54 protein-coding genes and 1 pseudogene (1 of these 55 only partly in view) are annotated in these 55,137 nt (G+C 73.2%); 38 read left to right on the top strand and 17 right to left on the bottom strand.

All coding sequences use genetic code 11. The features are described from left to right. The 6 genes from ACIQWA_RS33660 to ACIQWA_RS33635 form a co-directional block, all read left to right on the top strand. A protein-coding gene (locus tag ACIQWA_RS33660) for an FxsB family cyclophane-forming radical SAM/SPASM peptide maturase (protein ID WP_402489057.1) crosses the window boundary here: on the top strand, positions 1-1,780 show its 3' portion. The gene continues 623 nt to the left of window position 1, outside the view; only the last 1,780 of its 2,403 coding nucleotides appear in the window; its start codon lies beyond the left edge, outside the window; the stop codon is at positions 1,778-1,780. 16 nt (positions 1,781-1,796) lie between these two features. Then, a complete protein-coding gene (locus ACIQWA_RS33655) occupies positions 1,797-2,579 on the top strand; it encodes an aminoglycoside N(3)-acetyltransferase (protein WP_402489054.1) in 783 nt (260 codons plus the stop codon). A 276-nt stretch (positions 2,580-2,855) separates the two neighbouring features. Continuing rightward, on the top strand, positions 2,856-3,521 hold the full coding sequence (locus tag ACIQWA_RS33650; protein WP_402489051.1) for a DUF4097 family beta strand repeat-containing protein: 666 nt from the start codon (positions 2,856-2,858) through the stop codon (positions 3,519-3,521). 38 nt (positions 3,522-3,559) lie between these two features. Next, positions 3,560-4,648 carry a serine hydrolase domain-containing protein gene (locus ACIQWA_RS33645; protein WP_402489049.1) on the top strand — a complete coding sequence of 363 codons (1,089 nt, stop codon included), beginning with the start codon at positions 3,560-3,562 and terminating at the stop codon, positions 4,646-4,648. Positions 4,649-4,779: 131 nt separating this feature from the next. After that, complete coding sequence (locus ACIQWA_RS33640; protein ID WP_402489235.1) at positions 4,780-5,238, top strand: MarR family winged helix-turn-helix transcriptional regulator; 459 nt, start codon at positions 4,780-4,782, stop codon at positions 5,236-5,238. Positions 5,239-5,283: 45 nt separating this feature from the next. Next, the gene (locus tag ACIQWA_RS33635) at positions 5,284-5,811 is read left to right on the top strand and encodes a hypothetical protein (protein WP_402489046.1); all 528 of its coding nucleotides are present in this window, start codon (positions 5,284-5,286) and stop codon (positions 5,809-5,811) included. Between the two features lie 63 nt (positions 5,812-5,874). On the opposite strand, the gene ACIQWA_RS33630 is transcribed toward ACIQWA_RS33635, so the two are convergent. Together ACIQWA_RS33630 and ACIQWA_RS33625 are read right to left on the bottom strand one after the other, a co-directional pair. Continuing rightward, a complete protein-coding gene (locus ACIQWA_RS33630) occupies positions 5,875-6,435 on the bottom strand; it encodes a GNAT family N-acetyltransferase (protein WP_402489043.1) in 561 nt (186 codons plus the stop codon). Between the two features lie 150 nt (positions 6,436-6,585). Further along, a complete protein-coding gene (locus ACIQWA_RS33625; RefSeq protein ID WP_402489040.1) occupies positions 6,586-6,831 on the bottom strand; it encodes a hypothetical protein in 246 nt (81 codons plus the stop codon). Between ACIQWA_RS33625 and ACIQWA_RS33620 the strand changes: the two genes are divergently transcribed. Next, positions 6,823-6,960, top strand: coding sequence for a WYL domain-containing protein (locus ACIQWA_RS33620; protein ID WP_402489038.1), 138 nt, complete (start codon positions 6,823-6,825; stop codon positions 6,958-6,960). The genes ACIQWA_RS33625 and ACIQWA_RS33620 overlap by 9 nt on opposite strands. A 4-nt stretch (positions 6,961-6,964) precedes the next feature. Here ACIQWA_RS33620 and ACIQWA_RS33615 read toward each other — a convergent pair whose 3' ends face one another. After that, on the bottom strand, positions 6,965-7,162 hold the full coding sequence (locus ACIQWA_RS33615; protein WP_360239249.1) for a DUF397 domain-containing protein: 198 nt from the start codon (positions 7,160-7,162) through the stop codon (positions 6,965-6,967). A gap of 198 nt (positions 7,163-7,360) precedes the next feature. Between ACIQWA_RS33615 and ACIQWA_RS33610 the strand changes: the two genes are divergently transcribed. Genes ACIQWA_RS33610 through ACIQWA_RS33600 form a run of 3 tightly spaced genes read left to right on the top strand, consistent with a single transcriptional unit; the run spans position 7,361 to position 13,981 of the window. Further along, positions 7,361-8,992 carry a TIR-like protein FxsC gene (locus ACIQWA_RS33610; protein ID WP_402489034.1) on the top strand — a complete coding sequence of 544 codons (1,632 nt, stop codon included), beginning with the start codon at positions 7,361-7,363 and terminating at the stop codon, positions 8,990-8,992. After that, complete coding sequence (gene fxsT, locus ACIQWA_RS33605) at positions 8,989-12,987, top strand: FxSxx-COOH system tetratricopeptide repeat protein (RefSeq protein WP_402489031.1); 3,999 nt, start codon at positions 8,989-8,991, stop codon at positions 12,985-12,987. The genes ACIQWA_RS33610 and fxsT overlap by 4 nt, the downstream gene beginning before the upstream one ends. A gap of 31 nt (positions 12,988-13,018) precedes the next feature. Continuing rightward, complete coding sequence (locus ACIQWA_RS33600; protein ID WP_402489029.1) at positions 13,019-13,981, top strand: 2-hydroxyacid dehydrogenase; 963 nt, start codon at positions 13,019-13,021, stop codon at positions 13,979-13,981. Between the two features lie 86 nt (positions 13,982-14,067). Here ACIQWA_RS33600 and ACIQWA_RS33595 read toward each other — a convergent pair whose 3' ends face one another. The 3 genes from ACIQWA_RS33595 to ACIQWA_RS33585 form a co-directional block, all read right to left on the bottom strand. Further along, positions 14,068-14,922, bottom strand: coding sequence for an alpha/beta fold hydrolase (locus tag ACIQWA_RS33595; RefSeq protein ID WP_402489232.1), 855 nt, complete (start codon positions 14,920-14,922; stop codon positions 14,068-14,070). A gap of 22 nt (positions 14,923-14,944) precedes the next feature. Next, on the bottom strand, positions 14,945-15,844 hold the full coding sequence (locus ACIQWA_RS33590) for a DUF4231 domain-containing protein (protein ID WP_402489026.1): 900 nt from the start codon (positions 15,842-15,844) through the stop codon (positions 14,945-14,947). 289 nt (positions 15,845-16,133) lie between these two features. Continuing rightward, positions 16,134-16,898 carry an SIS domain-containing protein gene (locus tag ACIQWA_RS33585; RefSeq protein ID WP_360239237.1) on the bottom strand — a complete coding sequence of 255 codons (765 nt, stop codon included), beginning with the start codon at positions 16,896-16,898 and terminating at the stop codon, positions 16,134-16,136. A gap of 221 nt (positions 16,899-17,119) precedes the next feature. On the opposite strand from ACIQWA_RS33585, the gene ACIQWA_RS33580 reads away from it, so the two are divergent. Beyond that, positions 17,120-17,818, top strand: a complete 699-nt coding sequence (locus ACIQWA_RS33580) for a metal-dependent transcriptional regulator (RefSeq protein WP_360239234.1) — start codon at positions 17,120-17,122, stop codon at positions 17,816-17,818. Between the two features lie 459 nt (positions 17,819-18,277). On the opposite strand, the gene ACIQWA_RS33575 is transcribed toward ACIQWA_RS33580, so the two are convergent. Then, on the bottom strand, positions 18,278-18,982 hold the full coding sequence (locus tag ACIQWA_RS33575) for a bifunctional DNA primase/polymerase (RefSeq protein ID WP_402489024.1): 705 nt from the start codon (positions 18,980-18,982) through the stop codon (positions 18,278-18,280). Positions 18,983-19,287: 305 nt separating this feature from the next. On the opposite strand from ACIQWA_RS33575, the gene ACIQWA_RS33570 reads away from it, so the two are divergent. Then, positions 19,288-20,664 (top strand): transcriptional regulator, encoded by a 1,377-nt coding sequence (locus ACIQWA_RS33570; RefSeq protein WP_360239228.1) that lies wholly within the window; start codon positions 19,288-19,290, stop codon positions 20,662-20,664. Positions 20,665-20,827: 163 nt separating this feature from the next. Next, positions 20,828-22,033: a hypothetical protein gene (locus tag ACIQWA_RS33565; RefSeq protein WP_402489020.1), complete on the top strand. Its 1,206-nt coding sequence runs from the start codon at positions 20,828-20,830 to the stop codon at positions 22,031-22,033. 76 nt (positions 22,034-22,109) lie between these two features. Here ACIQWA_RS33565 and ACIQWA_RS33560 read toward each other — a convergent pair whose 3' ends face one another. Beyond that, positions 22,110-23,411 carry an ABC transporter substrate-binding protein gene (locus tag ACIQWA_RS33560; protein WP_402489017.1) on the bottom strand — a complete coding sequence of 434 codons (1,302 nt, stop codon included), beginning with the start codon at positions 23,409-23,411 and terminating at the stop codon, positions 22,110-22,112. Positions 23,412-23,667: 256 nt separating this feature from the next. Between ACIQWA_RS33560 and ACIQWA_RS33555 the strand changes: the two genes are divergently transcribed. Then, complete coding sequence (locus tag ACIQWA_RS33555) at positions 23,668-24,102, top strand: hypothetical protein (protein ID WP_360239219.1); 435 nt, start codon at positions 23,668-23,670, stop codon at positions 24,100-24,102. A 210-nt stretch (positions 24,103-24,312) separates the two neighbouring features. After that, positions 24,313-25,179, top strand: a complete 867-nt coding sequence (gene purU / locus ACIQWA_RS33550; RefSeq protein WP_360239216.1) for a formyltetrahydrofolate deformylase — start codon at positions 24,313-24,315, stop codon at positions 25,177-25,179. 77 nt (positions 25,180-25,256) lie between these two features. Here the strand turns inward: purU and ACIQWA_RS33545 are convergent, their stop codons facing one another. Both ACIQWA_RS33545 and ACIQWA_RS33540 read right to left on the bottom strand, forming a co-directional pair. After that, positions 25,257-26,483 carry a zf-HC2 domain-containing protein gene (locus ACIQWA_RS33545; RefSeq protein ID WP_402489013.1) on the bottom strand — a complete coding sequence of 409 codons (1,227 nt, stop codon included), beginning with the start codon at positions 26,481-26,483 and terminating at the stop codon, positions 25,257-25,259. 37 nt (positions 26,484-26,520) lie between these two features. After that, positions 26,521-27,102: a sigma-70 family RNA polymerase sigma factor gene (locus ACIQWA_RS33540; RefSeq protein ID WP_402489011.1), complete on the bottom strand. Its 582-nt coding sequence runs from the start codon at positions 27,100-27,102 to the stop codon at positions 26,521-26,523. 561 nt (positions 27,103-27,663) lie between these two features. Between ACIQWA_RS33540 and ACIQWA_RS33535 the strand changes: the two genes are divergently transcribed. Next, positions 27,664-28,137 (top strand): ATP-binding protein, encoded by a 474-nt coding sequence (locus ACIQWA_RS33535; RefSeq protein ID WP_360239207.1) that lies wholly within the window; start codon positions 27,664-27,666, stop codon positions 28,135-28,137. Positions 28,138-28,565: 428 nt separating this feature from the next. On the opposite strand, the gene ACIQWA_RS33530 is transcribed toward ACIQWA_RS33535, so the two are convergent. After that, on the bottom strand, positions 28,566-29,537 hold the full coding sequence (locus ACIQWA_RS33530) for a GlxA family transcriptional regulator (protein ID WP_402489007.1): 972 nt from the start codon (positions 29,535-29,537) through the stop codon (positions 28,566-28,568). A 120-nt stretch (positions 29,538-29,657) separates the two neighbouring features. On the opposite strand from ACIQWA_RS33530, the gene ACIQWA_RS33525 reads away from it, so the two are divergent. From ACIQWA_RS33525 to ACIQWA_RS33505, 5 genes are all read left to right on the top strand, one after another. Continuing rightward, positions 29,658-31,022 carry an MFS transporter gene (locus ACIQWA_RS33525; protein WP_402489004.1) on the top strand — a complete coding sequence of 455 codons (1,365 nt, stop codon included), beginning with the start codon at positions 29,658-29,660 and terminating at the stop codon, positions 31,020-31,022. A gap of 121 nt (positions 31,023-31,143) precedes the next feature. Next, positions 31,144-31,776, top strand: coding sequence for a GNAT family N-acetyltransferase (locus ACIQWA_RS33520; RefSeq protein ID WP_402489002.1), 633 nt, complete (start codon positions 31,144-31,146; stop codon positions 31,774-31,776). Beyond that, entirely contained in the window at positions 31,773-32,117 is a 345-nt protein-coding gene (locus ACIQWA_RS33515) for a DUF4229 domain-containing protein (protein ID WP_360239198.1), read from the top strand. Before ACIQWA_RS33520 ends, ACIQWA_RS33515 begins: the two co-directional genes overlap by 4 nt. A 27-nt stretch (positions 32,118-32,144) precedes the next feature. Then, a complete protein-coding gene (locus tag ACIQWA_RS33510; RefSeq protein ID WP_402488998.1) occupies positions 32,145-33,272 on the top strand; it encodes a LacI family DNA-binding transcriptional regulator in 1,128 nt (375 codons plus the stop codon). 88 nt (positions 33,273-33,360) lie between these two features. Continuing rightward, positions 33,361-33,504, top strand: coding sequence for a hypothetical protein (locus ACIQWA_RS33505; RefSeq protein ID WP_402488995.1), 144 nt, complete (start codon positions 33,361-33,363; stop codon positions 33,502-33,504). A gap of 77 nt (positions 33,505-33,581) precedes the next feature. Here ACIQWA_RS33505 and ACIQWA_RS33500 read toward each other — a convergent pair whose 3' ends face one another. Further along, the gene (locus ACIQWA_RS33500) at positions 33,582-34,790 is read right to left on the bottom strand and encodes an MFS transporter (protein WP_402488992.1); all 1,209 of its coding nucleotides are present in this window, start codon (positions 34,788-34,790) and stop codon (positions 33,582-33,584) included. A 212-nt stretch (positions 34,791-35,002) separates the two neighbouring features. Between ACIQWA_RS33500 and ACIQWA_RS33495 the strand changes: the two genes are divergently transcribed. Both ACIQWA_RS33495 and ACIQWA_RS33490 read left to right on the top strand, forming a co-directional pair. Continuing rightward, positions 35,003-35,155 (top strand): hypothetical protein, encoded by a 153-nt coding sequence (locus ACIQWA_RS33495; RefSeq protein WP_402488989.1) that lies wholly within the window; start codon positions 35,003-35,005, stop codon positions 35,153-35,155. A gap of 99 nt (positions 35,156-35,254) precedes the next feature. Beyond that, complete coding sequence (locus ACIQWA_RS33490) at positions 35,255-36,580, top strand: dicarboxylate/amino acid:cation symporter (protein ID WP_360239183.1); 1,326 nt, start codon at positions 35,255-35,257, stop codon at positions 36,578-36,580. Positions 36,581-36,876: 296 nt separating this feature from the next. Here ACIQWA_RS33490 and ACIQWA_RS33485 read toward each other — a convergent pair whose 3' ends face one another. Next, positions 36,877-37,083: a cold-shock protein gene (locus ACIQWA_RS33485; RefSeq protein WP_402488985.1), complete on the bottom strand. Its 207-nt coding sequence runs from the start codon at positions 37,081-37,083 to the stop codon at positions 36,877-36,879. A gap of 455 nt (positions 37,084-37,538) precedes the next feature. On the opposite strand from ACIQWA_RS33485, the gene ACIQWA_RS33480 reads away from it, so the two are divergent. The 7 genes from ACIQWA_RS33480 (at position 37,539) to ACIQWA_RS33450 (ending at position 45,638) form a co-directional block, all read left to right on the top strand. Then, the gene (locus ACIQWA_RS33480; RefSeq protein ID WP_360239178.1) at positions 37,539-38,450 is read left to right on the top strand and encodes a menaquinone biosynthesis protein; all 912 of its coding nucleotides are present in this window, start codon (positions 37,539-37,541) and stop codon (positions 38,448-38,450) included. Positions 38,451-38,607: 157 nt separating this feature from the next. Beyond that, positions 38,608-40,395: a serine/threonine-protein kinase gene (locus tag ACIQWA_RS33475; protein WP_402488981.1), complete on the top strand. Its 1,788-nt coding sequence runs from the start codon at positions 38,608-38,610 to the stop codon at positions 40,393-40,395. A gap of 192 nt (positions 40,396-40,587) precedes the next feature. Beyond that, positions 40,588-41,811, top strand: a complete 1,224-nt coding sequence (gene mqnC / locus ACIQWA_RS33470; protein ID WP_360239172.1) for a cyclic dehypoxanthinyl futalosine synthase — start codon at positions 40,588-40,590, stop codon at positions 41,809-41,811. Positions 41,812-41,863: 52 nt separating this feature from the next. Next, on the top strand, positions 41,864-42,640 hold the full coding sequence (locus tag ACIQWA_RS33465) for an imidazolonepropionase-like domain-containing protein (RefSeq protein WP_402488978.1): 777 nt from the start codon (positions 41,864-41,866) through the stop codon (positions 42,638-42,640). Positions 42,641-42,906: 266 nt separating this feature from the next. Further along, entirely contained in the window at positions 42,907-43,494 is a 588-nt protein-coding gene (locus ACIQWA_RS33460) for a hypothetical protein (protein WP_360239166.1), read from the top strand. Between the two features lie 46 nt (positions 43,495-43,540). Then, entirely contained in the window at positions 43,541-44,236 is a 696-nt protein-coding gene (locus tag ACIQWA_RS33455) for a demethylmenaquinone methyltransferase (RefSeq protein WP_360239163.1), read from the top strand. Between the two features lie 112 nt (positions 44,237-44,348). After that, entirely contained in the window at positions 44,349-45,638 is a 1,290-nt protein-coding gene (locus ACIQWA_RS33450; protein WP_360239377.1) for a geranylgeranyl reductase family protein, read from the top strand. Positions 45,639-45,696: 58 nt separating this feature from the next. On the opposite strand, the gene ACIQWA_RS33445 is transcribed toward ACIQWA_RS33450, so the two are convergent. The 3 genes from ACIQWA_RS33445 to ACIQWA_RS33435 all read right to left on the bottom strand — a co-directional run bounded on the left by ACIQWA_RS33445 (position 45,697) and on the right by ACIQWA_RS33435 (position 47,683). Further along, positions 45,697-46,053: a MazG-like family protein gene (locus ACIQWA_RS33445; protein ID WP_402488976.1), complete on the bottom strand. Its 357-nt coding sequence runs from the start codon at positions 46,051-46,053 to the stop codon at positions 45,697-45,699. 192 nt (positions 46,054-46,245) lie between these two features. Then, a complete protein-coding gene (locus ACIQWA_RS33440) occupies positions 46,246-46,956 on the bottom strand; it encodes a peptidylprolyl isomerase (protein WP_402488973.1) in 711 nt (236 codons plus the stop codon). A gap of 82 nt (positions 46,957-47,038) precedes the next feature. After that, positions 47,039-47,683 carry a TetR/AcrR family transcriptional regulator gene (locus tag ACIQWA_RS33435; protein ID WP_402488971.1) on the bottom strand — a complete coding sequence of 215 codons (645 nt, stop codon included), beginning with the start codon at positions 47,681-47,683 and terminating at the stop codon, positions 47,039-47,041. A gap of 94 nt (positions 47,684-47,777) precedes the next feature. Here ACIQWA_RS33435 and ACIQWA_RS33430 point away from each other — a divergent pair, with 94 nt between their 5' ends. Beyond that, entirely contained in the window at positions 47,778-48,443 is a 666-nt protein-coding gene (locus ACIQWA_RS33430; protein WP_402488968.1) for a CatB-related O-acetyltransferase, read from the top strand. A 176-nt stretch (positions 48,444-48,619) separates the two neighbouring features. Beyond that, the gene (locus tag ACIQWA_RS33425; protein WP_402488966.1) at positions 48,620-49,591 is read left to right on the top strand and encodes a DMT family transporter; all 972 of its coding nucleotides are present in this window, start codon (positions 48,620-48,622) and stop codon (positions 49,589-49,591) included. 13 nt (positions 49,592-49,604) lie between these two features. On the opposite strand, the gene ACIQWA_RS33420 is transcribed toward ACIQWA_RS33425, so the two are convergent. Further along, positions 49,605-50,189: a hypothetical protein gene (locus ACIQWA_RS33420; protein ID WP_402488963.1), complete on the bottom strand. Its 585-nt coding sequence runs from the start codon at positions 50,187-50,189 to the stop codon at positions 49,605-49,607. A 200-nt stretch (positions 50,190-50,389) separates the two neighbouring features. Between ACIQWA_RS33420 and ACIQWA_RS33415 the strand changes: the two genes are divergently transcribed. The 6 genes and pseudogenes from ACIQWA_RS33415 to ACIQWA_RS33390 all read left to right on the top strand — a co-directional run. Further along, a complete protein-coding gene (locus ACIQWA_RS33415; protein WP_402488960.1) occupies positions 50,390-51,511 on the top strand; it encodes a sensor histidine kinase in 1,122 nt (373 codons plus the stop codon). Continuing rightward, the gene (locus tag ACIQWA_RS33410; RefSeq protein ID WP_402488957.1) at positions 51,508-52,203 is read left to right on the top strand and encodes a response regulator; all 696 of its coding nucleotides are present in this window, start codon (positions 51,508-51,510) and stop codon (positions 52,201-52,203) included. Before ACIQWA_RS33415 ends, ACIQWA_RS33410 begins: the two co-directional genes overlap by 4 nt. A gap of 819 nt (positions 52,204-53,022) precedes the next feature. Beyond that, complete coding sequence (locus ACIQWA_RS33405) at positions 53,023-53,382, top strand: NADH-quinone oxidoreductase subunit A (RefSeq protein WP_360239135.1); 360 nt, start codon at positions 53,023-53,025, stop codon at positions 53,380-53,382. A 127-nt stretch (positions 53,383-53,509) separates the two neighbouring features. After that, the gene (locus ACIQWA_RS33400) at positions 53,510-54,064 is read left to right on the top strand and encodes an NADH-quinone oxidoreductase subunit B family protein (protein ID WP_074005520.1); all 555 of its coding nucleotides are present in this window, start codon (positions 53,510-53,512) and stop codon (positions 54,062-54,064) included. After that, positions 54,061-54,774, top strand: coding sequence for an NADH-quinone oxidoreductase subunit C (locus tag ACIQWA_RS33395; protein WP_360239129.1), 714 nt, complete (start codon positions 54,061-54,063; stop codon positions 54,772-54,774). The genes ACIQWA_RS33400 and ACIQWA_RS33395 overlap by 4 nt, the downstream gene beginning before the upstream one ends. Continuing rightward, a pseudogene (locus tag ACIQWA_RS33390) lies at positions 54,774-55,137 on the top strand (NADH dehydrogenase subunit D); the annotation flags it as partial. The gene ACIQWA_RS33395 and the pseudogene ACIQWA_RS33390, both read left to right, overlap by 1 nt.

Here is a 55,137-nt window from a genome sequence, read left to right as displayed (position 1 = left end):
GGAGGACCCGCCGAAGCGGCTCCCGGGCGGCCCGGAGGACCCTTACGCGGACTGGCTGCTGGTCGTCCACAGGCTGTGGGAAACGGACGCGCGGCCGTTCGCCGTGCGCACCTTCGAATCCGTGCACCGGACGGTGCGCGGGCTGTCCAGCCTCACCGAGTCGCTCGGGCTGGAGCCCTCGGACCTCGCCGTGCTGGAGACGGACGGGACCTTCGAGCAGGCGGACAGCCTCAAGACCGCGTACGACGGGGCGCCCGTCACCGGCATGAACGTTTTCGCGCACAGCCTCGACGACCTCGCCCGCCACCCCGGTATCGCCGCCCGCCAGTCCGGCCTGGCCGGACTGAGCGCGACCTGCCGGGCCTGCCCGGTGGTCCGCGCCTGCGGCGGCGGACTGTACGCCCACCGCTACCGGGCCGACAATGGCTTCGACAACCCCTCCGTCTACTGCGGTGACCTCATGACGCTCATCAACGGCATTGCGGGCAGCGGAGGTTCGGCCTCCGCCCCGGCCCCCGTGCCCGCCCAGGCCGCCCGCCCGCTGCTGCCGACCGCGCTCACCCCGGCCCAACTCGACGAGCTGGCCCGGGGATACGGCGGCGCCGACACCGTCGCCGCCCTCGGTGCCGCCCAACTCTCCCTCACCCGGGCGATGCTGGCCGCCGCCTGGGACGCCTCCGGGCAGGGCCGGGCGGCCGCCTGGGAGCTGCTGTCGGAGCTCGACGGGGCGGCGCCGGAGGCCGTGGACGCGGTGCTGACCCACCCGTACGCCCGGGCCTGGGCCGCGCGGCGGCTCGCCGGGGACCTCACGGTGGGTCTCGGCCCGATGGCGGCCCTGGCCGCCGCGGCCGCGGTGCGGGCCGGGCGCGGGGACGCCGTCACGGTGCCCGCCCGGGGCGGTCGGCTGTACCTGCCGACGCTGGGGCGGCTCGCGCTGCCGGACGGCGAGGCGGTGGTCACCGGGCACGCCGACGGCTTCGAGGTGCGGGCCGCCGACGGGACGGTGTTCAGCGGGCTGGACGACCCGCTGCGACGGGTCCGGCTGGCCGGCGGCTGGACGGTCGCCCTGGAGGACCTCGACCCGTTGCGCGACAGCCACGACCACCCGGTGGCCGACCGGCTGCCCGAGGCCGAACTGCTCGGCTGGACGGGCGCGTTGCGCGAGTGCTGGGAGCTGCTCGGGCGCGACCTGCCCGACTACGCGGAGGGCATCCGGGCCGGGCTGACGACGATCACCCCGCTGCGGCCCGGCCCGGCCGGACGCGACGTCAGCTCGGCGGCCCGCCAGGCGTACGGCGCGGTCGGCATCGCCCGGCCCGCCACCGCGCCCACGCTGGCGCTGCTGCTCGCCCACGAGTTCCAGCACGTGAAGCTCGGCGCGGTGCTGGACCTGTACGACCTGTACGACCGGGCCGACGACCGGCTGTACTTCGCCCCCTGGCGGCCCGACCCGCGCCCACTGGAGGGCCTGCTCCAGGGCACCTACGCCCACCTCGCGGTCACCGAGTACTGGGGCACCCGGACCGCCGCGTACGACGGCCTGGCCGGGGAGGCCGCCGACCGGGCGCGGGCGCAGTTCGCGCTCTGGCGGCGGTACACCGCCGAGGCCGTCGAGCGGCTGGCCGGATCCGGGGCGCTGACCGGGCTGGGGGCCCGGTTCGCGGCCGGGATGGGGGAGAGCGTCGCGCCGTGGCTCGCCGTACCGCTGCCCGCGGCGGCGGAACGGGACGCGGAGCGGGCGCGGGAGGAGCGGAGCCGGCTCCGTTTCGTCGAGGCCTGAAACGAAGGGGTGTCGGATGATCACCATCGCCGAGCTGGCCGATCGCTTCGCCCGGCTGGGCGTGCGGCCGGGCACGGTGCTGCACGTCCAGGCGTCGCTGCGGACCCTGGGGCCGGTCCAGGGCGGGGCGGCCGGGGTGGTCGACGCCCTGCTCGAAGTCCTGGGCGCGGAAGGGACGTTGGTGGCTTTCACCAGCACTCCCGAGAACTCCTCGACCTCACGGATCCACCAGGCCGCGATCGCCGGGCTGACCCCGGCCGAGATCGCGGAGCACCGGGCCCGGATGCCGCGCTTCGACCCGGCCACCACCCCGGCCTCCCCGACCCTGGGCGCGCTCTCCGAAGCCGTCCGCACCCGGCCCGGCGCCCTGCGCAGCAGCCACCCGCAGACCTCCTGGGCGGCCCTGGGCCCCCGGGCGGAGGAGATCACCTCCCGGCACCCGCTCACCTCCCACCTCGGCCCCGACTCCCCGCTCGGCCGGCTGTACGAACTGGACGCCCGGGTGCTGATGCTCGGCGTCGACATGGCCCGGTTCACCGCCTTCCACCTCGCCGACCTGCGCCAGCCCGACGTACGGATCCGCGAGTACGGCTGTGTCACGGCGGACGGCTGGACCAGCTTCCGGGCCCCCGACCTGGACGACCTGCACTTCGCCGACCTCGGCGCGGAGGTGCTCGCCGCGGCCGAGGGCGTCACCACCGGCCGGATCGGCGGCGCGGACTGCCGGCTCGTCCCGGTCCGGGAGGCGGTCGACCTGGCCGACGGGCTGCTCCGGGCCCGGGCCCGGGCCCAGGGCTGAGGCCGCTGGGGTTGGCCCTCTGGGGTCGAGTCCTCCGGGGTTGAGCCCCTTCGCAACAGCCACGGATAGCGTTCACCCTCAGTCCATTGCAATGAATGGGCTGAGGGTCGTTGCATTCCCGGCAGAATCGTTGCAATGATTTATGGCCGTTGAGCTGCAGTGATTGGCCTGCGGCGGGGTTTGGTTGTTGCCGGAGTCAAGAACGCAACGTAGCGTTTCCTTCATCGGAAAGCGGCGGGTCATCGGGCCCGCACCGCGGAGAAGAAGGAGAGCACGATGCAGAAGTTCGCCACCCCCGCCCCGGTCTCGGCCGTCCTGGACATCCCCGCCGGCCGCATCCGGCTCATCGCCGCCGACCGGGCCGACACCGTGGTCGAGGTCCGGCCCGCTGACGCCGGCAAGAGCCGCGACGTGAAGGCCGCCGAGCGGGTCGAGGTCGGCTACGCCGACGGCGTGCTGCGGGTCGAGACCCCGGAGGCTGCGAACCGCCTCCTCGGCAACTCCGGCTCGGTCGAGGTCACCGTCCAACTGCCCGCCGGCTCCCGGGTCGACGCGACGGCCGCGCTGGCCGAGTTCCGGGGTGTCGGCCGCCTCGGCGACGTCGCCATCGAGGCTGCGCAGGGCACCGTCAAGCTCGACGAGACCGCCGGCGCCTGCCTCGACCTCCAGGCCGGGGACATCGCGGTCGGCCGGCTCGGCGGCCCCGCCGAGATCCGCACCCGCAAGGGTGACCTGCGGATCACCGAGGCCGTGCAGGGCGCCGTCACCCTGCGCACCGAGTACGGGCAGATCGAGGTCGGCGCCGCCCGCGGGGTCTCCGCCGCCCTCGACGCGGGCACCGCCCACGGTCGGATCCACAACGCGCTGCGGAACGCCGGCACTCCCGGCCTCACCATTCACGCCACCACCGCCTACGGCGACATCACCGCCCGCAGCCTCTGATCCGCCGATCCGCACTCCTACCGGAAGCAGGAACCACCATGAGCAGCACCATCGAGCAGGACCGCCCCGAACTCCAGAAGGCCGCCCAGGACTTCGTCGACGCCGGCTTCGCGGGCGTCCAGCTGCGGGTCCGCGACGAACGCGGCGAGTGGACCGGCAGTGCCGGGGTGCACGAACTCGGCGGGAGCGCGAAGCCCGCCACGGACGGGCAGTTCTGGATCGGCAGCACCACCAAGACCTTCGTCGCCGCCCTGGTACTGCACCTGGTCGCCGACGGCCTGATCGAACTGGACGCCCCCGTCGCCGCGCACCTGCCCCGCTTCGGCGGCCTGGACGGGCGGATCACCGTACGGATGCTGCTCCAGCACACCAGCGGCGTCTACAACTGCACCGGCGAGCTGGACGAGAAGGGGGAGTTCGTGCCCGGGCTGCCGTCCATCGGCAAGGCGTGGGTCGACAACCGCTTCCACGACTACCGGCCCGACGAGCTGGTCGAGTTCGCGCTGACGAAGCCGGCCCGGTTCGAACCGGGCGCGGACCAGAGCTACTCCAACACCAACTACACGCTGGCCGTCCTGCTGGTCGAGGCGCTCACCGGGCACTCGTACGCCGAGGAGATGCAGCGGCGGATCCTGCGGCCGCTCGGCCTGGGCGACACCCTGGTGCCGGGCAGCCTCTCCGAGCTCCCCGGCCCGCACGCCCACGGCTACTACCGCTACCAGGACGGCGAGGAGTGGAAGGTGGTCGACGTCTCCCGGCAGAACCTCTCGCTGCTGTGCGGCTCCGGGGACATGATCTCCACCACCCGCGACCTCCAGGTGTTCTTCGCCGCCCTGCTCGGCGGCCGGCTCCTGCCGGGCGAGCTGCTGGAGCAGATGCGGACCCCGCACGGGATGCTCGGCTACGGACTCGGCCTGTTCGTCCAGGAGTTGGGCCCGGAGAACGGCGACGTCACCATCGTCCACCACAACGGCGGCGCCCCCGGCGGCTACGGCGCCCTGATGATCGCCACCCCGGACGGCGCCAGGGTCCTCACCGCCGGCCTCACCACCGGCGACTCCGATGCCGACCCGGCCCAGACCTTCCCGCCCGCCCTGGACCGGCTGATCAAGGCGGTCTTCCGCTGAGCCGGTCGCGGTCGCCCGTCCAGGTTCGCTACCGGCGGGGAGGTGCGATCGGGAGGCTTGACCTCAAGCCGACTTCACCTCCTAGCGTCGGTCCTGCCGAAGTGACCGACAGCAAGGGGAGGGGTCCGGCCGTGGAGTACTCGCACAGCGACGCCGAATTGATCAAGCAGCCCATCGGGTACTGGAGTTGGGCCGCGTACAAGGCCGTGGTCAGCCGCACCCGCGGCGCTCTGGCCGAGCTCGGCACCACCCAGCCGCAGTGGTGGGTGCTCGCCCAGCTCGCCCGGGCCGAGGGGCCGAGGACCCGCGAGGACGTCTCCGCCGTGCTGCGTGACTACCTCGACACCGGGCAGGACGCTCTCGACGCCGAGATCGATGCGACGGTCGAGCGCGGCTGGGTCGCCGAGTCGGCCGAAGGCCCGCTCGTACTGACCCCCGATGGCCGGGAGTTCTTCGACCGGGCGGCCGCCCTCCAGGGCGAGCTGTGGGCCGAGCGCCATGCGGGCATCTCCGACGAGGAGTACCTGACCACGCTGAAAGTCCTGCAGCGGTTCGTCCACAACACCGGCGGGCAGGCCTGGCACCACTGAGGACCCGGAGCCCGGCTGTCCGACCCCGTTCCTAGGATCGGCGCCATGCCCGATGCCTTCACCGTCCTGTGGACCCACGACACCTGCCGTTCCCTCCGTAGGGAGGGCCGGGTGGGTGAGCGGCCGCCCGTCGCCTACAGCGGGGTGCACCAGTCGCTGCCCGCCTGGTCGACGGCCAAGGCCGGCGACGAGGTGTACGCGCTGCACGTCAGTCGGTGCGAGGTGTTCGTGGTCAGCCGGATGCGGATCGTCGACCGGGAACGCGGCGAGTGCTGCGGCACTGCCCCAGCGACCTGGCAGGACCCGGCTTTCCCGGGGCACGGTGCCTGGTGGATGCTCGGCGCGGGCGGCTGCGGTGCGGAGGCCGTCCACGTGGACGGGACGCCCGTGCGCTTCGACCAGCGGATACCGGGCGAGCTGCTCGGACAACTCACCTGGCGCAACCAGCGGGGAAAAGTGCGGGGGTTGAAGTACCTGGTGGACGGCCGTCTCGAACGCTCCGTCAGCCTCCAGGGCTTCTACCGGCTGACCCCCGAGTCGGCCGACGAGCTCGCGCAGCTCGTCGGCCCGTGACCCGGCCCGGGACCGGGCCCGTGACTCGGCCCGTGACCCGTTCGGGGGGCGGCCAGGGTGCGGTCAGTGGCGCTGCTGCCACTGGGCGCGGGTGAGCTCGTACTCGACCTCGCCGTGTTCGGAGCCCGGGATCGCGTCGGGCCAGTCTTCGGTGAAGTTCCGCAGGAACGTCAGGCCGGACTTCTCCATCACTCGCCGGGAGCGGGAGTTGACCGCCATGGTGTTCGCGGTGACCCGCTCCACCCCGAGCTCCGCGAAGCCCTTGTCGATCAGCGCCCGCGAGCCCTCGGTGGCGTAACCCTTGCCCCAGGAGGCCTGGTTGAGCCGGTAGCCGAGCTCGACGACGGCGGGGTCGCGGTCGTCGAGGGGGCGGAACTCGAACCAGCCGAGGAAGGTCCCGGTGGCCTTCTCCTCGGCGGCCCAGAAGCCGCGGGTGCCGGTGCACGGGTGGTCGTGGAGGAGGCGGGGGAGGACCTTCGCCTCGACCGTCTGCCGACTGGTCGGCGCACCGCCGTTGATGAAGCGCATGACCTCGGGGTCGTTGTCCAGCGCGAGGAGCTGGTCGGCGTCGGCTTCGGTGAACGGACGCAGGACGAGTCGCTCGGTCTCAAGGAAGACATGCATGGCGTGATCCTGTCTGCGCGCGAACGGGTGTGCCACCGGATATCCGGCGGTGCACCCGGCATCCGGCGGCGCAGGAAGTCGGACGGGGCGACTTCCTGTGCAAGTTCGGAGCCTGGCGCGAGGAGCACGTCGGTCCGCTGGCGAGCGCCGTCAACCGGTGACCGGCTCCAGGCGGAGGCGTTGGTGGGGCCAGGTCGGTGCCTGCTCCGCCCGGCCGAACCAGACCCGGACGTCCTCGCCGGTGCGGACGGGGAGGGCGGGGAAGTCGGCGGAGGCGGGGCCGGGGCCGGGGTGGCAGACGGTGGCGTGCACCTCGCGGGCGCCCGGCGGCTCGGCGTGCCGGCAGGGGAGGGCGGCTGGACGCGGGCCCGGGTGCCGATCGATTCGGTGGACCACGCCCACGGGGAGTTCCTGCGGCTGGGCGCCGAGGTCGAGGTGCTGGAACCGGCCGAACTCCGCGAGCGGATCGCGGCGACGGTACGGGCGCCGGCCGCCCGCTACGGGAGCGCCCGGGAGGAGGGGTGAGGGCTCAGAGGCCGACGAAGTGGTCGAACTCGCCGTCCTTGGCGCCCAGGATCCAGGCGTTGAGCTTGACCCGGGTGGTGGTGACGACCAGGTCGGGGTGGTCGGACTCGCGGATGTAGACGAGGTCCCCGGCGGAGGCGATCTCCAGGTAGTTGGCCTCACCGACGCTGAAGCTCGACCGCTGCCAGTTGAGCTGGTCCATGAGGGCTCCTCCTGATCGTTCACAACAGCCGCAACGAGGGTACTGCTCCACGCAAGAGGGCAGCGACATCGTTTCGGTCATGTCAATTCGTACGGGTCGCTGTGCTATTCCATTGGGGTGTCAGTCGTTCCTACACTGAGACCCCGCCGCACGGGGGCTGCGGGAGCCAGGTTGCCGACGGGCCCGGGGGAGGCACGTGTGACTGACCGGGGCTGGGACGAGGACGAGACCCGGCCGTACTTCTTCCTCTCCTACGCGCACACGCCGAAGTCCGGTGCGCGGGGCGCCGGCGACCCGAACCACTGGGTGCGCCAGCTGTACCGGGACCTCTGCGAGGCGGTGCTCCAGCTCACCACCGTCCCGGCCGGGGTGCCGGTCGGCTTCATGGACGAGTCCATGCACCAGGGCGAGTTGTGGGCCGAAAGGCTGTCCGAGGAACTGGCGACCTGCCGGGTGTTCGTACCGCTGTACTCCCCCCGTTACTTCAACAGCGTGCCGTGCGGCCAGGAGTGGCACGCCTTCACCCGCCGACCGGTCTACCCGGCGACCATGGACGTGGAGCGCACCAGCGGCATCGTCCCGGTGCTCTGGGCGCCGATGAGCCGTTACCGGCTGCCCAAGGTGGCCAGCGAACTCCAGTTCAACCACGCGGGGTTCGGGCCCGACTACGCCACCGAGGGCCTGTACGCGCTGATGAAGCTCAGCTACTTCCGGGCCGCCTACGAACTGGCCGTGCACCGGCTGGCGGCGCGGATCGTGCAGGTGGCGGAGGAGACGGTGATCCCGGTCGGGCGGCGGCTGGAGTTCAACGGGCTGCCCAGCGCCTTCAATGTGTCCGCCCCGACCAAGCAGCTGCGGATCTCCGTACTCACCTACCACCAGGGCGAGTTGCCGCAGGACCGCAACCCCGACTTCTACGGTGCCCGGCGCACCGACTGGCACCCGTACCGGCCGGCCGGCTCCCCCATCGCCCAGCACGCCGTACGGCTGGCGCGGCAGTTGGGCTTCCAGCCGACCGTGCACGAGTTCGACGACGAGGTGGAGTCCATCATCGAGGGCAACGCCGAGGCCCCCGGACTGCTGCTGCTGGACCGGTGGGCACTGCGCGACCCGCGCCGCCGGGAGCTGGTCCGCCGCTTCGACCGTTCCGACGCCACCTGGGTCAGCGTCCTCGAACCGTGGAACACCGAGGACCGGGAGTGCCTCGAACGGGACGGCGAGTTCAGCGGACTGAGCGACCAGACGCTGCGCAAGACCCGGCGGGCCGGGCGCCCGAGCTTCCTCGGCGTGACCGGCCCGACCGGGCTGAACAGCCTGGAGGACTTCGACGACGCGCTGCCGCGCGCCGCGATGAAGGCCAAGTACGCCTTCGAGAGCCGGACCAGGGCCGAACCGGAGGAGCCCCCGGCGCCCCGGCCGAGCCTGCGCGAGGCCTTCCGCCGCGGCCCCGGGGCGTACGGGCCGGACGGCTTCGGCGGGCACCGCACCGAACCCTTCGGGCCCGACCCCTTCGACCGCGACCACGACCCCGACCGGGAGGACCGGGACGTTCACGCCGACCGGGACGCCCGGGACGAGCGCGATCACCGTGCCGCCCCCGAGGAGCGCACCGTCCGGCTCTCCCGTGCGGACTACGCCGCCCCCGAGGAACGCACCGTCCGCCTCTCCCGCGAGGACTACGGCGCCCCCGGCGACCGCACCGACCGCACCATCCGCACCGCCCGTGACGACCGCACCGCCCGTGACAACGATCGCCCCTACCGCAACGACCGTGACGACGGCGATGACCCCGATGCTGGGATGGCGCCCTTGGGAGGACCGCACCGATGAGCGACAACACCACCAGGAACCTGCGCCTCGGCGCCGCCGAACTGGCCGCCGCCCGCGAGGCCGCCCGGCAGGCCGCCGAACAGGACCGCCAGGGCCGGATCATCACCTTCTACTCGTACAAGGGCGGCACCGGCCGCACCATGGCCCTCGCCAACACCGCCTGGATCCTTGCCGCCAACGGCTTCCGGGTGCTCACCGTCGACTGGGACCTGGAGGCGCCCGGCCTCGCCAAGTTCTTCCACCCGTTCCTGGACCCGGCCTCGCTGGCCGGCACCACCGGGATGATGGACCTGATCGCCGAGTACCGCGAGGAGGCGCTGCGCCCGGTCGAGCACGCCGAGGGCTGGCACCTGGACTTCGCCCGGGTGCACCCGCACGCCCTCTCGCTCTCCTGGCCGCACTTCCCGGCCGGCGGCAGCCTGGACTTCCTCTCCGCCGGCCAGTTCAACCGGGACTACTCCGAGGCCGTCACCCACCTCGACTGGGACATCTTCTACGACCGCTTCGACGGCGGGCAGTTCTTCGACGCGCTCAAGGCCGACATGGCCAAGCGCTACGACTACGTGCTGATCGACTCCCGCACCGGCCTGTCCGACATCGCCGAGATCTGCACCGTGCAGATGCCCGACGACCTGGTGGTCTGCTTCACCCTCAGCGACCAGTCCATCGACGGCGCCTCCCGGATCGCCCAGCACATCCACGACCGCTACCGCGACCGCGGCATCCGCATCCTGCCCGTCCCGATGCGCATCGACGAGGGCGAGAAGGAGAAGGCCGACGCCGGCCGCGCCCTGGCCCGGGTGCGCTTCGACGGCCTGCCCGCCGGCTTCGGCGGCGAGGAACTCGCCGGCTACTGGGGCTCGGTGGAGATCCCGTACCGGCCGTTCTACGCCTACGAGGAGATCCTCGCCACCTTCGGCGACCAGACCGGCACCCCCACCTCGATGCTGGCCGCCTGCGAGCGCCTCACCTCGATGATCACCGAGGGCCGGGTCACCGGGCTGCCGCCGATGGACGAGGAGGTGCGGCTGCGCTACGTGGACGCCTTCACCCGCCGCCGCCCGTCCGTGCCCGCCGACCTCTACCTGTCCTACGTGCCCGAGGACCGGATGTGGGCGGACTGGATCGAGTCCGTGCTGACCAGGGCCGGCTTCCGGGTGCTGCCGCGCGACCTCAGCGCCGGCACCGACCCGCGCGAGGAGACCGAGCGCGGCATCGACTCCGCCTACCGCACGGTCGCCGTCCTCTCGCCCGCCTACCAGCGCTCCCCGCAGGCCCGGGCGCTGTGGGAGTCGGTGGTCAACTCCGACCCCTCGGGCACCCGGCGCCAGCTGCTGCCGGTGCGCGTCGGCGACGTCCGGCTCACCGCGCCGTTCAGCAACCGCAACCCGGTCGACCTGGTCGGCCGCGACGAGAACCAGTCCATCCAGAGCCTGCTGCGCGCCCTCGGCCGCGGCGACGCCGTGCTCGGCGACGCCCCCGCCGGCGGCCCGCGCTTCCCCGGCAGCAAGCCCTCGGTGTGGGACGTCCCGCCGCGCAACCCCTCCTTCACCGGCCGCGCCGCCGTCCTGGAGCAGCTGCGCAACCAGCTGCGCGGCGGCATGGCGGCCGTGCTGCCCACCCCGCAGACCCTGTACGGGCTCGGCGGCGTCGGCAAGACCCAGGTCGCGCTGGAGTACGCCCACCGGTTCATGTCCGACTACGACCTGGTCTGGTGGATCGACGCCGAGCAGACCGAACTGGTCGCCCCGGCCCTCGCCGAACTCGCCCGCCGCCTCGGCCTGCGGGTCGGCGACTCGGTCACCGAGGCCGCCGAGGCCGCCCGGGAGGCGCTGCGCCGGGGCGTGCCCACCTCCCGCTGGCTGCTGATCTTCGACAACGCCGACGAGCCCTCCGAGATCCGCCGGTTCTTCCCCGGCGGCTCCGGGCACATCCTGGTCACCTCCCGCAACCAGGCCTGGACCGGCCACGCCGAGGCGCTGGAGGTCGACGTCTTCACCCGCGGCGAGAGCGTCGAGCACCTGTGCCGGCGCGCCCGCAGCCTCTCCCGCGCGGACGCCGACCGGGTCGCCGAGGCCGTCGGCGACCTGCCGCTGGCCGTCGAGGTGGCCGCCGCCTGGCTGGACACCACCGGCACCCCGGTGGAGACCTACGTCGCCCAACTGCACGCCGAGGCCGCCCGCGCCCTCGCCGTCGACCACCCCACCGACTACCCCACCCCGGTCGCCGCGACCTGGAACGTCTCGATCGGCCGGCTGCGCCAGCAGTCCCCGGCGGCCGTCCGGCTGCTCCAGCTGTGCGCCTTCTTCGCGCCCGAGCCGATCTCGATGAACCTCTTCTACAGCGACCAGATGATCCGGGCGCTGGTGAAGTACGACGCCGACCTCAGCGACAAGTTCATGCTCGGCAAGGTCATCCAGGCGATCGGCCGGTACGCGCTGGCCAAGGTCGACGCCGGCAGCAACAGCTTCCAGGTGCACCGGCTCGTCCAGGCGGTGATCCGGGCCGGGATGACCGACGACGAGCAGGAGATCGCCGTCCACGAGGTGCACCGCATCCTCACCGGCGCCCGGCCCGTCCTCGGCGACACCGACGACCCGGCCAACTGGCCCGCCTTCGACGAGATCTGGCCGCACCTGTCGCCCTCCAAGGCGCACAACTGCGACGAGGCCGACACCCGCCAGCTGCTCATCGACCGGGTCCGCTACCTGTGGAAGCGCGGCGAACTCGACCGCGCCCGCGACCTCGGCCACGCCCTCGACGCCGAGTGGACCAGCAAGCTCGGCGAGGACGACCGGCAGACCCTGCTGCTGCGCTTCCAGCTCGCCAACGTGCTGCGCTCCCAGGGCAACTACGCCGAGGCACTGGCCCTGGACGAGGCCACCCTGGAGCGCCAGCGGGTGCTGCTCGGCGAACACCACCCGTACACCCTGATGACGGCCGGCTCGCTCGGCGCCGACCGGCGGGCGCTCGGCCGCTTCCAGGCCGCGCTCGACCTCGACCAGGAGATCCTGGAGCAGTTCCGCGAACTGTTCGGCGACGACAACCCGCGCACCCTGTCGATGGCCAACAACCTGGCCATCGACTACCGGCTGGTCGGCAACAGCGAGGCCGCCCGCGAACTCGACCAGGAGACCCTCGACCGGCGCACCGCCGTCCTCGGCCCCAAGCACCCCTACACCCTCTCCACCAAGTCCAACCTGGCCCGCGACCTGCGCGAACTCGGCGACTACCGCGGCTCGGTGGACCTCCTCCAGGAGGTCACCGCCGACCTCGGCGACGTCCTCGACCCGGACCTCCCGGAGAACCTGCGCAACGCCAAGTCGCTGGCCGTCTCGCTGCGCCGGATCGGCCAGCTCGCCGAGGCCCGCCGGATCACCAAGGAGACCTACGAGCGCTACCTGGAGCGCTACGGAGCCGACGCCCCCGACGCGCTCGCCTGCGCGCTCAACCTGGCCGCCGACCACAGCGCCTCGGGCGACAAGGAGGCCGCCCGCGACCTCTGCGCCACCGTCTTCGAGGGCCACCGGCGGCTGTTCGGCGACGAGCACCCGTTCACCCTGGCCTGCGCCAACAACCTGGGCATCTACCTGCGCGGCAGCGGCGACGTCCAGGGCGCCATCGAGCGCGGCCGGCTCACCGTCGACGGACTGACCCGCTCGGTCGGGGCGGAGCACCCGTACACCCTCAACGCGGTGATCAACCTGGCCAACGCCTACGGTGACGACGGGCAGACCGACCTCGCCGAACAGCTCGGCCGGGCCGCCTACGCGGGACTGTGCGCGCGCTACACGCCGCAGCACCCGGACGCGGTCGCCTGCGAGGCCAACCTGGCGATCACCCTGCGCTCGGCCGGCCGGCACACCCAGGCCGCCGAACTGCGCGCCCGGGCGATCTCCGAGCTGATCCGGCAGTTCGGCGAGGAGCACCCCAACACCGTCTCCGCGCGCGGCTGGAAGCGGATCAACCGCGACCTGGAGCCGCAGCCGGTGTGACCGGGGGAGGGGCGGGGTACGCTGCCGAGCCATGAGTACCCTGCCCCCCGTCCTGGTCACCCGGCACCCGGCGCCCGGCGTCCTGGAACGGCTCACCGACCGGTACGCCGTCACCGTGCGCGAGACCGACGAGGAGCTGGACCGGGCCGAACTGCTCGCCGCCGTCCGCGGCCGCCGGGCCGTGCTCACCACCCTCAACAACCGGGTGGACGCCGAGTTCCTGGACGCCGCCGGCCCCCAGCTGGAGATCGTCGCCAACCACGCCGTCGGCTACCACAACATCGACCTGGCGGCCTGCGCCGAACGCGGCGTGATCGTCACCAACACCCCCGGTGTGCTCACCAACGCCACCGCCGAGACCGCCTGGGCGCTGCTGCTGGCCGCCGTCCGCCGGCTCGGCGAGGGCGAGCGGCTGCTGCGCTCCGGCACGCCCTGGACCTGGAGCCCGAACTTCCTGCTCGGCCTGGAACTGGCCGGCACCCCGCTCGGCGTGCTCGGGATGGGCCGGATCGGGCAGTCGGTGGCCCGCCGGGCCGCCGCCTTCGACATGCCGGTCAGCTACCACAACCGCCGCGCCCTGCCGCCCGAGCAGGCCCACGGCGCCGAGTGGAAGCCGTTGGGGGAACTGCTCGCCACCTCCACCGTGCTGGTCGTCACCTGCCCGTGCACCGAGGAGACCCGGCACCTGCTGGACGCCCGCCGGCTGGCCCTGCTGCCGCCCGGGGCGGTGGTGGTCAGCATGACCGCCGGCGTGGTCGACGAGGAGGCGCTGGCCGCCGCCCTGGAGTCCGGCGCGCTGTTCGCCGCCGCCGTGGACAACTTCGAGCACGAGCCGGACGTCCCGTCCGCGCTGCTCGCCCAGGAGCGCGCGGTGCTGGTCCCGCACCTCGGCAGCGCCACCGTGCGGACCCGGCAGGCGATGGGCGGCCTGGCGGTGGACAACATCCTTGCGGTGCTGGGCGGTTCCGAACCGCTGACCCCGGTCAAGGCCTGACCGGCCGGGCGTCCGGAGCCGCTATCCGGTTCGTACGGAGCCGCTACCCCGCTCGTTCGGAGCCGCTACCGGTTCGTTCGGCGACGCTACCCGGCCGCCCAGGCCAGCGCCGTGGTCATCACCCGGAACGCCCCGAAGTGCGCCGCGCCGGGCTCCAGGAAGAGCTCGGCGCCCGGGATGTGGTCGGCCAGCCAGCGCGAGTGGTCCACCGGCGAGAACTGGTCGTCCGCGCCGTGCCAGAGCCAGGTCGGCACCCCGATCGACCCGACGTCGAAGCCCCAGTCGGCGGTGAAGGCCAGTACGTCGTCGATCCAGCCGTCCGCGCCGTGCCGGAACGCCTCCCGGTAGTTGCTCTGCAGCATCCGCCGCAGCCCGCTGTCCGCCACCACCTCCCGGTCGGCGGGGGAGAGTTCGGTGCGCAGCCCGTTCAGCAGCCGGACCGGGTCGTCCTTGATCTGCCGGGAGCGGAACTCCATCGCGTCGGCGATCCGCCCGTGCCCGCGCTCCGCCTCCCGGTAGGCCCGGACGTTGGACGGGGTCATCCCCGCGTACCAGTCCAGGCCGGTGGCGTTCCGCGGCGCCAGCCCCACCAGCACCGCCACCCGGCTGACCCGCCCCGGCAGCATCGCCGCGCAGGCCAGCGCGTGCGGGCCGCCGCCGGAGCGCCCCAGCACCGCGAAGTCGCCCAGCCCCAACTCGTCGGCGATGGTGCGCACATCGGCCGCCGCGTGCGACACCCGGCGGCCGAACAGCCGGGTCGAGTCGCCGTAGCCCGGCCGGTCGTAGGAGATCAGCCGCACCCCCAGCCGGTACAGCACGGTGCTGCGCGGATGCGGTCCGACCCGGCTGCCCGGCATGCCGTGCAGCAGGAACACCGGACGGCCGCGCGGGTCGCCGAGGGACTCCACGGCGAGGGCGCGACCGTCCGCCGCTTTGACCATCCGTAACGCCACGCGTTCCTCCTCAGTGCTCCCGGTCGGTGGTGGTGCGCACCTCCCGGCGGGCCTGCCAGGTGGTGTGCTCGCGGGACACCGCGTCCTCGGCGTCCCGGGCCAGCCGGGCCCAGATCTCCTCGGCGTCCATCGACTCCAGGTCCAGCCGGGCGAGTTGCAGGCGGATCAGCTCCAGCTCCTCGGCGGCCAGCCCGTACGCGGCGGCCAGCGGGCGGTACTGGCGCAGCTGCGCCCAGGCGGTGACCGAGGCGGCCACCGCCGACACCGTGCCCAACGCGTCGTAGGTGAAGGCGCCGAGCGCCCGCAGCACCGCCAGCGCCAGGCCCAGCGCCGGCAGCAGCACCCCCAGCACGCCGGTCCAGTAGCCGGCGCGGGCGCAGTAGCGGGCCTTGTCGCGGTACCAGTCGTGCTGCACCCGGATCCGCTCGTTCAGGTACACCTCGCGGCGCACCGCCAGCGGCTGCCCGCGCAGGTCGCGCATGGCCGGGGTGATGTCCACCCCGGTCGCCGGCACCGCCACCGGGCCGTCCCGGAACGCGGCCAGCACCCGGGCGAGTTGGAAGCGGTACAGGCCCTCGGCGTCCGGCAGGCTGTGCGGCGGCGGCTGGTAGGCGTCCGCCCGGACGGCGAACTTCCAGGCCAGCGTCTTCACCGACTCGGCGGCCGCCCGGCCCTGGTACCAGAGGCCCTGCGGGTTCTGCCGGCCGATCACCACGGCCAGTGCCATCGCGCCCAGGTAGGCCGCGGCGGCCGGCCAGGCCCAGGGCTCGCCGTCGGCCGAGCCGGTCGCGGCCGCGACCAGCAGCAGGAGCAGCTCCCAGGCGCAGAGCAGCACCGAACGGCGCTGGCCGCGCAGCGAGGCCGCGTCGGCGGCCCAGAAGAACTCGGGCAGCAGCTCCCGCTCGCGCACCCACCCGGTCCGTCCCGCACCAGACGCCATGCTCGGCCCCCACCCGTCGCTCCGGTCCCTCCGCTCTCCTGCCCCGGGCGGGTCGCCGGTACGCCTGGCCGTGGCCGGGGTGCCGCGCAATGGCCGGGAAGGCCCGGTGGATTGTCCGGTACGCCCCGTGGTCGGACGGTCGCGGGCCGTCAGCAAGGCGTCGCCGGTAGGTGTGGTCGCCAGTGGCTGTGGCCGCCGGTAGCTGTGGCCGCCAGTAGCTGCGGTCGTCGGTGGGTGTGGTCGTCGGTGGGTGTGGTCGTCAGTAGGTGTAGAGGATGCGCTCGGCGTTGTCGGCCATCTGCTTGGCGTTCCACTCGGTGCCCCCCGGGACGTTGCCGGAGCGGAACAGCGGCGGCGCGGCGGCGTCCCCGGCGGCCGCCCGGTCGGCCAGCCGGCCGACCGCGGAGGCCACCACGGCCTGCATCAGCGCGCTGGTGACGATGGTGGAGACCGGGCCGAAGGAGGTCTCGGCGCCCGGGTGGGTCAGCTCGCCGTCGCCCACCGCGACCTTGCTGTCCAGCACCACGTCGCAGTGGTCCTTGAGGTACGTGCCGGAGGGGTGCGCCGAGGGCACCTCGTCGGGGTAGGCCAGCGAGGTCACCCCGATCACCTTGAGGCCGCGGTCCCGGGCGTACCGGGCCAGCTCGACCGGCATCACCTGGCGGCCGGAGAGCGAGATCAGGAACAGCAGGTCCCCGCTGGTCGCCGGAGTCAGGTCCAGGGTCGAGGTGGCCAGCCCGGACACCCGCTCCAGCGCGCTGGCCAGCGGTGCGGGCATCATCGTCACCCCGGCCATCCCGGGCACGTTCAGCAGGTTCATCGGGACCAGCCCGCCGGCCCGGTAGACGACGTCCTGGGCCGGCAGCGAGGAGTGCCCGGCGCCGAAGGTGAACACCCGGCGGCCCTCGGTGATCGCCTCGGCCAGCAGGGCGGCCGCCGCCTCGATGGTGTCGGACTCCTCCGCGCGGACCCGGTTCAGGTGGGCGATCGCGGCGTCGAAGTACCGGCCGACCAGGTCGTTCATCGGTTGCCTTCGCTCTCTGCCGGTGGGGGCGCCGGCCGGGTGGGGCGGCCTGGATGGCCCGGACCGCCAGTGGAGAAAGCTACGGCGAGCACGGTCGCGCCCCGGCGGCACCGCTGTCAACAGGAACGAAAAGCAGTCCCGGAAACCCCGGGGCGGGCCCGGTTGTCGGTGCGGTACGTCAGAATTGGCGGTGAGGACACCGAAGAACGGAGCCAGCGGCGATGTCTGGGCTGATCGACACCACTGAGATGTACCTTCGCACCATCCTGGAACTGGAGGAAGAGGGCATCGTCCCGATGCGGGCCCGGATCGCGGAGCGCCTGGAGCAGAGCGGCCCCACGGTCAGCCAGACGGTCGGCCGGATGGAGCGCGACGGGCTGCTCCAGGTCGCCGGGGACCGCCACCTCGAACTGACCGAGGAGGGCCGCCGGCTCGCGGTGCGCGTCATGCGCAAGCACCGCATCGCCGAGTGCCTGCTGGTCGACGTGATCGGCCTGGAGTGGGAGCAGGTGCACGAGGAGGCCTGCCGCTGGGAGCACGTGATGAGCGAGACGGTCGAGCGCAAGGTGCTCGCCATGCTCGGCCACCCGACCCAGTCCCCGTACGGCAACCCGATCCCGGGGCTGGACGAGCTGGGCGACACCAAGGCCGAGGGCGAGGGCTTCGACGCCGCGCTCGTCCCGCTGGACGCCGTCAAGCCGGGCGAGGCCGGGGCGGACGTGGTGGTCCGCCGGATCGGCGAGCCGATCCAGACCGACAGCGAGCTGATGAGCACCCTGCGCCGGGCCGGCGTCCGGCCGGGCTCCACGATCAAGGTGACCGTCGGCACCGGCGCCGGCGGCGTGCTGGTCGGCACCGGGGACAACGCGGCGGAGCTGGGCAAGGACATCGCCCAGCACGTCTTCGTCGCCCAGGCCTGACCTCGCGCCCGACCGGGCCCGGTCACCCCGCTCCGTACGGCGGTCCGGAGGCTCCGCGTGACGGCCTGGGAGCTCCGGTGACGGTCGGGGCCCGCTGCTCCCCGTGCAGCGGGCCCTTCCCGTCCCTCCCCGGCTCCCTCCCTGTCCCCTCCGGCCCCTCCCGCCCCTCCCGTTCCCTCCCGCCCCTCCACCGCCTCGCCCGGCTTCCCCGTCCGAGCGACCCTTCCGGCGACCCCACACACCGCAATTCCTCCCCTCGGCCGATCATGGCAATCCTTGAGCGCTGTCACTCGTACGAGGGGCTTTCCCGGTTGACCAGCGGGTAGACCGAGGCCTTATCCGCACATGCGTGTGACGGGCCCCGCCTCCGGTGGGAGGCAAGGCCCGTCACTCGCGCGCGTTGTGTCGCGCGGTGCACGCCCTCACCCGATCGGCGCAGGGCGGCAGGCTTTCGGCCGTTCAGACGCCGGCCGGCTGGGCGGCCGGGAGCTGCTGGGCGGGCGCCTCGCGGCCGCAGGCGTAGGCGAGCGGGCTGATCAACTCGGCGGCGTCCGGCAGCCAGCGGTTGGACTCGGAGGGGGAGCGGGCCCACTGGGCGTAGCCGGTGGAGCCGATCCGTGAGGGCGGGGCGACCGTCCAGTCCCCCTCGCCGCGGGCGACCAGGTCCAGCCGCCCGGGCGGCCAGCCGAGCTTGCGGAGCATCTCCGGCAGCTTGGCCGCGACCCCGGGCAGCACCAGGAAGTGCAGCCGCCGCCCGAGCCGGCCGGGCGAGCTGGGCAGCACCACGACCGGGCCGAGCTGGAGGTCCATCCGCTCCATCCGGGCCAGCGCCAGGCACCCGGCGGTCTCCGGCACGTCCAGGACGTCGAAGGACCGGCCGGTGGGCAGCAGGATCGAGGCCTTGGGCCGTTCGGTCCACCAGCGCCGCACCGCACCCGGCCCGGCGCTCGCCTTGCGGGCCCAGTCCGCGTCCAGCGGGTGGGCGCCCGGCTGGGGGCAGCGCTGGTCGCCGCAGGAGCAGTGGGAGGGTCCGTCGCCGTCGATCAGCCAGGCGCCCGGGGCCACCTCCCAGTGGCGGTTCTCGGCGTAGCTGACGGCTTCGATCAGCAGCGGGGGCAGGCCGGCGTTCTTGTCCTGGCCGGGGGCGTCGGGGATGTCTTCCACGGGCTGCTCAACTACCGTGCGTGAGGCTGGTTACGGCCCGAGGGGCCCCGGTCGGCCGCATCCCGGCAATGTCACCCGAACCGGTGACTCAAGCGAGTTGGGGCGGGCGGAGGCAGGCGCAGCGGGGGCGCACGGAAGCATTCCCCAGGGCGCGTGGGGGGTGCGGTTCGTCACCGTGGGTATCCCGCTGGCGTTGCTGATCGCTAACCTGGTGTCAGATTCCTTGGACGGTCGGACAGTCGGCAACAGATCAGCACATCGTCGCCCGCCGGCCGGGACCGGAGGGTGTGGGGAGGCGAAGCCCAATGGCCGCGAGACCACTCGTCGCACGACAGCCCAACGAGCGCCTGCAGCAACTGATCCAGGAGGCCAGTTGCTCCAACGCCGGCCTGGCCCGCAGGGTCAACCTGTGCGGCGCGGAGCACGGACTGGACCTGCGCTACGACAAGACCTCCGTCGCCCGCTGGCTGCGCGGGCAGCAGCCGCGCGGTCAGGCGCCGGCCGTGATCGCCGAGGCGCTCGGGCGCAAGCTCGGCCGCAGCGTGTCGGTCGAGGAGATCGGCATGGCCGACGGCAAGAACCTCAGCTCCGGCATCGGGCTGCAGTTCGCGCCGACCCTGAACGCGGCCCTGGAGCAGGTGTGCGAGCTGTGGCGCAGTGACGTCGGCCGGCGGGACTTCCTCACCGGGGCGACGGTCGCCGCCTCCGCGCTGGTGGAGCCCAGCCGGGACTGGCTGATCACCCCGCCCGACCCGGTGGTGGCCCGCACCGGCGGCCCTCGGGTCGGCCCCACGGACGTGGCCGCGATCAAGGCGACCACCGCGATGCTGGTCGACCTGGACCACCGCTTCGGCAGCGGCCATGTGCGCCCGGTGGTCGTGCACTACCTCAACTCGGTGGTCTCCGGCCTGCTCGGCGGCGCCTACCGGGAGGAGACCGGCCGCCAACTCTTCGCCGCGGTGGCCCGGTTGACCGAACTGGCCGGCTACATGGCGGTGGACACCGGGCAGCCCGGACTCGCCCAGCGCTACTACATCCAGGCCCTGCGGCTCGCCCAGGCCGCCGACGACCGCGGCTACGGCGGCTACGTGCTGGCCGCCTCGATGAGCCACCTGGCGGCCACCCTCGGCAACCCGCGGGAGATCGCCCAGCTCGCCCGCGCCGCCCAGGAGGGCGCCCGTACGGTGGCCACCCCGACGGCGATGGCGATGTTCTACGCCGCCGAGGCCCGCGGCCACGCCCTGCTCGGCGACGCCCGCTCCTGCGAGGCGGTGTCGGCCAAGGCGCTGGAGATGATGGAGAAGCGCCGCCCCGAGGACGACCCGGACTGGATCGCCCACTTCGACGACGCCTACCTCGCCGACGAACTCGCCCACTGCCACCGGGACCTCGAACAGGCCGGGCCGGCCGAGCACTACGCCCGCCGGGCGCTCGACCTGCACCCGCCGACCCGGGTCCGCCGCCGCGCGGTGGACCTCGTGCTGCTCGCCACCGCCCAGCTCCAGCAGCGCGACCTGGAACGCGCCTGCGAGACGGGCACCCAGGCGGTGCGGCTGCTCAGCGGGCTGCGCTCCAACCGGGGCGTGGAGTACCTGGACGAGTTCCGGCGCCGGCTGGAGCCCTACCGGGAGCAGCGGGTGGTGCGCGAGTTCCACGCCAGGGCGGACGCGGAGGCGGCCTGACCGTCGTCCGTGCAGGGAGCGTGTGGGAAGTCCCGCCCGCGTGGTCACCCGATGGGGCGAACCGGTAGCGTGGGCGCGACGTCCAAGGAACTGTGATGCTCCCAAGAACCGACGAGATGTGGTCCGCCGCCAGTGCGCGGTCCTGCACAGGTGAGGAATCGCGTTGAGTCAGCGCCGCTCGTACAACTCGGGTGACTTCAACCTGGACGACCTGTTCCGCCCCGAGCCCGGCCAGCCCCAGGGCCAGCCGGGCCAGCAGCAGGGCCCCACGGCCGTGCCGCCGGTGGGCCGGCCGTCCGGGCAGCCCGAGTACCTGGGCGAGGGCGCGCAGGCGCCGCCCACCCAGGCGATGCCCCCCCAGCAGCCCGCCTGGGGCGCCCCGCCGCAGGCCGGTTACGGCGCCCCGCCGCAGACCCAGCCGGCCCCCGAGACCCAGCACCTGCCGCCGTACCCGGCCGGCGACCCGCAGGGCGGCTACCCGGCGCCGCAGCCCGGCTACGGCGTCGCGCCGCAGGCCGCGCCCGGCTACCAGGGCTACCCGCAGGCCGCGCAGCAGCAACCGCAGCCGCACCAGCAGCAGCAGTCGCACCAGCCGGGCTACCCGGCGCAGGGCTACGCCCAGGACGGGTACGCCCAGGACGGCTACGGGCCGGACGGCTACGGGTCCGACGGCTACCGGCCGGACCAGGACGCCACCCAGGCGGGGCGCGGCGGCCGCGGCGGCCGGTCCTCCAACAAGCTGGTCATCGGCGGCGTGGTCGCGGGCTTCGCGGCGGCCGGTGTGCTGGTCGCCGTGCTGATGAGCGGTGGCGACGACACCACCAAGGGCGGCCAGAAGACCGCCCCGGTCGCGGCCACCGGCGGCACCGCCACCGGTGCGGCGAGCGCGAGCGGCTCCGGCGCCGCCGTCGACCCGGAGGTCAAGGCGCAGGCCCAGCCGCTGTCCGACCTGCTGGGCACCGCGAGCGACAGCCGCAGCGCGGTGGTCTCGGCGGTCGCCTCGGTGCAGAAGTGCGACAAGCTCCCCGACTCGCAGCAGGCGCTGGCCGCCGCGGCCGGCAAGCGGCGCGAGCTGCAGACCAAGCTCAGCCAGTTGAAGACCGACAAGCTGCCCGGCGGCCAGCAGTTGGTCGAGCAGCTGAACGCCGCCTGGACGGCCTCGGCCCAGGCCGACGACGAGTACGCGGCCTGGGCGGGCGACGCCCAGTCCTCCTGCGACCCGAAGAAGCCGGACACCGGCAACCAGCACTACAAGAACGCCGTGCAGGCCAGCGGCACGGCGACCACCGCGAAGAAGCAGGCCTCGACCCTGTGGAACACGATCGCCACTCAGGCCGGCCTGCCCAGCCGCGGCGACGGCGACCTGTAGCGGACCCCGGAACGCCGGAGGGCGGGCCCGCGCAGGGCCCGCCCGCCCGTCCGTGTGTGGTGCGGGGCGGGGTGGATCAGGACGGGGAGCGGGCCCCGGTGAGGACCCAGCGGACGTCCACGAAGCCCGGCTGCTGCAAGGTCATCCGACCGTTCCTGACCACCTGGTAGGTGACCCAGGTGTTGACCAGCCGGGGCGACTCGGTGCTGGGCAGCATGTTGGTGGTGCCCCAGTTCAGCGGCGGGGTGAGGCCGACGTCGATGCCCTCGCCGCTGTCCAGCAGGGCGTCGACGGACTTCGCCTCGACCGGCTTGCCGGCCGCGGTGAGCTTCTCCACCACCACCCGGAACACCTCGTAGGCGACCCAGGTGGTCTGCACGCCCGGGTCGGAGACGTCGACGGCGTGCCCGTCGGTGGCTTGGGAGCGGACCACCGCGCGCAGCCCGTCCCAGGTCTTGGCCGACTCCGGCGGGTACCAGCTGGTGACGAACGCGCCGGCCAGCGGGCCGGAGTCACCGCCGGTGGAGTCGACCACCGACTGCTGGACGCTGCCGATCACCGAGGCGATCCGGGTGTTCCGCACGTTCTGCCGCCGGTAGGCGTCCAGCAGGTTGCCCGTCGGCTCGGAGGTCAGGGCGCTGGTGACGCAGTTACCCGGGTCGTCCCTGCCGATCGCCTTGCGGACCACCTGGCTGTAGTCGGAGGACTGCTCGGGCGCCTTGACGTCCAGCAGCTTGATACCGGCCGGCTTGAGCGCGTTGCCCAGGTAGCCGAGCAGGTTGTCACCGGCCGGGGTGTCCGGGCGGATCAGCGAGACGGCCTTGCAGCCGGCGTCGACCAACTGGCGGCCGCTGCCGGCGATCAGCGCGGGCATGCCGCCGTCCACCGGGTAGGACAGCGGGCTGGAGAACTCCGGCTGGGACAGGCCGTAGCCGCCGATCAGCGGGATGCCGGCCCGCTCCAGCACCGGCATGAAGGCGTCGCCCCACTGGCTGTAGGAGCCGAGCACGGCCACCGCCTTGGCGTCCACCGCCTGCTGGGCGCAGGCCTTGGCGCCGTCGGCGGTGTTGTGCTCGTTGCAGGTGATCACGTGCAGCCGGTGACCGCTCAGACCGCCCTTGACGTTGACGTCCCGGCCGATCGACTCGGCGAGCGCGGTCATGCCGGGACGGTCCGCGGAGCCGGTGCCGGACGGGGCCCAGGTCATCACGGTCAGCTCGTCGGCGGCCGTGGAGGCCCCGGCCGGTCCGCCGCACGCGGAGGCCGAGAAGAGGGTGGGGAACAGCACCGCGGCGGTCACCGCGGCGGCGATCGGACGGCGCGGGCGGCGTCCGCTGATCGTGGGACGGGCCCGGGACGAGTCCCTTCGGCTGGTCATCGGTCTTCCCTCTCTGGGGCGCCATCCGGCGCACCGGGGGACAGCCAAGCCCCGGAGCCGCAAGCCGAGAGGGACGAAATGTGAACGCCCGGCCAACGGACACCGAAATCCGGGTCGGTACGCGTGTAGATCGCGAGTGGAGCACGAACAGACGGGGAACGTACGATCGTTCACCATGTCCGCCAGCACAGATTCTTCGCACCGGTCCGCCCGAAACCCTTCTCGTCCGGGCCACCGCTCCAGCACGATGGGCGGCATGCCGCTCAACGACCTGCCCTGGTGGCGCTGGCGAGCCCGACTCCGCTCGGCGCTGCACATGCTGTCCGACCCCGGTTTCCAGCACGAGGCCTGGCTCACCGGCCGGGAAGGCTACGGGGACGTGACCGACGCCGTCTACCGGTTGGTCGAGGACACCTGGCTGGACCGCTGGTCCGCCGAGAAGTACGTGGGCACCATCTTCCGCGACTCCGCCGAGGCCGCGCTGGTCGACGTCGCGGTGCTGCGCGCGGTCCAGATGCTGCACGAGGTCGGCGCCGACGCCCCGGCCTCCGCCTACCTCGGCCACCCCGGCTGGCCGGAGACCGTCCGGGCCGCCCGCGAGGCGCACGTCGCCCTCGCCGCCGGGGACGGGGACGACCCGGACGCGGCGCCCAAGTCCCTCGACGTGCTGCGGATCCTGACCCAGGTCTGAGGCGGGGCCGACCCAGGTCCGAGGCGGGGCCCTACCCGGGGCCCGAGGCGTGGCCCTACCCGGGGCCCGAGCCGGGGCCCGAGGCGTACCGCCGGTCGGCGCCGTCCCGCAGTACGGGCAGCGGGGCGGCGACTGTCCAGGATGTGACACGCTGGACCATTCACGCACGCGCGTCACGCATTCGTACGACCTCAGAACGGGATACCCGCAGTGGAACAGCAGCCGGCCAGCGCCCAGTACGTCCTCACGCTGTCCTGCCCCGACAAGCAGGGCATCGTCCACGCTGTCTCCAGCTACCTCTTCATGACCGGCTGCAACATCATCGACAGCCAGCAGTTCGGGGACGGGGACACCGGACTGTTCTTCATGCGGGTGCACTTCTCCGCCCCCGAACCGGTCACCGCCGACAAGCTGCGGGCCAGCTTCGCCGCGATCGGCGCGTCCTTCGGGATGGACTGGCAGATCCACCCGACCGAGCAGCGGATGCGGATCGTCCTCATGGTCAGCAAGTTCGGGCACTGCCTGAACGACCTGCTCTACCGCACCCGGATCGGCGCCCTGCCGGTGGAGATCGCCGCGGTGGTCTCCAACCACACCGACCTCCAGGACCTCACCGAGAGCTACGGCATCCCCTTCCACCACATCCCGGTCACCCGGGACACCAAGGCCGAGGCGGAGCGGCAGCTGCTGGACCTGGTCGAGAAGGAGAACGTCGAACTGGTCGTGCTGGCCCGCTACATGCAGGTGCTCTCCGACCAGCTGTGCACCGAGCTGTCCGGCCGCGTGATCAACATCCACCACTCCTTCCTGCCGAGCTTCAAGGGCGCCAAGCCGTACCACCAGGCGCACGCCCGCGGCGTGAAGCTGATCGGTGCGACCGCGCACTACGTCACCGCCGACCTCGACGAGGGCCCGATCATCGAGCAGGAGGTGGCCCGGGTCACCCACGACGTCAGCCCGGACCAGCTGGTCGCGCTCGGCCGGGACGTCGAGTGCCAGGCGCTGGCCCGCGCGGTCAAGTGGCACAGCGAGCACCGGGTGCTGCTGGACGGGACCAGGACGGTCGTCTTCGCGTAAGCGACGGTCGGCCGCGGGCCAGCAACTGTCGTCCGCGGGTAGGCGACGGTCGTCCGTGCGCAGGCGCTGCAGGAGCGTTACGGCCGCGCCAGCAGCGGCAGCGCGTGCAGCACCTGGCGCACCGCGGCCCGGTCGCCGTGCTCGCCCACCGGCAGCCGGTCCGGGTCCCGGTGCGCGGCCGCCAACTGGCACAGCTCCAGGCCGTCCAGCACCATCGAGGCCACCGGCTCCCCGGCGGCGGGCCCGCTCGGCCCGCTCGGCCAGGCCGGTCCGGCCTGGCCGGCCGGTCCGCTCGGCCTGCTCGGTCCGCCGTCCAGCGGCACCAGCCACTCGCCGGCCGCCGGACCGTCCACCACCAGCCGCACCCGCCGATCGGTCCGACCGTCCCCGGACGGCGCCCCGGCGGACGCGGGCTGCGCCGCGCGCAGCCCCGCCAGCGCCCGCGGCAGCAGCCGGACCACCAGCTCCACCATCTGCCGCAGGTGCTGCGGCGCCGGCGGAGCGTACGGGTAGGCCACCGCGCGGGCCACGTCCTCGCCGTGCACGAAGCACTCCAGGGCGCGCTCCACGAAGGCGTCGCGCAGCGGCAGCACCGCGAAACCGAGGTCGACCGGGGTGCTGCCCTGCGGGGCCAGCGCGGCGCTGCGCACCAGGTCGTGGGTCTGCTGCCGCCACCGGGCGCGCACCGACCGGGGTGGCAGACCGGCCTGGTCGGCGAGCAGCCGGGCGGTCCGCGCCGCGTCCGCCGTGTACCGGCCGCCCTGCGGGGGCACCCGCGGCACCGGGACGGCCGCCTCCTGCGGCGGCACCCGCCGCTCCGCGGCCGGCACCGGCCCGGGCCCGGCGGCGGCCGGCACCGGGTCGGGCAGGCCGAGGGCGAGTGCCAGGAAGCCGTCCGCCGCGGTCAGCCGGCCCAGCACCTCGGCGGGGCGCAGCAGTTCGCTGCCGCCGTGCCACGGCAGTTCGGCCACCTCCTGCCACTCCTCCGGGCCGAGGTCGCGCAGCAGGGCGTCCAGCTTGGCGGTCTCCGCGGTGTACGGCATCCCCCAGGCGGGGACGGGCAGTTCGGCCGGGCGGCGGGCCAGGCACCAGTCCAGCACCTGCTGGCGCAGCGAACCGGGCTGGTCCAGCGGCTCGTCCAGGGACAGCCAGCCGGCCGCCTCGCGCAGTCGGTCCGCCTCGTCGGCGCACTCCGGGCAGGCCGGCAGGTGCTGCTCCAACTCGGCGGCCTCGCGCGGCGGGCAGGCACCCAGGGACCAGGCGCCGAGCAGCGAGCGCAGGGCGTCGTGCCGCTCCTCGCTCATCCGCCCGCGCACCTCTCGACGGTTCGCACGCTCACCTTCACCTGCCCTCGTTCCCGTTCCCGTCCCCGTGCTCCTGGCGGGCGCGTTCGTCGGCCAGTTCGGTGGCCAGCAGCTCCAGCCCGAGCCGCATCCGCTGCTTGGCGGCCTGCTCGCTGATGCCGAGCAGTCGGGCCGTCTCCTGGTAGGTGCGGCCGTCGTAGTACGTCACCGCGATGGTCTCACGCAGGGGTTGGGGCAGGGAGTCGACCACGTACTGCATGCGCGCGGCGGTGGCGACGGCCCGGATCTCCTGCTCGGCCGCCCCGCCGTGCTCCGGCGCCAGTTCGGAGCCGCGCCGCGCCCGCAGCCGTTCGACCGCGCGGCGGTGGGTGAGCGCGCCCAGCCAGGAGCGCAGCGAGCCCCGGTCGGGGTCGAAGTCCTCGGGGTGCTCCCAGGCGTGGGCGAAGACCTCCCTGGTGAGCTGGGCGGCGGCCGCCTGGTCGGCGAGTATCCGGCCGGCCAGGCCGTGCACCATCGGGGCGAGCCGGTCGTACAGTTCGCCGAGCGCGGTCTCCTCGCCGCGGGCGAGGCGTCGCTGCAACTGCTCGTCCCAGCGCGGGATCCGGTCCGGGGCGGCCATCGAGAACCACCCTCCTGCCCGGTTCGCTGGCGTTACCCAACGGTATCCCCTGGCCGGTCCGCGGCGGGAGGGATTCGGGCAAGAACGGAACCCGGCCTCGTGGTTCGCCGCCGCTGCCGCTGTTCGAGAACCGCTGGACATATGTCGCACGGGTGGTTCGCGAGTGGCGGGCGGGGCGGCGGGAGTGTCCGGCGGTAGGTTCCCGCCCAGGGCGGGTCCGAACAGGCCCCGCGGGACCGGCGTCGGCCCGGGCCGGACGAGTGCCGGTGCGAGGCTCGCGAGAGTGAACGGGACAGTATGCACTGCCCTGTCCCCCGATCGCCGGAATATGCCCGAAGCGCTTGCTGCGGTCCGTCCGCCCACCCATCCTGAGGCGTATTCGTGTCGCGGCCGTTGTGCGACTGACGAGTTGACGCGGGCGAGTGGCGCGGGCGGGCGGACGGGTCGGCGAGCGCCCGGGTGGGCCCCGGGTGGCACCGGGCGAAGTGCGAGGGCCCCGCCGGCCGGCTGATCCGGCCCGATCGGGACGTTGGCCGAACTGCGAGTGCAGGTGGTGGAGCGGTGCAGGTTCTTCAGGTACAGCTTGCGGTGCAGGCGGACCCCGCCGAGGTCGGCCGGGCCCGGCGGTGGGTGCGCTCGCGGCTGCTGAACCACGGGGTGGACCCGGACGCGCCGATGTCCGAGACGGTGGTGCTGGTGGTCTCGGAACTGGTGACCAACGCCGTGGTGCACACCGGCTGTCCGGCCGTGCTGAGACTCTGCCTGCCGGTGGCCGAGGGCCCGGCGCAGGACGCTCCGCCCGGCCCGCTGCGGGTGGAGGTGGCCGACGCGAGCCAGGCTGCCCCGGCCCCCCGGCACGCCGGGGCGGACGAGGACGCCACCAACGGCCGCGGACTGGAGCTGGTCGAGCTGCTCTGCGACCGCTGGGGCTGGTACCCGGACGGTTCGGGCAAGCGGGTCTGGTGCGAGATTGGCGCCGGGGCGCGGCCGGTCGATCCGATGGCGGGCGTGGACTGGGCGGCGCTGGCGCAGTAGCGGCCTCCCGCGACGATCACCGGCCGAAAGCTGACGCAACCATTCCGAATTTCCGACTACCCATTGACGTGACGTATCCGACTGATCACGCTTGGGTGCGGCTCCCGTTGCGAGGGGACGCCGAGGGAACGTCCGTCCGCCGTCACGGTGCTGCTGTCCAGGGGGATCGCGTCAGCAGGGGGGATCGTGGACTGCCGGTCGCGGACGGATCCTCGGCGAGTGCGGAGGGCCCGGCGCGGGTTCAGGGCCCGCGTGCCGTGATCGGACGGCGGCCCGGCACGCTGCGCTCGGTGCGCAGGTGGCCGGCCGTCGTCCGTGGTGCCGCTCCGGACGATCGAATTCCGGCCACGCGTCCGGCTTCTTCCGGGCGTCGGTCGCCCTGTTCCCCCTGTCCCGGCCCTACCCGCCCGCCGTAGTGCTGCTGTTGCTCAGAGCGGGGCGGTCCGGAAGGTGCGCCGGTAGGCGCTCGGGGCCACGTCCAGCCGGCCGCGCAGCTGCAACCGCAGTGAGGCGGCGGTGCCGAAGCCGGACTCCCGGGCGACCTGGTCGATCGACAGGTCGGTGCGTTCCAGCAACTGCCGTGCCCGCTCGGTGCGCTGGGTGGTGATCCACTGGCCCGGGCTGGCGCCGGTCTCCTCGCGGAAGCGCCGGGTGAAGGTCCGTACGCTCATGCCCGCCCGTTCGGCGAGCCGGTTCAACGGCAGCGGCCCGTCCAGGTGTTCCAGCGCCCAGGCGCGCACGGCGGCGGTGCCGGCGCCCCCGGTCTCCACCGGGCTCGGGGCCTCGACGTACTGCTTCTGGCCGCCGTCGCGCCAGGGCGGCACCAGGCAGTTGCGGGCCACCGCGTTGGCCACCGCGCTGCCGTGGTCGCGGCGCACCACGTGCAGGCAGAGGTCCACCCCGGCGGCCACCCCGCCGGAGGTGAGGACGTCGCCGTCGTCGGTGTAGAGCACGTCGGGGTCGAGCAGCACCTGGGGGAACAGCCGGGCGAAGCGCTCGGTGTAGCGCCAGTGGGTGGTGGCCGGGCGGCCGTCCAGCAGGCCGGCAGCGGCCAGGATGAAGGAGCCGGTGCAGATCGACACCAGCCGGGTGCCGGGCCGGATCCGGGCCAGCGCGGCGGCCAGCTCCGGGGTGAAGCAGGCGTCGGCGACGGCCGGGGCGGAGTCGGCGGAGGCCGGGATCACCACCGTGTCGGCCCGCGCCAGCAGTTCGGGCCCGTGGTCGACCATGACCCCGAAGTCGGCGCTGGTGGCGACCGGTCGGCCGTCCAGGGTGCAGGTGGCCACCTCGTAGAGGGGTTGCCCGGCCGGGCCCTTGGCGCTGCCGAAGATGCGGGCGGGGATGCCGAGTTCGAAGGCGATCACGCCGTCCAGGGCGAGTACCGCGACCAGGTGTGCCATGGGCTCCCCTCGGGTGTCGGTGGGTCCGGGCCAGCGTACGCCCGGTCGTGGCCCGAATCTTGCGAAAGCTGTCATTCAGGCCACTCGTCGGGGCCCCGGCCGCCCGGAACACTCGTTCGCGTGACCGAACGCAGCGCCCTCACCCCCACCCCCGTCCCCGATCCGACCGCCTCCGCCCCGATCGCCTCCGCTCCGATCGCCTCCGAGCGGCCCGCCCCCGCCAGGCGTGCCCGGGTGCACTACGCCTGGGTGGTGGCCGGGGTCGCCCTGCTGGTCCTGCTCGGCTCGGCCGGGTTCCGCTCCACGCCGAGCCTGATGATGGACGCCCTGCACAACGAGTTCGGCTGGTCGCTCGGGACGATCGCCAGCGCCACCTCCGTCAACCTCACCCTCTACGGCCTCACCGCCCCCTTCGCCGCCGCCCTGATGGACCGTTTCGGCGTGCGTCTGGTGGTGGTGTGCGCGCTGCTCACCATCTCGGTCGGCGCCGGCCTCACCATGCTGATGCGCCAGCCCTGGCAGCTGATCCTCTGCTGGGGCGTGCTGGTCGGCCTCGGCAGCGGCTCGATGGCCGGCGCCTTCGCCACCACCATCACCGGCCGCTGGTTCCAGGCCCGCCAGGGCCTGGTCACCGGGGTGCTCACCGCCGCCGGGGCAGCCGGGAACCTCGTCTTCCTGCCGGTCGGCGCCTGGCTGGTCGAGCAGCACGGCTGGCGCTCGGCCGTGGTCGTGGTCTCGCTCGCCGCCAGCGCCGTCGCCGTGCCCGTCCTGCTGCTGATGCGCGAGCGCCCCGCCGACCTCGGCCTGCTCCCGTACGGCGCCACCGAGGCCCCGCCCGAGCCGGCCCGGGACGGCCGCGCCCTGGCTCGCACGCTGCGGGTGCTGCGCGACGCCGCCCGCACCCGGCCGTTCTGGCTGCTGGCCGGCTCCTTCGCGATCTGCGGCGCCACCACCGCCGGCCTGGTCGGCACCCACTTCATCCCGGCCGCGCACGACCACGGCATGCCCGTCACCACCGCCGCGAGCCTGCTCGCCCTGATCGGCGTGTTCGACGTGGTCGGCACCGTGTTCAGCGGCTGGCTCACCGACCGGGTCGACTCCCGTCTGCTGCTCACCGTCTACTACGGGCTGCGCGGCGTCTCCCTGCTCCTGCTGCCGCAGCTGCTGGCCGGCTCGCTGCACCCGCCGATCCTCGCCTTCGTCGTCTTCTACGGCCTGGACTGGGTGGCCACCGTGCCGCCGACCGTCGCGCTCTGCCGCCGGCAGTTCGGCGACGACGCCCCGATCGTCTTCGGCTGGGTGCTCGCCGCCCACCAGATCGGCGCGGCCGTCGTCGCCGGGCTGGCCGGGCTGGCCCGCGACGCGCTCGGGAACTACGACCTCACCTGGTACGGCGCCGGCGCGCTGTGCGCGGTCGCGGTCGGCCTCTGCCTGGCACTGCGCACCGGGCGGCGGGGTGACCGGGCGGTGCCCGCCCTGTCCTGAGCGGAGCGGGTTCGCCCGGGACGGACGTACGTACGTCTGGCACATCCGGCACCTCCGGTACATCCGGTACCGCTGGTACGGCCGGCCAGGCCGTCGGAACGGAGGACTAGGCTCCGCATCCATGGCGCTCACCTTCACCCTCGACCCGAAGCCCGACCCCGACCTGCGCACCGCCGTGGTCCGGCTGTGGACGGACGTGACCAACGCCGGTGGCGCGGTCGGCTTCGTGGCCCCGGTCACCGAGGACGAGGTCTGGGACACTGCCGACCGCCAGTTCGCCGGGCTCGCCCCGGACGGCCCCGACCGCCTCCTGGTCGCACGCGAGAGCGCGACCGGCCGACTGGTCGGGGTGCTGTTCTTCGCCTCGATGCGCTTCGAACCGATGGAGCACTGGCGGATGCTCAAGCGGGTCATGGTGCACCCCGACTTCCAGGGCCTCGGCCACGGCGCCGCGCTGCTCGCCGAGGCCGAGCGGGTGGCCCGCGCCTGGGGCCTGGAGTCGCTGCGGCTCACCGCGCGCGGCGGCCTGGGGCTGGAGCGCTTCTACGCCCGCTGCGGCTACCGGGAGGTCGGCCGGGTGCCGGCCGCGATCCGGGTCGCCCCCGGGGACGACCGCGACGACATCACCATGTGGCTGGACCTGCGCCGACCGGCCGCCGAGGAGGGACGTCGGCCCCCTGGCCCGCGCCCGGTGTCAGGCATGCTTGACTGGGAGACCCGCCCCGGCTCGAACCAGAAGGATGTGTCCCAGTGAGCAGCAACGGCCCGCAGAAGTCGCACGCCACGCTCCGCTACACCTCCATGCGAGCCAGCATCTTCCTCGGCTGCCTGCTGGTGGCCCTGCTGCTCGGGCACTTCCAGGTCATCCCGGTGAGCGGCGAGGCCGGGATGGTCTTCCTGTTCCTGCTGGCCGCGATCGCCTCCGCGCCGCTCAGCTACGTGCTGCTGAGCAAGCAGCGCGACGAGATGTCCTCGCAGATCACCACCAAGGTCGCCGGGATGCGCAGCCGCACCGCCGACCGGATCGCCGCGCAGAACGCCGAGGAGGACGCCGTGGACGACGCCGTCCGCGCGGCGGCCTCCCGGCAGAGCTGACCCGGGGCGCAGCCCGCCGTGCCGAACGTGCCCGCGGTACCCGCCGACCCGCACCCGAGTGCCGAGACCGGCGCTGAAACCGGCACCGACACCGACACCGACACTGACACCGGGCGTGCCGCCGGGACGTGGCCGGCGCCGGTGCGCAGGCCCACCGGGCGGGACGTGGCCAGGCTGGCCGGGGTCTCCCAGGCCACCGTGTCGCTGGTCTTCTCCGGTGCCGAGGCCGGGCGCCGGGTCTCCGAGGCGACCCGGGCGCGGGTCCGCGAGGCCGCCCGCAGCCTCGGCTACCGCCCGCAGGCCGCCGGCCGGCAGCTGCGGCTGGGCCGCAGCGGGATGATCATGCTGGCCGTGCCCAACCTCCAGGGCCCGTTCTTCGGCCGGGTGCTGGAGGGCGTCCACCACGAGGCCGGCCGGCACGGTCTGGCCGTCGTGGTCAGCTCCGGCTGGGGCAGCGCGACCCTGGCCGAGGCCGCCACCGCGGGCCGCTTCGACGGCCTGCTGATCTGCTCCCCGGACGACAGCCAGCTCGGCGAGCTGCCGCCGGACACCCCTGCGGTCTTCCTGGACGCCGACCCCGGCACCGACCGGGCGCGCCCGACCGTCGAGCTGGACGTGGCCGGCGGGATGCGGGCGGCCGTCGAGCACCTGGCCGCCCTGGGGCACCGCCGGATCGGGCACCTGCGGTCCACCCATGCCGCGTACACCTTCCGGGTCCGACAGGCCGCCTTCGAGCAGGCGGTCCGCGAACTCGGCCTGGACGTGGTGGAGTTGGGCGTGAGCCTGAACGACGGCCACGCGGCCGCGCGGAGCGTGGCGGGGGAGCTGCTGGAGCGGACGGACCGTCCGCGCGCGGTGATCTGCGACGACGACGTGGTCGCCTCCGGGGTCTACCAGGCCGCCGCCGAGCGGGGGCTGCGGGTGCCGGACGACCTGTCGGTGGTCGGCATGGACAACGTCGCCGTCTCCGGGCTGCTCGCCCCGCCGCTGACCACCGTGGACCTGCCCGGCGAGGAGCTGGGCCGGGCGGGGGCAGCCGCGCTCGCCGGACTGCTGGCCGGCGAGCGGGTGGAACCGGTCGCGCCGCTGGCCACCTCGCTGGTGCTGCGCTCCTCGACGGCCCCGGCCCCGGCCCCGGCCTCGGCCCGGGGCTGACGGACGTTCGGCGACGGCCCGCGCCGCCGCCCGTCCCGCCGCCCGAGCCGCCGCCCGTCCCACCGCTGCGCCGCCGCCCGTCTCGCCGATGCCCGGCACCGGCGGCAACGCGCTGCTCCCGGTGCTGCCCGCGGCCGGTGCGCTCAGCAGCGGTGCGCTCGGCAGCGGTGCGCTCGGCAGCGGGGCGCTGTTCCCGGTGATCGCCTGGGGCCGTCGGGGCCGCCACAGCTGATCGCCGCAGGTGAACGGAGGAAATGACTGCGCCCGCCGGCCAGACCCCGGCGGGCGCAGTCGTCTGTGGGGCGGGGGTCAGCCCACCGGGACGGGCTCGGCGAGCGGCGCGAGCGGCGCGCCGCGGAACCAGCGCCGGGCGCCGAACAGCACCAGGCCGCCCAGGGCGATCCCGCCGGCCGCGCACACCGCGACCGGGCGCAGCGATCCCTCGGCGAGGTGGCCGGAGACCGCGTAGCCGAGCGAGTTGCCGGTGGCGAACAGGGTCACCAGCCAGGCGAAGGCCTCGGTGACCGTCCCGGTCGGGGCCAGTTCGGCGACCAGGACGAAGGCGGCCGCCAGCAGCGGGGCCAGCATGACGCCGGAGAGGAAGGCCAGCGCGGCCATCGGGTACGGGCCGGGCAGGGTGACCAGCGGCAGGTAGGAGGCGGCCATGGCGAGGGCCATCAGCCAGGTGCGGGTCGCGGTGCTCTGCCGCCAGCTGACCATGCCGTAGGCGAGCGCGCCGAGCAGACCGCCGAGCGCGGCCAGTGCCAGCAGGGTGCCCCCGCCGCCGGGCAGGCCGCCGGCGTGCTGCTCGGCGTAGGCGATGAACAGCACGTTCTGCGCGCCGACGGCCCAGCCGGCCCCGGCGAGTCCGACCAGCAGCAGTACCAGGCCGGGGGAGCGCAGCGGGCCGAGCAGTCCGGCGGAGTGCGCGCGGGCGGGGGCGCGCCAGGCCCGGGCGGGTGCGGTGGTGGCGACCACCAGTGCGCCGGCCAGGCCGAGTCCGGCGGCCACCCAGAGCGCGGCGACCGGGCTGAACAGGCCGGCGATCCCGGCCACGGCCAGCGGCCCGGCCACGTAGAGGATCTGCTGGGAGGCGGAGTCGAAGGCGTACGCGGTGTCGAGCTGCTCCTCCTCGACCACGTCCGGCCAGAGCGAGCGCAGGCAGGGCTCCAGCGGCGGCATCGCCAGGCCGGCGACGGCGGCGCCGAGCGGCGCGGCGAGCGGGGAGCCGGGGGCGAGGGCGAGCAGCGCGTACCCGCCGCCGGCCACCACGGCGGAGGCGAGCAGGACGCGCGGCTGGCCGGTGCGGTCGACGATCCGGCCGAGCACCGGCCCGCCGACGGCGGCGGCGAGCGCGTACACGGAGGTGGCCAGTCCGATCCGGCCGTACGGGACGCCGGCCTCGCGCAGGGCGAGGGCGATCACCAGGGCGGTCATACCGGCGGGCAGGCGGCCGAGCAGGGTGCCGAGCAGGAGTCGGGAGACGTGCGGGGCGCGGAGCAGGGCGAGGTAGCCCATCGGTGGTCTTCTCCGGTCAGGGCAGGGGAGGGCGGGGACGTCGTCAAAGTTATACGTATAACTGCCGTTCGGTCAATCCGACCGGAGGGTGGGGCTGATGGGGCGTCAGCTTCGTTCGTGTCCGGATCTCACCGCTGGGTGAAGGGTGACCGTGGCTCGATCTCAAACAAGTACTTTGAACATCTCAAACCTTTGCTGCTAACGTATCGGCCGTGACCACCTCAGACGCACTGCGGATGCACGGCCCGGGCCCGCTGCCCGGCGCCGCCCGCCCGGGTGCGCTGAACGGTGCTGTGGACAGCCTGCGCCGTTGTCGCGCCATGAGCTGCGCAGCCATGAGCTGTATCGCGGCGGCACGCCCCTGACCGGGGTTCGTGACCTCTCCCCGTCCGGCCCCGAGCCGTGCCGCCTCCTCCGCCCCGCACCCCACCGCCAGCAACGCCCTCCCCCGGAGTCGCACCCCCATGTCCACAGCGCCCGAGGCGACCTCGTCGCCGTCCCTGCTCACCCGCATCCGCAAGACGCCGTTCTGGGTGCAGATCGTCGCCGGCCTCGTGCTCGGCGTCGGCCTCGGCTACCTGGCCCGCGCCGCCGACATCTCCTGGCTGGCCACCACGCTGGAGACGATCGGCAAGATCTTCGTCCAGCTGCTCAAGCTGGCCGTGCCGCCGCTGGTCTTCACCGCGATCGTGGTGAGCGTCGCCAACCTCCGCAACGTCACCAACGCGGCCCGCCTGGCCACCCGCACGCTGCTCTGGTTCATGATCACCTCGCTGATCGCGGTCGGCATCGGCCTCGGCCTGGGCCTGCTGACCAACCCCGGCCAGGGCACCAACCTCAAGACCGACGGCCTCAAGGCGCTCGACTCCAAGGGCACCTGGATCGACTTCCTGACCGGGATCTTCCCGACCAACATCGTCGACGCCTTCGTCAAGGTGAACGTGCTGCAGATCGTCTTCATGGCGGTCGTGGTCGGCGCCGCGATCATCAAGCTCGGCACCAAGGCCGAGCCGGTCCTCAAGCTCAGCGAGACCGTGCTGGAGCTGACCCAGACCGCGCTGTGGTGGGTCATCCGGCTCTCCCCGCTCGGCACCCTCGGCCTGATCGGCAAGTCCGTCGCCAAGTACGGCTGGGACCTGCTCAAGCCCTTCGCCACGCTGACCCTCGACATCTACGTCGGCTGCGCCCTGGTGCTGTTCGTCGTCTACTCGCTGGTGCTGCGCTTCGCCGCGGGCCTCAACCCGCTGCACTTCTTCAAGGGCGCCTGGCCCGCCATCCAGCTGGCCTTCGTCTCGCGCTCCTCGGTCGGCACCCTGCCGGTCACCCGCCGCGTCACCGAGCGCCTCGGCGTCCCGAGCGAGTACGCCTCGTTCTCCGTGCCGTTCGGCGCCACCACCAAGATGGACGGCTGCGCCTCGATCTACCCGGCCGTCGCCGCGATCTTCGTCGCCCAGGTCTACAACATCGATCTGGGCATCAGGGACTACCTCCTGATCGCCTTCGTCTCGGTCGTCGGCTCGGCCGCCACCGCGGGCCTCACCGGTGCGATCGTCATGCTGACGCTGACCCTGTCCACCCTGGGCCTGCCGCTGGAGGGCGTCGGCCTGCTGCTGGCCATCGACCCGATCCTGGACATGATGCGGACCGCCACCAACGTCGCCGGTCAGGTGGTCGTGCCGGTCGTGGTCGCGGCCCGGGAGCGGATCCTGGACGTGGCCGCGTACAACAACCCCTCCGGGGACCTGTACGAGGAGGACGCGCCGAAGGTCGCGGTTCCGGTCGCCGCCTGACGGTTCGGTACGGCGCCTGACGGCTTGGCGCGCTGCCTGATGGTCGGCACGCCGCCTGATGGTCGGCACGCTGCCCGATCGCTTGCGCGATGCGAAGGGCCCTCTCCCGGTTCACGGGGCGAGGGCCCTTCGGCTTTCCCCTCCTTCCCCGGCTCACCGGGACTGCCGGGAAAAGGCAGGGGGCCCGCCGCGATGGGCAGGCCCCCTTGGGTGCTGCTCTTGTGCTCATGGTGACGGCTGTCGGGAGCCGCCGACGGACCCGAAGGGTCCCGAGCGATCAGAACATCAGAGGATGGTCAGACGATGGCGGTGACGTTCTCCGCCTGCGGGCCCTTCGGACCCTGGGTGACGTCGAAGGTGACCGCCTGGTTCTCCTCCAGCGAACGGAAGCCGTTCGCATTGATGGCGGAGTAGTGGACGAAGACGTCGGGGCCGCCGCCCTCCTGGGCGATGAAGCCGAAGCCCTTCTCAGCGTTGAACCACTTGACGGTTCCCTGAGCCATGCCGTTCTCCTTGCGATGCGTGTCGGGGGCCACACCGTGTGGTCCCCGGTCCGCTGCGCTGATCGCCCTGCCTCCGGACGAGTCCGAAGTTTTTCGATATTGCTGAAAAACTACAAAAAGCCCGCGGTTACATGCTCCGCAGGCTTCAAGTACTGCAAGGGGAATCAAACTGCAACTGAGGGCAACGCTAGCATGCGGCCGCTGTGACGACCAGGGGTCACTTGCCCTTCGGACGGCGCGTGTCGTAGGCCCCCGGAGCGGCCTGGTTACCGGCGCGGGCAGGCGTGTTGGGGGCGCGCACGAGTCTGCGGACAGGCGCCCGCGCCGCCTGTCCGGCAGCACCCGCGCGCGTGTCGGGTGGCCGGTGCGAGCCGTCGCGAACAGCAGGCATACGCTGCGGTGAAACGCACGAACAGCGCCGTGGGGAAGCGCACGAACAGCAAGGGAGCGCCGCAGTGGCAGTGCCGGACGGACAAACGCGGGAGCCCGAGCACCAGGAGAACACCCCGGTCAGGCCCAGGGTCGGCCACATTCAGTTCCTGAACTGCGTCCCCCTCTACTGGGGCCTCGCCAGGACCGGCAACCTGCTCGACCTCGACCTCACCAAGGACACCCCGGAGAAGCTGAGCGACCGACTCGTCGGCGGCTCCCTCGACATCGGCCCGATCACCTGCGTGGAGTACCTGCGCAACGCCGAGGACCTGCTGGTCCTGCCCGACATCGCGGTCGGCAGCGACGGCCCGGTGATGTCCTGCCTGATCGTGAGCAAGGTGCCGCTCGCCGACCTCGACGGCCGCCGGGTCGCCCTCGGCTCCACCAGCCGCACGTCCGTCCGGCTCGCCCGGCTGCTCCTGGAGGAGCGGGAGGGCGTGCGCCCGGACTACTTCACCTGCCCTCCGGACCTCAGCGCGATGCTCGCCGAGGCCGACGCCGCCGTCCTGATCGGCGACCCGGCCCTGCGCGCCTACCTCGGCCAGGCCGCCGACCTCGGGCTGACCGTCCACGACCTCGGCGAGATGTGGAAGGAGTGGACCGGACTGCCGTTCGTCTTCGCGGTCTGGGCCGTGCGCCGCGAGTTCGCCGAACGCTGCCCCGAGCTCACCGCGGCCGTCCACCGGGCCTTCCTGGAGTCGCGTGACCTCTCGCTGGTCGAGGCCGCCAAGGTGGCCGAGCAGGCCGCCCGTTGGGAGACCTTCGGGGCGGACGTGCTGGAGCGGTACTTCAGCGAGGCGCTCGACTTCTCGCTCGGCGCGCGGCAGCTCGCCGGGGTCGCCGAGTTCGCCCGGCGGGTCGCCCACGACAGCGGCTTCGCGCCGGACGTGACGGTGCGGCTGCTGGAGCCGGCGGCGCTGCCGGTCGGGCCGTAGGGGCGCCGCCTTCGCCAGGCCGTCCGCGGGCGGGTCGGGCAGTGGGTCGGGCGGTGGGTCGGGCGGTGGGTCGGTCCGGCCCGGTACGGTCTGCTCCCGAGGTGCGTCCGGCGGGGTCCCGCGCGGGTGCGGGGCGGGCGAGGGGAGCGTGCGGGGCATGCGGGCACTGGGGTCGGACGATCCGCGCCAGGTGGGCGCCTACCGGCTGTTGCGGCGGCTCGGCTCGGGCGGGATGGGCCGGGTCTACCTCGGTCGGACGGCCGGCGGGCGCACCGTCGCCGTCAAGGTGGTCCGGGCCGAACTCGCGGACGACGCCGAGTTCCGCGCCCGGTTCCGGCAGGAGGTGGCCGCCGCCCGACGGGTCGGCGGCGCCTGGACCGCCCCCGTCCTGGACGCCGACACCGAGGGCGAGCAGCCCTGGGTCGCCACCGGCTACGTCGCGGGCCCCGCACTCGCCGCCGCCGTCCGGGCGCACGGCCCGCTGCCGGAGGCCGCCGTCCGCGCCCTCGGCGTCGGGCTCGCCGGGGCGCTCGCCCATGTGCACGGGCTCGGCCTGGTGCACCGCGACGTCAAACCCTCCAACGTGCTGCTCACCCTGGACGGTCCGCGGCTGATCGACTTCGGGATCGCCCGGGCCCTGGACGCGACCAGTGGTTTCACTCGTTCGGGTTATGTGGTGGGCTCACCCGGCTTCATGTCGCCCGAACAGGCGAACGGGCAGCCGTCCGGGCCGGCCGGGGACGTCTTCTCGCTCGGCGCCGTCCTGGCCTTCGCCGCCACCGGGGTCCACCCCTTCGGCGAGGACGTCAGCGCGGCCGTCCTGCTCTACCGGGTGCTGCACGAGGAACCGGACGTCAGCGGAGTGCCCGAGGCGCTGCGGACGGTCGTCCTCGACTGCCTCGCCAAGGACCCGGCCGCCCGGCCCACCCCGCGGCAACTGGCCGCCCGCCTCGACCCGGACGGCGCGGCCGCCGCCCTGCTCGGGCGGGGCGACTGGCTGCCGGCGGCGCTGGCGGCGGGGGTGGGGCGCAGTGCGGTGGAGCTGCTGGACCTGGAGGGGGCGCAGGGGGAGGCGCTGCCGTACGCGCCGACGCAGGCGTCGGGGCGGGGCGGGGCGGCTGCGCCCGGGGCTGTGTCCGGAGCGGGGGCGGGGGCGCTGCCCGGGGTTCCGTCCGGAGCGGGGGCGGGCTCGGGGTCGGAAGAAGGGGAGGGGGACGGGCCGCTGCCGCTGTGCAGTTACCCGGCCGGGACGGGGGAGGAGCAGGGGCTCGCCCGTCAGCGGCGTCAGCGGCGTCGGCGGGTCGGGGCCGCGCTGGCGGTGGTGCTGGCGGTCGCGGCGCTCGGGGGTGCCGGGTACGCGTGGTACGCGATGACCGGGCCGGCCGGGCCGGCGGTGTCGGGGCCGTCCGTGGGGCCGCTGCCCCTGCCGTCCGTGGACCCGGACCAGGCCGTCGCGTCGCCGGGGGCCTTCGTGCCGGGTGGGACGGCGGGGGCGTCGCCCTCCGCGCCGGTGTCTCCGTCCACGGCGGCGTCCGCGTCCACGGCCGGGTCGGCCCCGTCGAGCGGGACGGGCGGGCCGGGGGTGGTGCCCGCGGCGTTCCTGGGCACGTGGAGCGGCGACATGGTCACCGACAAGGGGCTGCCCGGCGGCACCACCACGCTCACCGTCCGCCAGGCGGCGATCGGCCAGGAGGCCACCACCAGCCACAACGGCGTCTCCGGGCTGATCTCGATCAGCTGCGAGGGCGCCTGGACGCTCAAGTCGGTCTCCGACACCGAGCTGGTGTTCCGGTCCCGGCTGGTGCGCTCCTCCATCCCCGGCGCCTGCACCGGCGGTTCCAACACGGAGACCCTCAGCCTGCGGTCCGACGGGACGATCCGCTTCACCTCCGCCGACCCGGCCGCCGGGAACCCGGCCGGCACGCTGCGCCGGACGGGCGGGTGAGGCGAATCGGTGAGGCGGGTTGGTGAGGCGGGTCGGTGAGGCGGGTGAGGCTGACCGGCGGGGCGGGGCGGTGAGCCGGGTTGTGAGACGGGTCGAGGCGCAGTTCAGCGGGCTGACGCGGGCGCCCGTAAGGCCTGGCGTAGGCTGGTTCGGCCGTACCCGAGTTGCACTTGAGAGAGAGAAGGCCGCCAGGTGACCGAGCTCGCAGCGACCACCCTCGATGCGTCCAGCACCGACCTGCAGGCCGTGCTCGACCGGGCCGCCGCAGGCGGCCGGATCACCCCGGAGGAGGCGCTGGAGCTCTACCGCTCGGCGCCGCTGCACGCGCTCGGCTCCGCCGCCGACGCGGTGCGCCGCCGCCGCTACGCGGGTACCGAGCACATCGCGACGTACATCATCGAGCGCAACATCAACTACACCAACGTCTGCGTGACGGCGTGCAAGTTCTGCGCCTTCTACGTGCCGCCGAAGAGCGACAAGGGGTGGTCCCGCGAGCTCGACGAGATCCTGCGCCGCTGCGCCGAGACGGTCGAGCTGGGCGGCACCCAGATCATGTTCCAGGGCGGCCACCACCCGGACTACGGCGTCGAGTACTACGAGCGCGCCTTCTCGGCGATCAAGGCCGACTTCCCCCAGCTGGTGATCCACTCCCTGGGCGCCTCCGAGGTCGAGCACATGTCCCGGATCTCGGGGGTCTCCATCGAGGAGGCCATCACCCGGATCCACAAGGCGGGCCTGGACTCCTTCGCCGGCGCCGGCGCCGAGCTGCTCCCGGAGCGGCCGCGCAAGGCGATCGCCCCGCTCAAGGAGTCCGGCGAGCGCTGGCTGGAGATCATGGAGGCCGCGCACGGCCTCGGCGTGGAGTCCACCTCCACCATGCTGATGGGCACCGGCGAGACCAACGCCGAGCGGATCGAGCACCTGCGGATGATCCGCGAGGTGCAGGACCGCACCGGCGGCTTCCGCGCCTTCATCCCCTACACCTACCAGCCGCAGAACAACCACCTCAAGGGCTCGACCCAGGCCACCGTCTTCGAGTACCTGCGGATGATCGCGATCGCCCGCCTGTTCCTCGACAACGTCGCCCACATCCAGGGCTCCTGGCTCACCACCGGCAAGGAGGCGGGACAGCTGTCGCTGCACTACGGCGCCGACGACCTGGGCTCCGTGATGCTGGAGGAGAACGTCGTCTCGGCGGCCGGTGCCAAGCACCGCTCCAACCTCACCGAGCTGATCCACCTCATCCGCGCCGCCGACCGCGTCCCGGCGCAGCGCTCCACCACCTACGAGCACCTGCGGGTGCTGGACGACCCGGCCAACGACCCGGTCGACCCCCGGGTCGCCTCGCACATCGCCTCCACGGCGATCGAGGGCGGCACGGCGCACCCCGAGCTCAAGATCCTGGACAACGACTGAGGCCCCGGACGAGCGAGGACCACGGACACCCGAGACCGCTCCGGTCGACGCCGTGCTGACCCTGCACCGGGCCGAGTTCCTGCTGCCCGACCCCGCCGAACCCACCGCCCCGTCCTTCGCCGACGGGGCGGTGGTGGTGCGCGGTGAACTGGTCGAGGCCGTCGGCCCGTACGCGGAGCTGGCGGCGGCCCACCCGTCGGCCCGGGTCCGGGACTGGGGCCGGGCCCTGCTCGCGCCCGGCCTGCGCCATCCCTGCGGGCAGCGGTTGCTGGAGCGGGACTACCACCCGGACCCGCGCGAGGAGATCGGCGTCGAGCCGGTCGTGGACGGGCTGGTCGGCTGCACCGACGAGGCCCGGTACGGGGCCAGCGCGCGGCGCGGTCTGCAGCGGATGCTCGGGTTCGGCGTGACGGCGGTGGCCGGGCCGTTCGCGCGGGCGGCGGTGCGGACGGCGGTGGTGCGGTTGGGGCTGGTGGCGCTGCCGGGGGCTGCCGGGCTGTCCGGGGCTGGTGGACTGTCCGGGGCGGCTGGGCTGTCTGGGGCGGCTGGGCTGTCTGGGGCGGCTGGGCTGTCTGGGGCTGCTGGGCTGGCTGGGGCTGTGGAGGCTGCTGAGCTTTCGGGGGCGGGGGAGCCGGGCGAAGGGGCGGGCCCGTTGGACCCCTTGGCGGTGCTGCCGCTCGCCCGGGCCGTGCACGGGCGGGTCGCGGCCGGTGGGCGGGCGGACTTCGCGGTGTTCCCGGTGGTGGCGGAGGAGGGCGGGGTCCGGCCGGCGGCCGGCGGGTGCCTGGCGACCGTGCTGGCCGGGCGGTTGGTGTACCGGCGGAGGTGACCGCCCGCGGGCGGAGGCGGGCGTGAGCTCGCCGGTGTGACGTACTCGTCAGTAGGCGGATTGCCTTGCGGTGCACGGGACTTCCTTCGTGTGCACTCGAACTGCCGTGCCCTCCCAGGGGGGTGATTGTCCCTTCACCGTGACCTGAGGGCCCGCCAGCGGATACGATCCCGGACAGCTCACTCCGTACCCTCACCACACCACCACCCGTACCCGCGGGCGGCGGGGCCGTGCCCAGGCCCCGGAGGCAAGCCAGGACAGGAACCATGCGAACCGCGACCGTCCCCCCGCCGCGAACCCCGCGGATGGGCCGTGGTTGGTACCTCGCCGCCGTGCTCAGCGCCGTGCTGGCCGTCGGGATGTGCCTGCTCGGTTGGCGCCAGGCCGACCAGGCCGACCGGATCGCGGCCCACCCGGTGAGAGTCGAGGGCGTCGTCACCCAGCTGCCGACCGGCGGCGGCACCTACAGTGCCGTCAGCTACAAGGTCAGCGGCCAGCCGCACACCGCCGCCGCGCTGCCGCTCGCCGACGGCATCAAGCTCGGCGACGCCGTCTGCCTCGAACACGCCGCCGACGATCCGGGCGCGGTCCGGATCTGCGGCGACACCTACCCGCAGCCCGTCGGCGTCGGCCTGGCCCGCTTCAGCGTGCCCGTCGCCGTCGTGCTGTTCGTGATCTGCATGCTGCGCATCCGGCGCCACCGGCGGGCCGTCGCCGTCCGCAGCGGCCAGGGCCGGATCGCCGCCAACCTGGCCATGGCGACCGGGGCCCTGGCCGAGGGGATGCCGGCGATAACACAGGGCAAGCGTTCGCGCCGACGCCGTCGCGCGGGTGGGCGGCGCGGATCGCACTGAGGCCCCGTTGGTCGGGGCGGCCGTCGCAGGGTGAACAATGGGGGGCGTGACCCGAGCCTCCCTGGACAAGCAGCCGCACGAAGTCGCCGCCATGTTCGACGACGTCGCGGCCAAGTACGACCTCACCAACGACGTGCTCTCCCTCGGCCAGGCCCGCGCCTGGCGCCGGGCGGTGGCCGAGGCGGTGGCCGCCGGACCGGGGGACCTCGTGCTCGACCTCGGAGCCGGCACCGGCACCTCCTCGCTGCCCTTCGCCGAGGCCGGGGCCGACGTCGTCCCGTGCGACTTCTCGGTCGGCATGCTCACCGAGGGCAAGCGCCGCCACCCCGAGCTGCCGCTCACCGCCGGCGACGCCACCCGGCTGCCCTTCGCGGACGACACCTTCGACTCGGTGACGATCTCCTTCGCGCTGCGCAACGTCCAGGAGACCGACGCGGCGCTGCGCGAGATGCACCGGGTCACCAAGCCCGGCGGCAAGCTGGTGATCTGCGAGTTCTCCACGCCGACCTGGACGCCGTTCCGGACCGTCTACACCGAGTACCTGATGCGCGCGCTGCCGCCCGTGGCCACCGCCGTCAGCAGCAACCCGGACGCGTACGTGTACCTCGCCGAGTCCATCCGGGTCTGGCCGGACCAGCCCGCGCTGGCCGCCCGGATGCAGGAGAGCGGCTGGTCGAAGGTCGCCTGGCGGAACCTGACCGGCGGGATCGTCGCGCTGCACCGCGGGTACAAGCAGGCGTAGCCGGAGGGGGCGTCTCCGGCAGCGTCAGCGGAACTAGACTGCCGGAGACAAAAGCCGCCATCCCCCGCCGCAGCTCCAGGAGTGTGTCCACGTGTCCGAGACCGCAGCCGATCTGACGAAGCCGGACAGCACGGTCGAGAGCACCGCCGACGTCATCGTGGTCGGCGCGGGCCCGGCCGGCGCCACCACCGCGTACTACCTCGCCCAGGCCGGGCTGGACGTCCTGCTGCTGGAGAAGACCGCCTTCCCGCGCGAGAAGGTCTGCGGCGACGGCCTCACCCCGCGTGCCACCAAGCAACTGGTGGACATGGGCATCGACGTCTCCACCGAGAACGGCTGGCTGCACAACAAGGGCCTGCGCATCATCGGCGGCGGCGTCCGGCTGGAGCTGGACTGGCCCGAGCTGGCCTCCTTCCCCGACTACGGCCTGGTCCGCAAGCGCGCCGACTTCGACGAACTGCTCGCCCGCCAGGCCGAGAAGGCCGGCGCCCGGCTGTACGAGCGCTGCAACGTCAGCGGCCCGGTCCTGGACGAGCGCACCGGCCGGATCGTCGGCGTCACCGCCAAGCTCGGCGAGGAGAAGCGACCGGTCACCTTCCGCGCCCCGCTGGTCGTCGCCGCCGACGGCAACTCCACCCGGCTCTCCCTCGCCATGGGCCTGCACCGCCGCGAGGACCGCCCGATGGGCGTCGCCTACCGCACCTACTTCAACTCGCCGCGCCACGACGACGACTACCTGGAGTCCTGGCTGGAGCTGTGGGACACCCGCGGCGGCCAGCGCAAGCTGCTGCCCGGCTACGGCTGGGTCTTCGGCATGGGCGACGGCACCTCCAACGTCGGCCTCGGCATCCTCAACTCCTCGCCCGCCTTCGGCGAACTCGACTGGCGCGAGGTGCTCAAGGCCTGGTGCGCGAGCATGCCGGCCGAGTGGGGATACACCCCCGAGAACATGACCGAGCCGATCCGCGGCGCCGCCCTGCCGATGGCCTTCAACCGGCAGCCGCACTACACCCGCGGCCTGCTGCTGGTCGGCGATGCGGGCGGCATGGTCAACCCGTTCAACGGCGAGGGCATCGCCTACGCGATGGAATCCGGCCAGATCGCCGCCGGCGTCATCGTGCAGGCCCACGCCCGCGTCACCGAGGGCGGCCGCGAGCGCGCCCTGCAGGCCTACCCGCGCATCCTCAAGGACGTGTACGGCGGCTACTACACGCTCGGCCGCGCCTTCGTGAAGCTCATCGGCAACCCGAAGGTGATGCAGCTCGCCGCCCAGCACGGCCTGCCGCGCCCGCTGCTGATGCGCTTCACCCTCAAGCTGCTCGCCAACCTCACCGACCCGCAGGGCGGTGACGCGATGGACCGCGTGATCAACGGGCTGGCGAGGGTCGCGCCGAACGCCTGAGGCGGCGGGGCGCCTGGGGCGCGGGTGCGCGGCACGGGGTGCCGGTGCGCGGCCCGGTTCAGGGCGACTTCGGTGCCGTCTCCTGCTCCGCCGTGTCGCGGGAGGCGGCGGAGCGCTGTTCGACGTAGGCGAGGCGCTCGTCGAACACCCGGGCCGCGTCGGGGGTGAGCGTCCGCAAGGCGACCAGGGCGCTGAACACGACGTCGCAGAGCTCGTGCTGGACGTCCTCCCAGGTGTGGGTGACGCCCTTGCGCGGGTTCTGACCGGTCGCGCCGATCACCGCGGCGCCGACCTCGCCGATCTCCTCGGAGAGCTTGAGCAGCCGCAGCAGGCGCTCCTCCTGCGGCGACTGGGTGCTCTGTTCGTCCAGCCGCGCGACCAGGTGGTCGACGCTCTCCCAGATCCGGCTGTCCATGCGGTGCTGCTCCCCTGCGGTGTCGTTGGTGCTGCCACCGTACGGGAGCGGCTAGGGGGCGGGCCGGACCGCTGCCGTCCGGCCCGCTGCCGCTCGGACCGCTGCCGCTCGGACCGCTGCCGCTCGGACCGCTGTCACCCGGACCGCTGCCGTCCGGCCCACCTCAGGTGTTCGCCCTGCCCGGCCGGTGGATCAGCGCTTGCTGATGTTCACGTGGCGGATGTTCACGGGGACGTTCGGGAATCCGTCGCCCGGGCCGTTCTGGTCGTCCTCGCCGGCGGCGGCGATCTTCTGCAGGACGTCCAGGCCGGCCGTCACGCGGCCGAACGGGGTGTAGGCGGGGGAGAGCTTGGTGTCCTTCCAGACGATGAAGAACTGGCTTCCATTGGTGTTCGGGCCGGCGTTGGCCATGGCCACGGTGCCGGCCGGATAGGTGGCTCCGGTCAGGTTCTCGTCCGGGAAGGAGTAGCCCGGACCGCCGCTGCCCGTCCCGGTCGGGTCTCCGCACTGCAACACGTAGATCCGCTGGGTGGTGAGTCGGTGGCAGTGGCTGCGGTCGAAGTAGTCGTGCTCGGCGAGGAAGCGGAACGAGAAGGTGGTGCAGGGCGCCTTGTCGGTCAGTGCCTCGAAGGTGATCGGGCCCTGGTTGGTACGCAGGGTCGCCTGGTAGGGGCGGGCCGCCTTCGCGGCGTCGAAGACCGGGATGCCCTTGAAGTTGTCGGCCGGGACGGCGGGTGTGTAGGTGCAGGCCGCGTTCGGGGCTGGGGTGGCGCCGGAGGGGGCCGCGACGGCCGTGCCGGTGCTCGCCGCAAGTGGGAGGACGGTGGCGGCGGCGACCAGCGCCCAGTGCGTGCGCTTCACGTGACGGGCCTTCCGGGGGGTGGTGGACGGCGTACTTGTCATGGAGGAATCATCCACGGCCGGATGGGTCTTCGGTAGGGGGTGGGGCGGCTGGGGCTCCTTCGGCTGTCGAGATGACGTGGTGTCAATTCTCCTTCGGGGTGGGCGTGAACAGTCCGGCTCGGGCGGCGAGGGCGGCGGCGTCGGCGGCCCGTTCGGCGGTGCCGGCATCCAGCGGTTCGCCGGTGACGAACAGTCGGTAGTAGAGCGGGGCGGTGGCCGCCCTGATCACCTCGACGCCGTCCGTCCCGGCCGGCAGGTCGCCGCGGGCGACGGCCCGTTCGGCGACCTCGGCGGCCTGGCGGTGGCGGGCCGCGAAGAACTCGCGCAGGGCGGCCGCGCCGGTATCGGAGCGTTGGGCGGCGGAGATCAGCACGGTGGGTGTGGGGCCCAGCTCCGGGTCGGTGAAGACGTGGAAGACCTCCTGGGTGATTCGGCGGAGGTCCTCCTGGAGGTCTCCGGTGTCGGGCAGCGGCCAGGGTTGGTCGGCGGAGGCGGTCAGGGCGTCGGCGATCAGGCCGTCCACTCCGCCCCACCGCCGGTAGAGAGTCGCCTTGTGGACGCCGGACCGGGCTGCGACCGCCTCGGCGGTGAGTCCGTCGTACCCCTTCTCGGTGACCTCGGCGAGCGTGGCGGCGACCACGTCCGCGCGGACCCGGGCGCTGCGCCCGCCCGGGCGCGGGGTGGGCGTGCGGGGCGGCTGCTGGTCGGGGGTGGCGGCCTCGCTCAAAGTCGACTCCTGTCGCATTAAGGCTTGCTGCGGGGTGGTGGTTGTGCCATGCTCATCGTAATGCGACACGCGTCGCATTACGAGAGGAGCCTGTGTGACCACCCGTACCGTCCCCGACCCGACCGCCCTCCACCCGCTCGCCGGCCACGACCGAGTGGTCCTGCTGCGCCCGCTCGTCACCGACCCGAGGATCGAGGTCGGCGAGTACACGTACTTCGACGACCCCGACGGAGCCACCCGCTTCGAGGAACGCAACGTCCTCTACGCCTACGGCCCCGAACGACTGGTGATCGGCAAGTACTGCGCGATCGCCACCGGCACCCGCTTCCTGATGGCCGGGGCCGCCCACCCGGCCATCGGCGTCTCCACCTTTCCCTTCACGATGTTCGGCGGCAGCTGGACCGAGCAGACCCTCGACATCGTCACGGGCCTGCCCAGCCGTGGCGACACCGTGGTCGGCAACGACGTCTGGTTCGGCTTCGGCGCCACCGTCCTGCCGGGCGTCCGGATCGGCGACGGAGCGATCATCGCGGCCGGTGCGGTGGTCACCGCCGACGTCGAGCCCTACACGATCGTCGGCGGCAACCCCGCCCGCCCGATCCGACGCCGCTTCGACGGCGCCGACATCGAACGCCTCCTCAGGGCCGCCTGGTGGGACTGGCCGGCCGAGCTCGTCACCGAGCACGTCCGCGCCATCATGTCCGGTACTCCAGCCGACATCGAGGACATCGCCGAGACGAACGGCCTGCTCGCCTCCTGACCCGCCGGCGCCCGGCAGGGGCATTGATCATCGGCAGCCCGGTGCGCGAAGATGGCGCCCCCGTGCTCCACCCCTCGCCCCGTCCCCCGCTGAGCCACACGCCCAGCTCCCGGGTCCGTCCGACGCCGTACGGTCCTCGCGCCCGCCGGTTCCGTTCGTACGGAGGGATCCTCCTCATGCGTGCCTCCCTGTCCTCGTTCTCGTCCTCATCGGTCCTTCGCGATCTGCCGGTCCTGCTCGTGGCAGTGGTGTGGGGGTCGAGCTTCCTCACCGTCCAGCGGGTGGCCGACCCGGAGACGGTCGTGGCGATGCTCGTCCTGCGCTTCGGGCTGGTGCTGCCGCTGCTCGGGGCGGTCGCCTGGCGGGCCCTGCGGAAGCTGAGCCGCGCCGAATGGCTCGGCGGCGCCGCGCTGGGCCTGGTCCTCAGCGGGATCTTCCTGCTGGAGACCTACGGTGCCGTGCACACCTCCGCGACCAACGCCGGGCTGATCATCAGCCTCGCGATGGTGCTCACCCCGCTCGGCGAGAGCGCCCTCGGCCGGACCGCACCGCCGCGGGCCTTCCTCGCGGCCGCCGGGCTGGCCGTGCTCGGCGTAGCCCTGCTCACCGGCGACGGCGGGCTGCGCCCTCCGACCCTCGGTGACCTGCTGGTACTGGGCGCCGCCCTCGTCCGCTCGGCGTACGTCCTGACGATGGCCCGCACCCGGGCCGTCCGCGACACCGACGTGCTCGCCGTCACCTGGGTCCAACTCGCCTCGGCCACCGGAGTGTTCGGCGTGGTCGCGCTGTCCGTCGGGCCGGCGCCCTGGACGGTCGCACGCTCGTACGGGGCCGGCCAGTGGGCCTGGCTGCTGCATCTGTCCCTGTTCTGCACCCTGTTCGCCTTCTTCGTCCAGATGTGGGCCGTCCGGGCCACCTCGCCGTCCCGGGTGAGCCTGCTGCTCGGCACCGAACCGCTGTGGGCCGCCGTCTTCGGCCTCACCGTGGCCGGGAACCGGATGGGCCCGCTCGCCCTGCTCGGCGGAGCCCTGGTGCTGATCGCGACCGAGTGGGGGCGACGGACCGCCCCTGCGCCGCGCCCGGCCGCGAACGCGGGCGAGAGCGCACCCGAGGCGGAGGAGCCGAGCCCGGAGCCGGCCTCGGTCTGACCGGCAGCCCTCGTCACCGGCGCCGCCACAGAGTCCGGCGGGCGTAGTCGATGGTGACCGCGCCCAACAGCGGGCCCCAGGCGACCAGGGGCAGGTAGGCGAGAGTCATCACCAGGGCACCGAGGCCGTGCGGCGAGTCCGCCTCGGCCAGGTTCCCGGCCCAGCCGCCGAACAGGGCGAACAGTCCCAGCCAGGTCAGGACGAGCGCGCCCAACAGGGCCGGAACGACGGCGAACATCGGGCGCACCCGTCGACCGCCTATCAGCGGGATCCAGCGCGGAACCACGTGCCCCCAGGGCCGGACCAGGCCCAGGGTCAGGAACGCCAGCCCCTCCGCCAACGCACTCAGCGCCACGCAGTAGACCGTGCCCCAGCCCGGCTGGTGCTCCGCGTACGCCGCGGCCGTCGCTCCGCTGAAACCGAGCGGGAAGCCGAAGCCGAAGACGATCCGCCACAGCCCCGAGGGAACCGTGCTGAGCGCGGCGGCCGTGGCGGCGATCCGGGCCCAACGCGGGGCGGACGGGACGTCCGGGGCGACCGCGTCGACCGCCCCGACCCGGTGGTCGGATACGCGGGCGTTGATCACGAGCTTCGACATGGCGTGCACTCCCTTCGGCTCCGGCCCCGTGGCCGGTGCGATGACTCAAGACTGGCGGCCGGGAAGGGCCGGCGGCAGATGCCGATCGGGCTGTTCCTCCTGCTCAACTGCCCTTTGAAATGTGCCGATCGGCACAGGTGTGCCGTCCCTCCCGCGCCGTAATGTGACGGCAGTCGATGAGTCGAGGAGAGGTGATGGCGATGACTCAGATCCTGTCCGGGGTCGTCCTGGTCCTGGCACTGCCGGCTTGGTCGGCGCGGGGCCGCCGTGGGGCGGCAGTCGTGACCTTGGCGCTCGGGGTGTCCTCGGCGGTGGTCACGGCCGCCGTCTGGATCCTCGGCCGCTGGGCGGAGGGCGACCGCTGGGCCGGACTGCTCGGCCTGGTCGAACTGGCCGTCCTGCTGCTGTCGGTGGTCATCACCCTGCGCACCGAGGACGGCCCGCGGTGCGCGCTGGCGGCCTGGACGGCATGCGGAGCGGTCGCCCTCTGGCTGACCAGGTTCGCGTTCGTCGAGGGGCCCGGGGACGTCCTCACGATCTTCGGCTTCGGCTCGGCGCTCTCCCTGCCGGCCGTTCTGATCGGGCTCTACCTGAGGGGCCTGGACGAGGGGCGCACCAAGGCGGTAGTCGAGGCCAAGCGGGCCCAGCGGCTCGAACTGGCCCACGACCTTCACGACTTCGTGGCGCACGACGTCAGCGGCATGGTGGCCCAGGCCCAGGCCGGCGCCTACCTGGCCTCGGTCGACCCGGCCCGAGCGGTCGCCATGTTCGAACGGATAGAGCAGGCCGGGCAGCGGGCCCTGGCATCACTGGACCGGACGGTCCAGCTGCTGCGCACGGAGGAGGGGACCGGGCGCGGCCCACAGCCGGGGCTTTCGGAACTCGCGGAGGTGGCGGAGCGGTTCACCGCCGCGGGCGGCGCGGAGGTCCGGCTGGAACTGCCGGAACAGCCGGTACCGAGGGAGCTGGGAGGGACGGTCCACCGGATCGTCGTCGAGGCGCTGACCAATGTCCGACGGCATGCCCAGGGCGCCGCACGGGTCGACGTCCGGGCGCGCCGCGTCGGCGAGTGGCTGGAGCTGACCGTGACGAACGACGGTCGGCCGGCGGGGGCGGCCAGTCGGCCCAGGCGCGGCGGCGGCAGCGGACTGCCTGGTCTGGCCGCGCGGGTGGAGGCACTCGGCGGCACCTTCGAGGCGGGAGCTCATGAGCGGGAGGCCTGGCGCGTGACGGCGAGGCTGCCGCTGGCAGGTCGGGAGGAGCCGGAGCGGCCGGAGACCCCGATGAGGACGAGTGCGGGTGCAGGGGAGATGAGCGGATGAGCAGCAGTGCAAAGCCGATCCGGATCCTGGTCGCCGATGACCAGGCGGACATCCGCAGTGCGTTCAGGATGATCCTGGACGTCCAGCCGGACATGACGGTGGTGGCCGAGGCCTCGGACGGTGCCGCGGCGGTACAGGAGGCGAAAAGACTGCGGCCGGACGTGGTGCTCGCGGACATCCGGATGCCGAAGCTCGACGGCCTGGAGGTCACGCGGCAACTCGCCGGCCAGTGCAAGGTGATCGTGGTGACCACCTTCGACCTGGACGAGTATGTGCACACGGCCTTGCGGCACGGTGCGGCGGGCTTCCTGCTCAAGCGCTCGGGGCCGGTCCTGCTGATCGAGGCGGTCAGGGCGGCGATGGCCGGGGACGCGTTGATCAGTCCGCAGGTCACCGTGCGGTTGTTGCAGCACATGGCGCTGCCGGGTGCCGACCCTGTGCCGGGGTCCACGGGCGGGGCAGGCGTGCCGGGCCCTTTGATAGCCGGCCCGGTGGAAGAACTGACCGAGAGGGAAAAGGAGATCGCTGAGCTGGTGGCCGATGGAGCGACCAACGCCGAGATCGGCGCCGGGCTCTTCATCTCACCGGGAACGGTGAAGAACCACCTCGCCAACATCCAGCGCAAGCTCGGTGCCCGTAACCGGGTGGGCATCGCGGCCTGGGTGTGGGAACAGGCAGTCGGCAACCGGTAGCCGGCCCCTGGCCCGAAGGGCGAGAGCGGAACGACGGAGGCGGCCTGCGCCAGGGCGCGGCCCGAGAGCGAGAGGGAGGCAGGGTAGAGGAGGAGGCGGGCCGAGGGATTCGAGGGCCCGCAGCGGGAAGTTGGGCCTGCCCTACACGGGAGGCGGAGCCGCGAGGGCGGCGGGTGGAGCGGAGGCGGAGGAGGAGGGCAGGCCCCCAGGGGCCCACAGGCTGCCAGGGCTGCGAGCGCGCAGCAGCCCCGCGCTGGGACCGGCCGGCCCGGCGCAGGTGACACCGGCAGCAGGTGGGCAACCCTGGCGCGGGCGGCGGGCGGCGGGCGGCGGGCGGCGGGCGGGCGGGTGGGGGAGGGGGAGGGGGAGGGGAGACCCCCACGACAACATCGCGCGCTTGTGAACAAAGGGTCAAGCAAGCGTTCCTCCCCCCACCACCCCTCCGAGTGAGCCGCTATAACACGTCAACATGACTCCCCGAAATTTGCTATCCCCGGAGCATAGTTGATATAGGAATGCGCCTCTGACCAGCCGCTTCCAAGATAAATGCGACTACTTGTGACCATTTGACTCCTTTGCGTTGACAGCTCTGGGCATGTTCACATTCGCCACCATTCACATGGTGTCGTAGATCACAAAGATGACGTTGAACTGCGTGTCGCAGATCACAAGCCACCGGGCATAGGATGCGCTCGTTCCAGGCTTTGTGAACTGCCTCACATGAGGTGGATCTCGGGAACTGGAACGCGGGTTCACCGCAGTGTGACCCGCCGGTTCCGATCTGCAGTCAAGGACGACTGGACGGAGGGAGCGGGGGCTATGAATGCCTACGCGCCGATCCTCGTACTCGGTGCCATCGCGGCGGCGTTCGCGGTCGGTTCCGTCGTGATGGCCTCACTCACCGGCCCCAAGCGCTACAACCGGGCCAAGTTGGAGGCGTACGAGTGCGGCATCGAGCCGACCCCGCAGCCCGTGGGCGGCGGTCGGTTCCCGATCAAGTACTACCTGACGGCGATGCTCTTCATCGTCTTCGACATCGAGATCGTCTTCCTCTACCCCTGGGCGGTGACCTTCGACTCCCTGGGGCTCTTCGGGCTGGTCGAGATGCTCCTGTTCATCGCCACCGTCTTCGTCGCGTACGCCTACGTCTGGCGCCGCGGCGGCCTGGAGTGGGACTGAGGCAGGGGTGGCGCCGCCGCCCTTGTGAACGAGCGGACAAGCTCGGACGGGCCGGACGTTCCCCCGGACGCTCCGCGGGCGCATCGCCGGACGTACCAGAGGACTTGAGGGCATTGAGAGGGATCTGATGGGAATCGAGGAGAAGCTGCCGAGCGGCTTTCTGCTCACGACCGTGGAGACGGCCGCCGGCTGGGTGCGCAAGGCGTCACTCTTCCCGGCCACCTTCGGTCTGGCCTGCTGCGCGATCGAGATGATGACCACCGGTGCCGGCCGCTACGACCTGGCCCGGTTCGGGATGGAGGTCTTCCGGGGCTCCCCCCGGCAGGCCGATCTGATGATCGTGGCGGGCCGGGTGAGTCAGAAGATGGCCCCGGTGCTGCGCCAGGTGTACGACCAGATGCCCAATCCGAAGTGGGTCATCTCGATGGGCGTCTGCGCCTCCTCCGGCGGGATGTTCAACAACTACGCGATCGTGCAGGGCGTCGACCACATCGTCCCGGTGGACATCTACCTGCCCGGTTGCCCGCCCCGCCCGGAGATGCTGATGGACGCCATCCTGAAGCTGCACGACAAGATCCAGCACGAGCCGCTGGGCGTGAACCGGCGCCGCGCCGAGGAGTTGGGCGAGGCCCTGGCCCTCAAGGCGACCCCGATCAGCGAGATGCGGGGGCAGCTGCGATGAGCGAACAGGTACCCGAGACCCGCCGCGAGCAGCCACCCCGGGAGATCCCGGTCGAGGTGGTCGGCCGTCGGCAGGGCATGTTCGGTGCCGAGGGCACCGGCGACACCTCCGGCTTCGGCGGCCTGGCCGCCCCGATCGTTCTGCCCGGCCCGAGCGAACGCCCGTACGGAGGCTGGTTCGACGAGGTCGCCGACGAGTTCGAGGGCGCGCTGGAGGAGCAGGGCCTGGACCCGGCCGAGGTGGTCGAGAAGACCGTGGTCGACCGCGGCGAGCTCACCTTCCACCTCGACCGCACCCACCTGTTGAAGGCGGTGCGCATCCTGCGCGACGACCCGGCGCTGCGCTTCGAGCTGTGCCTGGGCGTGAGCGGGGTGCACTACCCGGGCGACCGGGGCCGCGAGCTGCACGCGGTCTACCACCTGCGCTCGATCACCCACGGCCGGCTGATCAGGGTGGAGGTCACCGCGCCGGACGCCGACCCGCGGATCCCCTCCGTGGTGAGCGTCTACCCGACCAACGACTGGCACGAGCGCGAGGCCTACGACTTCTTCGGCCTGGTCTTCGACGGCCACCCGGCGCTCACCCGGATCATGATGCCGGACGACTGGCTGGGCCACCCGCAGCGCAAGGACTACCCGCTCGGCGGCATTCCCGTCGAGTACAAGGGCGCCCAGATCCCGGCTCCCGACCAGCGGAGGTCGTACAGCTGATGAGTACTCAGCACTACGAGGAAGCAGACGCCCGCGAGACCACCGAGGGCCGGGTCTTCACCGTCACCGGCGGCGACTGGGGCGAGGTGGTCGAGGCGGTCGGCCGGGCCGACGACGAGCGCATCATCGTCAACATGGGCCCCCAGCACCCGTCCACCCACGGCGTGCTGCGGCTGATCCTGGAGATCGACGGCGAGACGGTGAAGGAGGCCCGCTGCGGCATCGGCTACCTCCACACCGGCATCGAGAAGAACATGGAGTTCCGCAGCTGGGTCCAGGGCACCACCTTCGTGACCCGGATGGACTACCTGACCCCGCTGTTCAACGAGACCGCCTACTGCCTGGCGGTCGAGAAGCTGCTCG

Source organism: Kitasatospora sp. NPDC098652 (assembly GCF_044760155.1).
Classification (GTDB): Bacteria; Actinomycetota; Actinomycetes; order Streptomycetales; family Streptomycetaceae; genus Kitasatospora.
The sequence above is the reverse complement of the archived record's forward strand: the minus strand, read 5'-3'. Positions and strand labels throughout refer to the sequence as shown.

Bases quoted from the DNA above. Each gene is read 5' to 3' on its own strand.
- ACIQWA_RS33540 (WP_402489011.1), bottom strand. From the start codon at position 27,102: ATGGCCGCCCCGGACCGGATCCCGCGCTGGGACGAGCAGTTGCAGCGA.
- ACIQWA_RS33630 (WP_402489043.1), bottom strand. From the start codon at position 6,435: ATGCATGTCTTCCTTGAGACCGAGCGACTCGTCCTGCGTCCGTTCACC.
- ACIQWA_RS33545 (WP_402489013.1), bottom strand. From the start codon at position 26,483: ATGAGCGAGGAGCGGCACGACGCCCTGCGCTCGCTGCTCGGCGCCTGG.
- ACIQWA_RS33560 (WP_402489017.1), bottom strand. From the start codon at position 23,411: ATGACCAGCCGAAGGGACTCGTCCCGGGCCCGTCCCACGATCAGCGGA.
- ACIQWA_RS33650 (WP_402489051.1), top strand. From the start codon at position 2,856: ATGCAGAAGTTCGCCACCCCCGCCCCGGTCTCGGCCGTCCTGGACATC.
- ACIQWA_RS33570 (WP_360239228.1), top strand. From the start codon at position 19,288: ATGGCCGCGAGACCACTCGTCGCACGACAGCCCAACGAGCGCCTGCAG.
- ACIQWA_RS33405 (WP_360239135.1), top strand. From the start codon at position 53,023: ATGAATGCCTACGCGCCGATCCTCGTACTCGGTGCCATCGCGGCGGCG.
- ACIQWA_RS33635 (WP_402489046.1), top strand. From the start codon at position 5,284: ATGCCCGATGCCTTCACCGTCCTGTGGACCCACGACACCTGCCGTTCC.
- ACIQWA_RS33505 (WP_402488995.1), top strand. From the start codon at position 33,361: ATGCCCGGCACCGGCGGCAACGCGCTGCTCCCGGTGCTGCCCGCGGCC.
- ACIQWA_RS33555 (WP_360239219.1), top strand. From the start codon at position 23,668: ATGCCGCTCAACGACCTGCCCTGGTGGCGCTGGCGAGCCCGACTCCGC.
- ACIQWA_RS33475 (WP_402488981.1), top strand. From the start codon at position 38,608: ATGCGGGCACTGGGGTCGGACGATCCGCGCCAGGTGGGCGCCTACCGG.
- ACIQWA_RS33395 (WP_360239129.1), top strand. From the start codon at position 54,061: ATGAGCGAACAGGTACCCGAGACCCGCCGCGAGCAGCCACCCCGGGAG.
- ACIQWA_RS33420 (WP_402488963.1), bottom strand. From the start codon at position 50,189: ATGTCGAAGCTCGTGATCAACGCCCGCGTATCCGACCACCGGGTCGGG.
- ACIQWA_RS33655 (WP_402489054.1), top strand. From the start codon at position 1,797: ATGATCACCATCGCCGAGCTGGCCGATCGCTTCGCCCGGCTGGGCGTG.
- ACIQWA_RS33410 (WP_402488957.1), top strand. From the start codon at position 51,508: ATGAGCAGCAGTGCAAAGCCGATCCGGATCCTGGTCGCCGATGACCAG.
- ACIQWA_RS33600 (WP_402489029.1), top strand. From the start codon at position 13,019: ATGAGTACCCTGCCCCCCGTCCTGGTCACCCGGCACCCGGCGCCCGGC.
- ACIQWA_RS33585 (WP_360239237.1), bottom strand. From the start codon at position 16,898: ATGAACGACCTGGTCGGCCGGTACTTCGACGCCGCGATCGCCCACCTG.
- ACIQWA_RS33530 (WP_402489007.1), bottom strand. From the start codon at position 29,537: ATGGCACACCTGGTCGCGGTACTCGCCCTGGACGGCGTGATCGCCTTC.
- ACIQWA_RS33645 (WP_402489049.1), top strand. From the start codon at position 3,560: ATGAGCAGCACCATCGAGCAGGACCGCCCCGAACTCCAGAAGGCCGCC.
- ACIQWA_RS33400 (WP_074005520.1), top strand. From the start codon at position 53,510: ATGGGAATCGAGGAGAAGCTGCCGAGCGGCTTTCTGCTCACGACCGTG.
- ACIQWA_RS33485 (WP_402488985.1), bottom strand. From the start codon at position 37,083: ATGGCTCAGGGAACCGTCAAGTGGTTCAACGCTGAGAAGGGCTTCGGC.
- fxsT (WP_402489031.1), top strand. From the start codon at position 8,989: ATGAGCGACAACACCACCAGGAACCTGCGCCTCGGCGCCGCCGAACTG.
- ACIQWA_RS33425 (WP_402488966.1), top strand. From the start codon at position 48,620: ATGCGTGCCTCCCTGTCCTCGTTCTCGTCCTCATCGGTCCTTCGCGAT.
- ACIQWA_RS33440 (WP_402488973.1), bottom strand. From the start codon at position 46,956: ATGACAAGTACGCCGTCCACCACCCCCCGGAAGGCCCGTCACGTGAAG.
- ACIQWA_RS33615 (WP_360239249.1), bottom strand. From the start codon at position 7,162: ATGGACCAGCTCAACTGGCAGCGGTCGAGCTTCAGCGTCGGTGAGGCC.
- ACIQWA_RS33490 (WP_360239183.1), top strand. From the start codon at position 35,255: ATGTCCACAGCGCCCGAGGCGACCTCGTCGCCGTCCCTGCTCACCCGC.
- ACIQWA_RS33595 (WP_402489232.1), bottom strand. From the start codon at position 14,922: ATGGTCAAAGCGGCGGACGGTCGCGCCCTCGCCGTGGAGTCCCTCGGC.
- ACIQWA_RS33445 (WP_402488976.1), bottom strand. From the start codon at position 46,053: ATGGACAGCCGGATCTGGGAGAGCGTCGACCACCTGGTCGCGCGGCTG.
- ACIQWA_RS33415 (WP_402488960.1), top strand. From the start codon at position 50,390: ATGACTCAGATCCTGTCCGGGGTCGTCCTGGTCCTGGCACTGCCGGCT.
- ACIQWA_RS33500 (WP_402488992.1), bottom strand. From the start codon at position 34,790: ATGGGCTACCTCGCCCTGCTCCGCGCCCCGCACGTCTCCCGACTCCTG.
- ACIQWA_RS33520 (WP_402489002.1), top strand. From the start codon at position 31,144: ATGGCGCTCACCTTCACCCTCGACCCGAAGCCCGACCCCGACCTGCGC.
- ACIQWA_RS33580 (WP_360239234.1), top strand. From the start codon at position 17,120: ATGTCTGGGCTGATCGACACCACTGAGATGTACCTTCGCACCATCCTG.
- ACIQWA_RS33460 (WP_360239166.1), top strand. From the start codon at position 42,907: ATGCGAACCGCGACCGTCCCCCCGCCGCGAACCCCGCGGATGGGCCGT.